Annotated in this window: 43 protein-coding genes and 1 pseudogene; 12 read left to right on the top strand and 32 right to left on the bottom strand. The window is 41.1% G+C overall.

The window, feature by feature from the left end:
• Positions 1–57: 57 nt before the first annotated feature.
• The 5 genes from J7J00_RS15175 to J7J00_RS15155 form a co-directional block, all read right to left on the bottom strand.
• Positions 58–768 carry a DsbA family oxidoreductase gene (locus J7J00_RS15175; RefSeq protein WP_214791827.1) on the bottom strand — a complete coding sequence of 237 codons (711 nt, stop codon included), beginning with the start codon at positions 766–768 and terminating at the stop codon, positions 58–60.
• A 74-nt stretch (positions 769–842) separates the two neighbouring features.
• Entirely contained in the window at positions 843–1,298 is a 456-nt protein-coding gene (locus J7J00_RS15170) for an RrF2 family transcriptional regulator (RefSeq protein WP_098369901.1), read from the bottom strand.
• A 133-nt stretch (positions 1,299–1,431) separates the two neighbouring features.
• On the bottom strand, positions 1,432–2,196 hold the full coding sequence (locus J7J00_RS15165; RefSeq protein WP_214791825.1) for a TIGR03943 family putative permease subunit: 765 nt from the start codon (positions 2,194–2,196) through the stop codon (positions 1,432–1,434).
• Complete coding sequence (locus J7J00_RS15160) at positions 2,196–3,206, bottom strand: permease (RefSeq protein WP_214791823.1); 1,011 nt, start codon at positions 3,204–3,206, stop codon at positions 2,196–2,198. Before J7J00_RS15160 ends, J7J00_RS15165 begins: the two co-directional genes overlap by 1 nt.
• 117 nt (positions 3,207–3,323) lie before the next feature.
• Positions 3,324–3,992 carry a YdeI/OmpD-associated family protein gene (locus J7J00_RS15155; RefSeq protein WP_214791821.1) on the bottom strand — a complete coding sequence of 223 codons (669 nt, stop codon included), beginning with the start codon at positions 3,990–3,992 and terminating at the stop codon, positions 3,324–3,326.
• A gap of 738 nt (positions 3,993–4,730) precedes the next feature.
• Between J7J00_RS15155 and J7J00_RS15150 the strand changes: the two genes are divergently transcribed.
• The gene (locus tag J7J00_RS15150) at positions 4,731–5,234 is read left to right on the top strand and encodes a DinB family protein (protein ID WP_214791819.1); all 504 of its coding nucleotides are present in this window, start codon (positions 4,731–4,733) and stop codon (positions 5,232–5,234) included.
• A gap of 154 nt (positions 5,235–5,388) precedes the next feature.
• Here J7J00_RS15150 and J7J00_RS15145 read toward each other — a convergent pair whose 3' ends face one another.
• From J7J00_RS15145 to J7J00_RS15085, 13 genes are all read right to left on the bottom strand, one after another.
• Positions 5,389–6,201 carry a PhnE/PtxC family ABC transporter permease gene (locus J7J00_RS15145; RefSeq protein ID WP_286201376.1) on the bottom strand — a complete coding sequence of 271 codons (813 nt, stop codon included), beginning with the start codon at positions 6,199–6,201 and terminating at the stop codon, positions 5,389–5,391.
• Between the two features lie 59 nt (positions 6,202–6,260).
• Entirely contained in the window at positions 6,261–7,046 is a 786-nt protein-coding gene (locus tag J7J00_RS15140; RefSeq protein ID WP_098369896.1) for a PhnE/PtxC family ABC transporter permease, read from the bottom strand.
• Complete coding sequence (gene phnC / locus J7J00_RS15135) at positions 7,036–7,824, bottom strand: phosphonate ABC transporter ATP-binding protein (RefSeq protein WP_214791815.1); 789 nt, start codon at positions 7,822–7,824, stop codon at positions 7,036–7,038. The genes J7J00_RS15140 and phnC overlap by 11 nt, the downstream gene beginning before the upstream one ends.
• 27 nt (positions 7,825–7,851) lie before the next feature.
• Entirely contained in the window at positions 7,852–8,886 is a 1,035-nt protein-coding gene (gene phnD / locus J7J00_RS15130; RefSeq protein ID WP_214791814.1) for a phosphate/phosphite/phosphonate ABC transporter substrate-binding protein, read from the bottom strand.
• A gap of 128 nt (positions 8,887–9,014) precedes the next feature.
• Entirely contained in the window at positions 9,015–9,728 is a 714-nt protein-coding gene (locus J7J00_RS15125) for a phosphonate C-P lyase system protein PhnL (RefSeq protein ID WP_214791813.1), read from the bottom strand.
• Between the two features lie 22 nt (positions 9,729–9,750).
• Positions 9,751–10,929 carry a phosphonate metabolism protein PhnM gene (gene phnM / locus J7J00_RS15120; protein WP_214791812.1) on the bottom strand — a complete coding sequence of 393 codons (1,179 nt, stop codon included), beginning with the start codon at positions 10,927–10,929 and terminating at the stop codon, positions 9,751–9,753.
• Positions 10,930–10,960: 31 nt separating this feature from the next.
• Entirely contained in the window at positions 10,961–11,806 is an 846-nt protein-coding gene (locus J7J00_RS15115; RefSeq protein ID WP_214791810.1) for an ATP-binding cassette domain-containing protein, read from the bottom strand.
• Positions 11,807–12,661 (bottom strand): alpha-D-ribose 1-methylphosphonate 5-phosphate C-P-lyase PhnJ, encoded by an 855-nt coding sequence (locus J7J00_RS15110; RefSeq protein ID WP_214791807.1) that lies wholly within the window; start codon positions 12,659–12,661, stop codon positions 11,807–11,809.
• Positions 12,654–13,784: a carbon-phosphorus lyase complex subunit PhnI gene (locus J7J00_RS15105; RefSeq protein ID WP_214791805.1), complete on the bottom strand. Its 1,131-nt coding sequence runs from the start codon at positions 13,782–13,784 to the stop codon at positions 12,654–12,656. The genes J7J00_RS15110 and J7J00_RS15105 overlap by 8 nt, the downstream gene beginning before the upstream one ends.
• Positions 13,766–14,383, bottom strand: coding sequence for a phosphonate C-P lyase system protein PhnH (gene phnH / locus J7J00_RS15100; RefSeq protein ID WP_214791803.1), 618 nt, complete (start codon positions 14,381–14,383; stop codon positions 13,766–13,768). Before phnH ends, J7J00_RS15105 begins: the two co-directional genes overlap by 19 nt.
• 12 nt (positions 14,384–14,395) lie before the next feature.
• Entirely contained in the window at positions 14,396–14,821 is a 426-nt protein-coding gene (phnG, locus tag J7J00_RS15095; RefSeq protein WP_141993965.1) for a phosphonate C-P lyase system protein PhnG, read from the bottom strand.
• A 278-nt stretch (positions 14,822–15,099) separates the two neighbouring features.
• Positions 15,100–15,801 carry a GntR family transcriptional regulator gene (locus tag J7J00_RS15090; protein ID WP_214791801.1) on the bottom strand — a complete coding sequence of 234 codons (702 nt, stop codon included), beginning with the start codon at positions 15,799–15,801 and terminating at the stop codon, positions 15,100–15,102.
• Between the two features lie 240 nt (positions 15,802–16,041).
• Positions 16,042–16,926, bottom strand: a complete 885-nt coding sequence (locus tag J7J00_RS15085) for a PHP domain-containing protein (protein WP_214791799.1) — start codon at positions 16,924–16,926, stop codon at positions 16,042–16,044.
• A gap of 726 nt (positions 16,927–17,652) precedes the next feature.
• On the opposite strand from J7J00_RS15085, the gene guaC reads away from it, so the two are divergent.
• Complete coding sequence (guaC, locus tag J7J00_RS15080; protein ID WP_192206137.1) at positions 17,653–18,636, top strand: GMP reductase; 984 nt, start codon at positions 17,653–17,655, stop codon at positions 18,634–18,636.
• A 60-nt stretch (positions 18,637–18,696) separates the two neighbouring features.
• On the opposite strand, the gene J7J00_RS15075 is transcribed toward guaC, so the two are convergent.
• Positions 18,697–19,038, bottom strand: a complete 342-nt coding sequence (locus J7J00_RS15075) for a zinc ribbon domain-containing protein YjdM (RefSeq protein WP_214791797.1) — start codon at positions 19,036–19,038, stop codon at positions 18,697–18,699.
• Between the two features lie 158 nt (positions 19,039–19,196).
• Between J7J00_RS15075 and J7J00_RS15070 the strand changes: the two genes are divergently transcribed.
• The 4 genes from J7J00_RS15070 (at position 19,197) to J7J00_RS15055 (ending at position 23,685) form a co-directional block, all read left to right on the top strand.
• The gene (locus J7J00_RS15070; protein WP_214791795.1) at positions 19,197–19,886 is read left to right on the top strand and encodes a response regulator transcription factor; all 690 of its coding nucleotides are present in this window, start codon (positions 19,197–19,199) and stop codon (positions 19,884–19,886) included.
• Complete coding sequence (locus J7J00_RS15065; RefSeq protein WP_214791793.1) at positions 19,883–20,887, top strand: sensor histidine kinase; 1,005 nt, start codon at positions 19,883–19,885, stop codon at positions 20,885–20,887. The genes J7J00_RS15070 and J7J00_RS15065 overlap by 4 nt, the downstream gene beginning before the upstream one ends.
• A gap of 100 nt (positions 20,888–20,987) precedes the next feature.
• Positions 20,988–21,749 carry an ABC transporter ATP-binding protein gene (locus tag J7J00_RS15060; RefSeq protein WP_214791791.1) on the top strand — a complete coding sequence of 254 codons (762 nt, stop codon included), beginning with the start codon at positions 20,988–20,990 and terminating at the stop codon, positions 21,747–21,749.
• Positions 21,739–23,685 carry an ABC transporter permease gene (locus tag J7J00_RS15055; protein WP_214791789.1) on the top strand — a complete coding sequence of 649 codons (1,947 nt, stop codon included), beginning with the start codon at positions 21,739–21,741 and terminating at the stop codon, positions 23,683–23,685. The genes J7J00_RS15060 and J7J00_RS15055 overlap by 11 nt, the downstream gene beginning before the upstream one ends.
• A gap of 50 nt (positions 23,686–23,735) precedes the next feature.
• Here J7J00_RS15055 and J7J00_RS15050 read toward each other — a convergent pair whose 3' ends face one another.
• Positions 23,736–24,800 (bottom strand): NAD(P)/FAD-dependent oxidoreductase, encoded by a 1,065-nt coding sequence (locus J7J00_RS15050; RefSeq protein ID WP_214791787.1) that lies wholly within the window; start codon positions 24,798–24,800, stop codon positions 23,736–23,738.
• Positions 24,801–25,451: 651 nt separating this feature from the next.
• Positions 25,452–27,092 (bottom strand): PucR family transcriptional regulator, encoded by a 1,641-nt coding sequence (locus J7J00_RS15045; RefSeq protein ID WP_214791785.1) that lies wholly within the window; start codon positions 27,090–27,092, stop codon positions 25,452–25,454.
• Positions 27,093–27,542: 450 nt separating this feature from the next.
• Between J7J00_RS15045 and J7J00_RS15040 the strand changes: the two genes are divergently transcribed.
• Together J7J00_RS15040 and J7J00_RS15035 are read left to right on the top strand one after the other, a co-directional pair.
• Positions 27,543–28,664, top strand: coding sequence for an alanine dehydrogenase (locus J7J00_RS15040; protein ID WP_214791783.1), 1,122 nt, complete (start codon positions 27,543–27,545; stop codon positions 28,662–28,664).
• Between the two features lie 348 nt (positions 28,665–29,012).
• Entirely contained in the window at positions 29,013–30,368 is a 1,356-nt protein-coding gene (locus J7J00_RS15035) for an APC family permease (protein WP_214791781.1), read from the top strand.
• A 244-nt stretch (positions 30,369–30,612) separates the two neighbouring features.
• Here the strand turns inward: J7J00_RS15035 and J7J00_RS15030 are convergent, their stop codons facing one another.
• Positions 30,613–30,939: a hypothetical protein gene (locus J7J00_RS15030; protein ID WP_214791779.1), complete on the bottom strand. Its 327-nt coding sequence runs from the start codon at positions 30,937–30,939 to the stop codon at positions 30,613–30,615.
• Positions 30,940–30,979: 40 nt separating this feature from the next.
• Between J7J00_RS15030 and J7J00_RS15025 the strand changes: the two genes are divergently transcribed.
• On the top strand, positions 30,980–31,426 hold the full coding sequence (locus J7J00_RS15025) for a DeoR/GlpR family DNA-binding transcription regulator (protein ID WP_309487176.1): 447 nt from the start codon (positions 30,980–30,982) through the stop codon (positions 31,424–31,426).
• 20 nt (positions 31,427–31,446) lie between these two features.
• Here J7J00_RS15025 and J7J00_RS15020 read toward each other — a convergent pair whose 3' ends face one another.
• Positions 31,447–31,710, bottom strand: coding sequence for a hypothetical protein (locus J7J00_RS15020; RefSeq protein ID WP_214791777.1), 264 nt, complete (start codon positions 31,708–31,710; stop codon positions 31,447–31,449).
• 326 nt (positions 31,711–32,036) lie between these two features.
• Complete coding sequence (locus tag J7J00_RS15015) at positions 32,037–32,387, bottom strand: hypothetical protein (protein ID WP_098372038.1); 351 nt, start codon at positions 32,385–32,387, stop codon at positions 32,037–32,039.
• Between the two features lie 539 nt (positions 32,388–32,926).
• Between J7J00_RS15015 and J7J00_RS15010 the strand changes: the two genes are divergently transcribed.
• A complete protein-coding gene (locus J7J00_RS15010; protein ID WP_034309346.1) occupies positions 32,927–33,148 on the top strand; it encodes a DeoR family transcriptional regulator in 222 nt (73 codons plus the stop codon).
• Between the two features lie 85 nt (positions 33,149–33,233).
• Here J7J00_RS15010 and J7J00_RS15005 read toward each other — a convergent pair whose 3' ends face one another.
• Together J7J00_RS15005 and J7J00_RS15000 are read right to left on the bottom strand one after the other, a co-directional pair.
• On the bottom strand, positions 33,234–33,956 hold the full coding sequence (locus J7J00_RS15005; RefSeq protein ID WP_076364518.1) for a pseudouridine synthase: 723 nt from the start codon (positions 33,954–33,956) through the stop codon (positions 33,234–33,236).
• Positions 33,957–34,078: 122 nt separating this feature from the next.
• A complete protein-coding gene (locus J7J00_RS15000) occupies positions 34,079–35,680 on the bottom strand; it encodes a putative polysaccharide biosynthesis protein (protein ID WP_214791775.1) in 1,602 nt (533 codons plus the stop codon).
• A 205-nt stretch (positions 35,681–35,885) separates the two neighbouring features.
• On the opposite strand from J7J00_RS15000, the gene J7J00_RS14995 reads away from it, so the two are divergent.
• Entirely contained in the window at positions 35,886–37,151 is a 1,266-nt protein-coding gene (locus J7J00_RS14995) for a BaiN/RdsA family NAD(P)/FAD-dependent oxidoreductase (protein ID WP_144526490.1), read from the top strand.
• 115 nt (positions 37,152–37,266) lie between these two features.
• Here J7J00_RS14995 and J7J00_RS14990 read toward each other — a convergent pair whose 3' ends face one another.
• From J7J00_RS14990 to J7J00_RS14980, 3 genes are all read right to left on the bottom strand, one after another.
• Positions 37,267–37,581 carry an MGMT family protein gene (locus tag J7J00_RS14990; RefSeq protein WP_214791772.1) on the bottom strand — a complete coding sequence of 105 codons (315 nt, stop codon included), beginning with the start codon at positions 37,579–37,581 and terminating at the stop codon, positions 37,267–37,269.
• Positions 37,582–37,600: 19 nt separating this feature from the next.
• Positions 37,601–38,161 (bottom strand): MEDS domain-containing protein, encoded by a 561-nt coding sequence (locus J7J00_RS14985; protein WP_214791770.1) that lies wholly within the window; start codon positions 38,159–38,161, stop codon positions 37,601–37,603.
• Between the two features lie 240 nt (positions 38,162–38,401).
• Complete coding sequence (locus J7J00_RS14980; protein WP_169803975.1) at positions 38,402–38,572, bottom strand: hypothetical protein; 171 nt, start codon at positions 38,570–38,572, stop codon at positions 38,402–38,404.
• A gap of 147 nt (positions 38,573–38,719) precedes the next feature.
• Between J7J00_RS14980 and J7J00_RS14975 the strand changes: the two genes are divergently transcribed.
• Positions 38,720–39,649, top strand: coding sequence for an SDR family oxidoreductase (locus J7J00_RS14975; protein WP_214791768.1), 930 nt, complete (start codon positions 38,720–38,722; stop codon positions 39,647–39,649).
• A gap of 106 nt (positions 39,650–39,755) precedes the next feature.
• Here the strand turns inward: J7J00_RS14975 and J7J00_RS14970 are convergent, their stop codons facing one another.
• From J7J00_RS14970 to J7J00_RS28120, 3 genes and pseudogenes are all read right to left on the bottom strand, one after another.
• Positions 39,756–39,941 (bottom strand): sporulation protein Cse60, encoded by a 186-nt coding sequence (locus J7J00_RS14970; RefSeq protein WP_048682016.1) that lies wholly within the window; start codon positions 39,939–39,941, stop codon positions 39,756–39,758.
• A gap of 64 nt (positions 39,942–40,005) precedes the next feature.
• Positions 40,006–41,088: a tartrate dehydrogenase gene (locus J7J00_RS14965; protein WP_214791766.1), complete on the bottom strand. Its 1,083-nt coding sequence runs from the start codon at positions 41,086–41,088 to the stop codon at positions 40,006–40,008.
• Between the two features lie 165 nt (positions 41,089–41,253).
• A pseudogene (locus J7J00_RS28120) lies at positions 41,254–41,485 on the bottom strand (group II intron reverse transcriptase/maturase); the annotation flags it as partial.

Genomic DNA, 41,485 nt, shown 5'->3' with positions numbered 1-41,485 from the left:
CCATGCCGGGCGCACAAAAAGGAGACCCAGTTTCGGGTCTCCTTCTTCATATCTGCATTATTTTTCCGGCACGTTACAGGAACCGTCCGTACAGGTGTCGCCTGTTGCTGGATCATTCACGATTGTAAGCGGATTTTCCTCAGCCCATACTTTTTTAAGCGTATCCAGGAATGCTTCTGTTGGCTGGGCGCCGGAGATTCCATACTTGCGGTTAATGACGAAGAATGGCACACCTGTAATACCAAGCAGGCTTCCTTCTTGCTCATTTCCCCTAACCTCTGCAGTGAATGCCGTTCCTGCCAGCATGGCCTCCGTCTCGGACTTTTCAAGGCCAACCTCTTCAGCCAAACTAGCCAATGTAGCGTGATCGCCAATATGTTTGCCTTCCGTAAAGTAAGCTTTAAATAGTCGTTCATTCATTTCTTTCTCTTTACCTTTTGATTCAGCAAAGTGCATCAAGCGGTGAGCATCGAATGAATTCGTTAAGACCACTTTGTCCAAATGATAATCGAGTCCCAATTCTTTAGCCTGTTGAGTCAGGTTTTGGCTGCTTGCTTCCACCTGCGCTTGAGACATGCCGTATTTCTTAGCCAGCATTTCATTTTGAGTCATATTGATATCCCGCTCAGCCTCTGGATTTAACTCAAAACTGCGAAATGAGACCTCTACCTGATCTTTATTTTCAAACTGCTTTAACGCCTCTTCGAATCGACGCTTTCCTATATAACAGAACGGACATTGATAATCCGACCAAATTTCCACCTTCATGTAAAAACCTCCTCATTTTAAATGCAATCGCATTAAGCACATTATATAATCCTGGGTATCCTCTTGCAAGGATATTACCCCAGACACTCATTTTCAAAATTGGTGAAGTCGACTTTTTTCATGAATTCTTCCAATGTATAGCCCTTTAGCAGGCGCAATGTTTCCTTTTCGGCTTCGTTCATGATCTCCTCCAATGCCGTATCCAGCTGCTTCCCGACTTCACCGCATTCGCTCGTTTCCAAACAAACAAGGCATTCCGGCCTTACCGCTTGATACACATCCGCCAAAGTAAGCTGAGACGCAGGCACCTTCAAGCTATATCCGCCTTCCCGTCCTTCCTTTGTTTCGACGATCCCCGCAGCTGCAAGCTGGGCCATCACCCTTCTTAAAAAAGTGGCGTGTGACTTCACCTTTAAGGCGATTGCCGAACTTGTCAGGAGCTTTTCGCTTTGTGCGAGCCAAACCAGAGAGTGAATGGCAATAGCGAAACGCGGCGGTCCGATTTGATTGTTTCGATTACCTGAAGACATGATTATCCCCCCTTACACCCTATCCATGGTAAGGCCATTATACTATGTTACGGGCTCCTGAACAAATGGCGCCGTTTCCGTTTTTTTCGACCGCAGCGCACGATTTTCCGGCCTTTTGCCGGGTTTTCCAATTTTACTGAATGATTTGTACATTTTCATATAAATAAGCTTCTTCGGGTGCCTTTATTTTCTTCGACTCTTTTAAATCGATCACCGGTACGGGTTCCCCTTTATAGTTTCCTTTTTTTAATGTCCCTGTAATCGTATACCAATCATTCGTCTTCATTCCTTCCACTTTCCCGTTGACCATATATCCGTATAACGTCGCATCGACCACACAGCAGGACATGGAGAGGCGGGAGATGGCCATTTGCTTTTTCGTAAATTCATCCTCACGGTATATGAACCCCGAAATCTCAATTTCCTTCCCCTCGATCGTATCGAGGTTGTTCAGTAAATCATCCAGTACTTCAAAATAATTATCATCGGTTACGGAGATTTTCTCGCCATTCGCATGTTTCCCTGAATCATATGCACTTACCATCTGTGTCTGCTGCTTCGCCAGCCCCCTTTTCGCCAGCACTTCCCCGCTTAATGTAAAATCGGTCAAGATGAAGCCCAGAAGAATCGGAATGAAGAACAAACTATATTTCAGGACCAGTGCGGACGAGGAAGACTCTCCATTCAATCCACAATCACAATGATGTCCACCTTCCTTTTGTTTTTTCATTCTGAGAAGGCTGATCACTAAAAAGGCAAAAAGCGCCGCCAATGCATATGGAATCATTTTGGGTGCAATCAATTTCGTTAAATATCCTGAAACATACAATTTAAAGATCATGAGGCCCAGTCCAAGCAGCAGCAATCCTTCAAGTCTTTGGATAAATAAACGTTTCATCAGAAGCCCCCCTTACTGATCAATCCGCCTGCAATCAGGCAGAGGCTGAAGACGACTGCGAAAACAAGCAGGACATACGTGACGACGAAACTCCGTTTAAAACAGGACATCATGATCAGGACATTTTTCAAATCCAGCATGGGACCGAATACAAGGAAACCGAGTAAAGATCCTGGCAGAAAACTATGGGAAAAGGAGGCGGCAACGAATGCATCAGCTGATGAACAGAGTGAAAGCACAAATGCAATTCCCATCATCAATGCCGTGCCTTTTATTGGTGCCTGACCAATATCCGCCATTACGGACCGATCCATAAACACTTGAAATACACTGGCAAACAAGGCCCCGATGATAAAGTATCTGCCGACCATAAAAAACTCCTGTGAAGTATGTTCCATGAAGCTTGTCCATTTACTGGATTGAATATCATGTTCATGCCCGTGAACCAGTTCCATTTTATCCTCTTTCACCACATCTTTCGTGCTGAATATATGAATGAATAAACCTGCGATTATGGCCGTCAGGACACAAAGAATGATTCTTCCATATAGAATGGCCGGATTATTTTGGAACGCATAATAAGTTGAGCCGAACACGATGACATTCAATATTGGGGCAGTTACGAGCAAGACAACACCTGCATGGACCGGGACACCCTTTTGAATCAATTTCCGGACGACCGGGATGATTGCACATTCGCAAACCGGAATGATCAGAGCCGCCCCTATCGCAGCAAAAATGGCCGTCAGGGGGCTTTTTGGTATCATCCGCTGAATGATTTCTTCACTGATGAACAACTGGATGAACGATGAGGCAATGGCCCCTAAGAACAGGAAAGGGATCGATTCTAAAAACAATCCCAAAAACACGACGAACACAGAGTGAAGCATCGGGTAGCCCGAGAAATCAACCGCTTTGGGAATGAATACATCGCCTAGGAAAAAGAATGCCAGCATCAAAAACAGCAGAATCACTAACAGCAAATTTCCCGTGTATCGTTTCAAAAGCATATTCTACCACCTCACAAATCATAATTATTACGATTTAAGTTTTGATTCGGTCTAGTATATGCTTTTGATAGGATGAACAGAACATGAAAAAAAGAGAATGGAAGACATCCCCCACCCTCATTTATTTCTTCGATATAGATCCCTGCTTTTGTAGCCTTCTCCTAAAATCGTTTTCATTTCCTGGCGCCGTTTCACTTGGGTCGCCTCTTGTTTTGCACTATACACGTAACGAGCCCAATCCTTGCGATACCCTGGGGTAAGTGCTTGATAGAACGAAAGCAAATCAGGAGAATCCTGCAAATCTTTCTCAATTTCAGAAATCATTTCGATATAATCATCTACTGATTGGCTTGCTTTAGTAGATGGACGGTTTCTATTTTTCGAATCTTCTTTTAGTCCAACTACCGTAAAGACATCATCCAACCCAACCATACGTGCAAACTTCAGGTCACTTGAGCCAACATAACCGTCATCATCCGCACCAATGCCTTGCATCAGATCATCACGATGAATATATGTAGCATATTCTTTATTCCCCTTCTTGGGATACGCCAAATAAATATAGCCATTTTTATTCAAGTGATTTTTCTCGATCACCTTATCCACAATTCCTTTTAAAGAATCCATATCCAAAACAAAAGCAAATATAAGATCATAGGCACTTTCATTAAGCTCTGTATCGTAACCCGGCAGCTCCGCTAAATAATCCGCCCCGGCTGGCAGGTTCAAGACTGCAACCCGTTCATATTTATGTAAATTCAGTTTTTCTACTATTGTTTTAGCCATTGGGATTCACCACCCTTGTTCATTTTGTCTATCTTCAGTTTATAAGCTCCCCATTGCGTTAGCAACTTTTCTCTTGATAGTCTATCAAATATAAAAAGGAAAAAGACGATGTGTAAACCTTCCGTCTTTTTTCATATAATCATTTCTAGGAAAATATTAACTGTGCTATAATTCAGATATAATCAATTCCAATGTCCAACTTCTTTTAGTTTCTTTTCCCTTTGAATGCCAACTTACATTTTCCTGTTCATCAGAGGAAGCCCTAGACGTCGCATTCTTGTAAATGAAGCGAAACATTCTAAGTAGGCATAACCTTAACTTTTTTGCATAGGCATGATAGGGTATCAAAGCTCCAGAAAAAATGTAGTCCCTGGAAGTACAGACCTGACTTCAGCTCTACATCTCTTCCTCAAGATAACATAAAAGCCAATCTTTGAACCAATGTCTTACACTTGAAACATGCTTTTTTTGTACAATGCGACATATCCTTTACGATTTTTCCCAAATAGAAACCTTCCTTAAATGCATAGTATAGTATCACACCCCTGCAATCACATTCATATTCCATCATTGAATTAAAATCATGATCCTTTTGAAATCATTGTGTTTTAATAAATTCCATATCGTATCACCTTAGTTTTTTTGCATTCTTTATGCAGTCAGATATCCCTTTGTTTTTTCCTATATCAAAAATTCGGTGATGCTTTCATATGGGGGTGTCACAAAAGGGGAGTTCTCATGAATTATATCGAGTATGATTTGCTATTCGAATCAAGAAAACAGTTAATAGAGGAAATTACGGAGTTGGATGAAAAAATCCTCCAGCATAAGCCAGCACCTGAAGTATGGGGTATCGCCCAAATTTGCCATCATTTACATCTTACGGAACAGGTTTTTACAGAAGCTATAGCAAATGGCATTCGGGAAAGGGATTTTAATAATATCATTCAAAAAAACATTTACCTGGTTACTAATAGAAAAAAGAAATTCGTATCCCCTGACATCGTTTCTCCCTCTTCAACCCCATTTCAATTATCAAGCCTTATGGATTTGCTGGGAGAATCAAGGGATCGATTATTACAGGTTCTTTATGATATGGATTCAGATATCTTGTTAAATAGAAAGAAAGCCAAGCATCCCTTGTTCGGGGACCTCTCATTGGATCAATGGATTGAATTATTATCCTTACATGAACAAAGGCATATCAAACAGATACAAGAAATAAAGTCCGCCCTTATATAAGCGTTTCATGACATTGACAACATTTAATTCGATTTCCAAACAAAGAGACCACTTCATTTTGTGGTCTTCTTTCATGCATTCTATGAAACGAACGGACTGTCGGGACTGCACCAAATTGGTAGATGGGCAGTACCCATATTTCCCAATTCTAGCATCAAGATGAAACTTTAAGTTTCCTTTTGATTTGTGTTGCGAAGATTTCAAGACAGATTGCAATTATCAGGATAAAATAAGTGATTGCTCCAATTTCACTCAAGTCAAAGTAAAATCCACTTGCCATGAACATATCGAAGCCGATTCCTCCTGCGCCTGCCGCTGCGCCCATTGCGACCGCCACTGCAAAATTGATTTCAAAGCGCATGAAAGTCCATGAAATGATATAAGTGATCGAAGATGGAATGATGACTTGGAACACGATTTGCCACCAATTCGCTCCGCTTGCTTGCAGGGCTTCAATAGCACCTTTATCAATTTCCTCGAAGGATTCCGAGTAGGCCTTAACAAGGTAACTTATGGAGTGAAACGTCATCCCTATAACTGCCGCTACACTGCCCAACCCTGCTGCGACTGCAAAAATGAGGACCCATAATACGGTAGGTACGGCTCTAATAAGGGCGACCGATCCCTTTATGACAATCGATAATGGCTTGGACGAGATATTTCCAGCCGCTAATAGTCCCAACATCAGGGCAATGATTGCACCAAATATTGTCGTTAAGAAAGCTAAACCCAAAGTAATCGACACCTGATAAAGCGCTTGAGTGAAGGTAAAGTGCTTCAAATGCGGCTCAAAAAACATGGTCTTCAAATTATCGACGGTCAATACTAGCGCGTCCCATAGTTTAACATCCTTATAATCAAAACTGGCAAAAGCGTATATGGTCAAAACTGCTAGTACCAGCACACTCAACCTAATGGCGATCGAAGATTTCGAGAAGGGCTTTTTGGATAGTCGTTCAAGTAGCATTTTATCTAAATCCTGACCAGCAGGAGAAGGAAATGGTTTGATTGGACCCTCTGCCTGCATTATAAAATCACCCTCCTCACATAATTTGAGATCAATTCAATACATAATATCGAAATGATGATCGTAATGACGACAAGACTGGCAATGTCATAACTCAGGTTTTTATAATATAGATTAAACGTAAAACCAATACCCGATCCTGTAAGCAGTCCGACCAATGTTGCATTCCTGATATTCGTTTCAATCATAAAAAGTACCCAGCTGATCATTTGCGGAATTGTTGAAGGAATAACAGACTGCGAAATGACGGTTAGATAACTTGCGCCGGTTGTCTGCAAAGCTTCTACGGAACTGCAGCTCACTTCATCGATCGTTTCAATGAAAGCTCTTGTTAAAAACCCGAAAGATCCGAAAAACAAGGCAAAATAACCGGTCAAGGAACTTTGTCCAAATGAAAATAACAGAACTAACGCCCATATTGAGACATCAATATTTCTAAATAAAACTGCTACCCCGCGGCTAAACCCTCCGAAAAAAGCATTCACCCTTGTCGTATTGGAACCCAATATCGCAAATACAAAGGCCAATATTCCCGCGAATGTAGTTGCAGCAACGGATATTAAAAGCGTTTCTTTCAGCTTTATCAAAATGTCCGGGAGTTTGGTAAGGGAATCCTTTGTTGGATAAAAATTTGATAACGACCATTGTATGGCCTTAGGAACCGAAGTAACCCCTTTTGCGATGCTGAATTCTGTAATGATAATGGAAACAGCCGTCGCAGCCCCAATAAGCAAAAACAATACAAGTGAATTTCTTCTCTTTTTTGCAAAAACATCAGCCGACATGGGAACCTCCCAAATCAAAAATCAATTTTCCTTCATCTGATCCATAAATCTGATGGATATCATTTGAGGTAATATTTTGAGTTGTGCCATTGAAAACAATCTTCCCGCCGTTCACACCGATGATTCGATCCGAATATTTCAGGGCAACATCGACTTGATGCAGGTTGACTACGACTGTGATTCCCATGGAGGTGCAGATATTCCTTAAATGATCCATGATCACTTTGGAAGAATTCGGGTCAAGGGAGGCAATCGGTTCATCGCATAATAGCAATTTAGGATTTTGGATAAGCGCCCGTGCAATACCAACCCGTTGTTTCTGGCCTCCGCTCAACTGATCGGATCTTTTATAAATCATATCTTCCAGACCGAGGATTTGGAGAACTTTAGCAGCCTGAAGTTTCTCCTCTTCACTATAAAGGCCAAGGATTCCAGCCAGTGTAGATTTATAGCCTAATCGTCCATGCAGGGTATTTTCAATCACACTTAGTCTATTTACAAGATTGTAATGTTGAAAAACCATCCCTATTTTCCTGCGTACTTTCTTTAACTCCCTTTTATTCACCTTGTATACATGATCATTATCAAAAATGATTTCTCCGCTAGAAGCATCGATCATCCTATTGATGCATCGAAGGAGAGTTGATTTCCCTGCTCCAGATGGCCCTATAATAGAAACGAACTCTCCTTCTTTCACAGTGAAGTCAATATTGGATAACGCCTTTGTACCATTTCCAAAATGTTTTGAGACATTTTTCACTTCCAATAATGTTTTCATGTATGATCCTCCTGCATTTTACTGCCTTTATTTAGATAATTCCCGGATTGGATTGAACCAGTCATCCTCAACTTCTACCAATCTTTCTTTTCCGCTCACCCGTTTAAATAGACCTGATAACTTAGAATCTTCCGGTACAAAAACTTTCTTGTTATTTGCCATTTCATCGGACATCAACGTTTCAAGAATTTTTTCACGTGTTTCCTCACTGACTAATTCGGTGTTGACAACGAAAGGTGCATTCAGAACAGGAGTCACTGAAATGAGTGAGAATGTCTTATCTACAACTGTGTTGAAGGGTTCAGCTGCATCCTTCTTTACCTTATACACGGCACCTGCTTTATTCTCTTCCCCATCAGCCAGCTCCACATAATTATTGACACATGTGTCACAAAAAGCCGCCACTTCCGCTTTCCCGGTCAAAAGATTTACAGCCGATCCTTGGTGTGAACCGCCATAAAGCACTTCACTGAAGAATTTATCTTTCCCGCCTTCCAATAAATCCTCGGCCTTTAATTCCTTAAACTTATCTTGCTTCGAAAAATAATCAACGATTCCTGTGGAAGGAACTTTGAAGCCAGATGTTGAGCTATTTGATACAAAAGAGAACTTTTTCCCTTGGATACCATCTATCTTGTATTCGCCGTTAATTTTATAGTCATCAGCATTTTGAACGGCCAACCAGCTATTATAGACTGCATCATCCAACGTACCTGATTCACCGCTTGGAACAACTAGAGGCTGAACACTATCGTTTTTGTTGTTTGCTTCAATATATCCTTGCGCTCCCAGGAATGCTAAATCCGCGTTTCCATTAGCAATTGCCTCTATTGCAATGTTATAATCCGTAGTGGTCTTATGTTCGACTTTCATTCCTGTTGCATCCTCCAAGATCCTCCCGATTTCATCGCGGGCTTCCCCTAAATCTTCCCCGGATTCATTTGGCAGCCATGCTACGGTTAATGTATCATCTTCATTTGCACCTGTTGAACTAGTGGAAGAACAGCCTGTGAACACCAGCAAAATAACTAACATCAATATGGACATCATCGATTTTTTCACGTTAAATCTTCCCTCCTATTTAAAAGATCTTTTCTTATTTCAGTCACTTCCCATATAACAATACCGCTACAATACTAACCTGCCGTTAAGGAGGCTGAATATTCAGTAAAATTTATGTGAATTCGTCGTTAAATTTTTTGAATAGCTTGAGTAAAACATCCATTCTGTATGCTATATTCTTTATTTACTAACCGATTCATGAACTCCAAGTCATGAAAAATGCCCAGCATTGTCGTTCCTTCGATCATTAGCTGTTCCAGCAGGGTTTTCACCTTCACTTTAGAGTCGTGATCCAAACTTGCAGTCGGTTCATCCAGCAGGAGGAGCCGCGGCCTTTTCACCATTGCTCTTGCTATATTTAACCTTAGCTTCTCCCCTCCTGAAAAAGTAGCAGGGTAACTGTCCCATAGCTCTTTTCCTATTTCAAAGTGGTCGAGGATTTTTTCCGTTTCGAAATTGGCCATTTCCCTGGTCTGTCCCATTTCAAGGATGGCACCGGTAACGAGCTGCCTTGCTGTAGTTCTTGGCATGACATTTAAAAATTGGGATACATAGCCTATCTCATGCTTACGCAGGTATATCATTTCCCTTGCATTAGCTTTTGCCAGATTAATCGCACCATAGTGGGAAGATTCATACCAGATGTCTCCTTCTTGAACCCGATAGGTACCATAAATCGATTTTAGGATCGATGATTTTCCGCTGCCGCTCTTACCTGTAATGCCAATGAATTCGCCTTTTTTCACTGTGATCGTAATGTTGCTGACCGCATGGATATTCTTGCGTTGATTATGTAAAATAAAAGACTTGGATAAATCATTGATCTCCAATATGTTCTCCACTTTCCCACCCGCTTTCTAAAATTTAGATCCTGTAATTCGTTTTTTGAATCAATTTTCCGTCTACAATCACAGTTGTTATGACAGGGAAATCACCCGAAATTTTTTCAATAATAAGTATGTCAGCCTTTTTCCCTTCGTGAATCGATCCAATTTCGTCCTCCATCTTGACTGCCTTTGCGGGATTAATCGTAACTAGCTTAAACATATCGACAAGATCCATCCCATGTTTTTCGACCAATTCAAACATGGAATGCAGCAGGGCCGCAGGGTAATAATCACTGCATAATATGTCTATGCTTCCATCCTGTATGGCTTCAGAGGCACTTAAGTTCCCGCTGTGAGAACCTCCCAAAAGCACATTTGGTGCACCAGCTATGGTATACATCCCCATATCATGGGCCTTACGGGCAATCTCAAGTGTGATTGGAAATTCACTTATACTCGTTCCGAAGCTGTGAACCAATTCAAGCTTCTCTATTGAATCATCATCATGTGAGGCAACGGCAATATTATTTTCCCTTGCTAGAAGTGCAATTTCCTTCATTCTTTCAATCGTCAGCTTTTCTTTCACTTGATGAGTCCGGATCATTACATCAATGGCTTCATCACTATAATTGTTATACCCCCTTAAAGTGTTTCGATATATCTCTAGATGCCGATACTGACCTTGTCCTGGAGTGTGATCCATGAATGAGACCAGATGCACTTTCTTTTCGGAAACATATTCTTTTAAACGATCAATATCCTCCAAATTATCGATTTCATACCGGGCATGAAACCGATGACGGACCAGGTGCTTCATCTTATGTGTTTGATCAATTAAGTCGATCAGCTTCCTTACATTCTCAGGCTCCCGAATTGGCTTATATGCGTATTCAGTGGATTTATAGAGTGATAGAGAGTGAAACATGGTCGTGATCCCGTGCGTAATCAGTTCCTTTTCCGTTTCTCTTAAGCTCAAATGAAAATTCATCAAAGAAGTCGGGCGCGGCGCAGTCATATGTTCAATATAATCCGAATGGAGATCAATGAAACCAGGTGAAACATATCCACCCAAAGCGTCCAGCACCTCCATCTCAGGGCTCGTTTCGATTTCTCCCACAGGTGCAATCCGGCAAATTCTATCATCCTTAATTAAGAGATCATGGTCCATCAGGATCGAGTCTTCCGTTATTATTTTTCCATTTTTAATCAGCAACAATATCTCTTCCCCCATTTTCCTTTAGTTTCTTTTACAGCAGTGAGTGTACTAATTGTTGGGTATAAGGATGCTGTGGATCTTCGAGTATTTGATCTGTTAAACCTTGCTCGATTACTTTACCCTCCAGCATGACGAGCGTACGGTCTGCAAGCATTCGGATTACGCCCAAATCATGGGATACCAATACAATGCTGATATTCAAATCTCTTTGGAGACCTTTAATTAGATCCAATACACTTGCTTGAACTGATAAATCCAAACCCGTGGTGACCTCATCCAAAAGCAGTATGGGGGGATTGTTGGACAATGCCTTTGCTATCTGGACCCGTTGCTGCATTCCGCCTGAGAAATTCCTTGGTTCTTCTTTCATTCGATGAATGGGAATATTGACTGCTTCAAGGAGCTCGGCGCCTCTTGTTTCCATGTTGCCAACATGTCTGTTCCCAGCTGAAATTAACTTCTCAGCAATATTGCCTATCGAGGAGAAATCCATTTTCAACCCTAGAATCGGGTTTTGATAAACCTTCCCCATCAGGTGGTTTCGAACGAATCTTTTTTTCTGGGCAGACTCCATGAATAAATTCTTTTTTCCATCCTCAAAGCCAGCCACATACATTTCTCCATCTGTTACTTCTTCGTCAAAATATAAACTTTTCATTAAAGTGGATTTACCGCTGCCGCTTTCCCCTACAATTCCGAGAACTTCACCGTGATACAAATCAAACGTCACATCTCTACAGGCATATACCGTCCCGCATTCGTGACAATAGTTTTTCGCCACTTTTCCTAATTTCATATGTTTACAAATTGAACATCCGTTACCGTACTGTTTGTTCATTTGTTTAACCGATAATACGGGTACCTCTAGCACAGACATTTAATTCACTCCCAATGATTGTTTTTGATTGACCATTTCAAGGCAATTGCTTGTATCATTGCATAGGAAATACGTTTCCCCTGATTCCTCATCAACAAGTTCATCCAAAAACACATCATTGGACCCGCAGATAATGCATGCATGATTTGTAAAGGACTCGATTTCAAATTCGTAATCATCAAATGCCAAAGATGATACATTTGTATAAGGAGGTACTGCATATACCTTTTTCTCCCTGCCTGCACCTAACAAAATGAGCGCTTCACTTTCGTCCAGCTTGGCATTATCGAATCTTGGTATTGGACTTGGTGCCATTACATACCTGTCGTGGACCATCACTGGATGGTCTGCATCCGTCGCCATTATTCCGTACTTCATGATTTGTTCAAATAACATAAGCCATGCACCGCTATACTCTTTCTCAGCATGAAGCTTTTTCGTTTCATGTTCGCTCGGCTCGAAATTCCTTAAGGGTTCCGGTAATGGAACTTGAAGAATTAAAATCTGGTCACGTTGCAACGGCACTTCCGGCACCCTGTGCCTAGACTGGATTAAAGTGGCATCTTTTGTGCTATCCGTTGTCCTTACCCCAGTGGTGTCAGATACGAGTTTTTTTATGTTAACGGCATTAACGGATTCATCCGAGCCTTGGTCGATCACCTTAAGGACGTCATTCTTTCCGATCAATGACAATGTCAACTGCAGGCCGCCCGTGCCCCAACCACGCCCAATCGGCATTTCCCTTGAAGCGAACGGGACTTGATAACCGGGAATGGCAATCGCCTTCAGTGTTGCCCTTCTAATCTCCCGTTTCGACCCTTCATCAAAGAATGCAAAATTATAGGTTTTATTCATGCCATCCAACCTCCTGCTCTGTGGTCTTATCTTTTGACTTCCGGATGCTATCAAGCTTGGATTGGAACGTAACATAATGAGGCATCTTCAAATGGGAGATGAAACCCGTTGATTCCACTGAATCTATATGATAAAGGACGAATTCCTCGTTGTGGCTCGGAAACTCCTTGTTGGGTTTTTCCAGGCAATTATCCAGGATGCCCATTGCGATAGCTTTTGTTTCATTTTGTCCCATGCACATGCCATAGCCAACTTCAAACTCTATTTCTTTTTTTCCTTGTTTTTTCTCTACCGTAAGCGGAATGAGCATCTCTACCTCCGTTGCTGTAAAGTCCCCAATATAATAGCTATCTTCCCCTTCGTCCAGCAGCGGGTGATCGAGATGGACGGGCAGCTGACCTACCCGCAGCTCCCCTACTGTCTGGTGCAGTGCACCATATCCACGAATGACTGCATAAGCAAGTGATGTCACTGCACCGGTTTGGCCTCTTGTTAAAATTTGCAGGCGTTCACTCCGCATTGAAGGAAACTCCAGACTTTTCCTTGTAACATCCCCAGGCTGCAAATCATTGTTTTCACAGCTTGCTAATAAGCCTTCACTTCTTAAGTAGTCCAAAACTTTAGGCAGAGAGTTTAAATCAGCCATATGGTTCTGATATTCTGTTGAATGATTTTCTTCTTCAAAAGCCCGTAACCAATCTTGAATGCTTATATCCGATTCATTTTCCAGCTCCGAATCTAGTAACCGATGTGTATAATCGGTCGTGGCACCTAAAATCTGTCCGCCAGGTACATCCTTAAAACTAGCTGAAATCCGCCGTTCCGCTTTCATATTTTCAGAACTGATCACACGTGAAACATGTTTTCGCGGCAAAGTGGATCGATAGGCTCTCAAAAGGAAAACAGCTTCTTCCGGATTTCCTTCAGCCTGTTTAATGGCAAGTGCAGCCAGTGATTGATCATACAAACTGCTTTCTGACATAACCTGATCAATCAACCCTCTCATCCCAGCTTCTATCTTATGCAGCTCTATAGCCGTCCCTTTTTTGACCCGTTCATACTTTAAGCGTTTGATGGATTCCTCAATCGCCTTTGTTCCTCCCTTTACTGCAACATATCCCATATAATCTCACCCCCATTTTCTTTGATTTGAGTCGTTCTCGGTAAAGCTATTAAACGATCTTGTTGATCCACAAAATACATATCGATTCCTAAAGGGAATTCTATGTTTTTTTCGTTCCTTACACCAAGCCAGGCAGAGACATTCGGGAGGCTTATGAATGATTCCTCTTGAATTCCCGGTCCAGAAAGAATCATTGCGTCCCCTTTTGTTACATCCGGCACTTCTAGAATGATCATTGCCGATTCATGGGGGTTAAACAGATTCCCTACCTTTGCTTTATTTATAGCTTCCTTCCTTTGCTCCTCGGAGGCATCATGTAAAATAAAGATAAAATCCGCTTCCGGCAAATCGACAGGCTTTGAATAAGTAAGCTGATTGATCATTCTTGACACCGCCTCCCCCTCCTTTGCAATGACCTTAAAAGTCACTTCAGGGTCAAGTACCGTTCGTGCAAGCAGGATAGTAGAAGGTAGGCATTCCATTTGAACATCCAAAGTCTTGGCTTCCCTCTCCAAAACCACTAAAGTTCCAGGTCTTGAAGTCGCCGTTACAAGCTTTCTATAAACAGTTTGTATATCATGAACTACATCCACATTCATTACTTTCCCCCCTTATTGAACATCCATTGTTTCAAAGTTTACCTTGGTTCTTAAGATTGATCGATTCAGCTCTTGAAGATTTTTCTGTATATTCTCCTTCTCATTTTCCAAAACATGTGACCATGATCTCGTTTCGCCAAGATCAGCCTGATAAGCAGCATCAATGATAGCTAAACGATGTGCCAGCTCTTCCCGATGTCCCTTAACGATGCCAATCCCGATTGAATCCTGAATTTGGACCGTGCATTCAGTCACCAGCATCTCCCCAAGATAAAACAAGCTCTTTTTTGCCGTTTCCCTTGTCTTTAGCAACACAAGGGCACTCTCTGGCTTTTGAATGACGGTAACTTTATATTTCATTGCTATTTCCTTGGCAAATTCCTTCGCAATGTCCTCAGAGCCTTGAATCAAAATCTCGGTTCTTTCCCTTCTTCTCATTCCATTGGCCTCCAATGTTTTAGTTTCCCGCTACATCTTCAATGTATCTTGTTGCCAAGTGAACGTACGTTAAGAAAGAGTAAATCTTGTATGAAATTTGTTAAAGCCTGACCTACACCATTCAAAATTTCGTGCCATTACTCGTGAATTCGAGCTTTACTCGTGAGTTTCGTACTTTTACTCGTGAATTCGAAGCATTTACTCGTGAGTTTCGTACTTTTACTCGTGAATTCAGAGCATTTACTTGTGAATTCGAGCGATACCTGGAATGGAAGTTTTTATATAACATATGTGAAACAATCGCTTCGATAGATTATGACCGTGTGCTCAAGGACTTGATTGCTCCGCTTATCCCGGCATAACGATTCCACTTGCAAAAGTGGAATTAAACTTGAGCACTGCAAAATATCCCGTTCGAAAAGAGTAGGAAAAATCACGTTCAGTGTACTGCTGCTGGATCCGAATTCCACAAAACCATGCTGCCTATAGTATTGAAACATAGAGGTAATATCAGGACCGTCCTTTTCAATTTCAGGAAATGTTGATTTTGCTACAAAAGATGTATGAAGAGCAATCGGGAAATCGTCCATTAATCTAAGCCTGCCAATTTTAAAGACCTTTTCATCCCTTTCCGCCTCGAGGCTTTGAAAAATCTTCTGATCATAAGAAATTTCTTCGCAAAAAATAGTACTCGTTTGAAAGGAAAACTGGAATTCTTTCATTTTCTCGGTGAAACTGACATCTCCGGATAGAATTAACGGAATTTGCTTCTTGCTTTCCTGGACATAACTTCCCTTACCTTGCTTTGAATAGATAAAGCCTAAATCTTGAAGCTGCTCGTATGCCTTCCTGACAACCATTCTTGGAACATTAAATTGATCAGCGAGTATATGCTCTGAAGGTAACTTTTTATCCAATTGAAAGGTCCCACTCTTAATTTCAGATATTAAATGATCCACTAAAAAGTTTTTTTCCGCCAACAGAATCCCCCTTTAAATATTAGATCTGTCCAATACCTATTTTTCCTTGTTAATGTCAGTGTAATGAGAAAATATGAAGCTACCATGATATTCTTGTAAAAAAAAAGTCCTGGTCAATTACCAGAACGAAAGGGAATACTTATTTTATGGATCTTTTCAATACGACATCCAGCATCGTTCAGTCATTAACTTGCTCATCCAGCATATGATCAGGTCGCTTTCACAGCAAAACTCCTGGTTTCATAGATCGATATTTTTCAATACCACATCACTAATGGACATGCTTTTTTTCCTTAATTTCAAAGCATCCACACATTCCTTTCCAGGGCTCATGCTGCCAAGCCGAATCGGATTCTCCCCATAATCCCCATGAAAATCCGAACCTCCCGTCTTAATGAGATTATATTGATCTGCATATGAAATCGCTCTTTCCTCTTCTTCATGACCATGATGCGGATGAAGAACTTCAATCCCTTCAAGCCCTGCTTCTACAAGATCAGGAATAATTTCGAAGCTCCCGTATTGTCCAGGATGAGCAAGGACCGGAACGCCTCCGGCAGCACGAATCGCCTTCACAGCAAGGATGGCATCCACATACTCCATAGGAATGAAGGCAATGCCTGGCTCATCTCCATTTTGGCCGCGACTGAAGATCTTCTTATACAAATCTCCATAGATAGAATCCGTATACCCCGATTCCCGCAGCGCCAGCATAATATGCTGTTTATAAACACCGGTTCCTCCCCTGAATTTAGAAACCTGATCCCAAGTTATTCGATATCCTGCATGAATCAGCCGTTCCACCATTTTTTCAGAAGCTGCATTCCTCTTACGAATCAGTGGACTACATAGCTCCTCAAGCGCCTTATGACCAGGCTCAACAAAATAGCCCAAAATATGTACACGCCTTCCTCTTGCAAAGTCATAACCAGAAACTTCTATTCCAGGGATGATTTCAATTCCTATTTCCTTTCCCCGTTCCACCATCTCTTGCAATCTCATCGTTGTATCGTGATTCGTAATCGCTAAATGGCCAATACTCTCCCTTTTTGCGGCCTCCAATAGTTCTTCAAAAGAACTGGAACCATCTGAAATGTTCGTATGACAATGTAATTCAACCTTCATGCCAATCCCCCCATTCTTATTCGTTACCCATTATCATTTTAACTTAGTGCCATGTCGGTCCCGTTAAGAAGATGTAAAAAAACGTAAAGGTGTAAAAGTCATACAGATTGGTGAAAATACTTAAGTATTTAATGCAGTAGACAAATAAAAACATTCGAGTTGATTTCAGAAATCCGTTCCCTTTCCGCCGACTGTCTGCCGCAAGCCCTATGGTGTCTCGGCTAGCCAGTTATTCGGCAGGAGTGTCGCCAATTTCTTCAATCCATTAAGGATTACTGTAAAAAAACATGAAGGATAACCTAGTCTTAACCAAGGTGCGGATTGAGATCATTCCCATTAGGTCGACAAACTCAAAGAAAAGCGAGTATTGATTGGAACGGAAGGCGCGAGACTCCTGCTTAGAAAAGCGAATCCAAGGGAGACCCCACAGGCGCAAAAGCGCCGAGGAGGGCTCCCGGACCGCCCGCGGAGAGGGCTCCCGGACCGCCCGCGGAAAGCGAGTGCCTGAAGAGGAAATCAACGTTCCAAAGTATCACGTTCCAAAGTATCATGTTCGTTCGCCTTTTTCAGCTTCCTGCCCTGTAACGGATTTCCATCAAGCTGAAATAAAATCAAAATAAAACCATTAAAAATTTTGACTTACTGTCAAAAATGATGTACATTACCTATTGGGCGAACAATTTTAATAAATAAATATAAAAATATTCGTATATAGAGGTGCATAACATGGAAAACGTGTTTGATTATGAAGATATTCAATTAATTCCTGCAAAATGTGTAGTAAATAGTCGTTCTGAGTGTGATACATCCGTTACTTTGGGTAAACATACATTCAAGTTACCTGTAGTACCTGCCAATATGCAAACGATCATTGATGAAAAGATTGCCATTTACTTAGCTGAAAACGGTTACTTTTATGTAATGCATCGTTTTGAGCCAGAAAAACGACTGACTTTCATTAAAGATATGCATTCACGAGAGTTGATCGCTTCCATCAGTGTCGGCGTTAAAGAAGAAGAATACGGATTCATTGAACAATTATCGGCTGACAACATTGTGCCTGAATACATTACTATAGATATTGCACACGGCCATTCCAATGCCGTGATAAAGATGATACAGCATATTAAAAAACATTTACCTGAAAGTTTTGTCATTGCAGGAAATGTGGGAACTCCTGAAGCGGTACGGGAATTGGAACATGCCGGTGCGGATGCTACAAAGGTTGGCATCGGGCCAGGGAAAGTTTGCATCACTAAAATCAAGACTGGATTTGGAACGGGCGGCTGGCAGCTAGCTGCACTTCGCTGGTGTGCAAAAGCGGCAAGCAAGCCAATCATAGCTGACGGCGGCATTCGCACGAATGGTGATATTGCTAAATCAGTTAGATTTGGAGCGTCCATGGTCATGATCGGTTCACTATTTGCTGGACATGAAGAATCTCCAGGTCAAACGATCGAGAAAGATGGAAAGGCCTTTAAAGAATACTTTGGTTCAGCTTCTGAATTCCAAAAAGGTGAAAAGAAAAACGTTGAAGGTAAAAAGATGTATGTCGAGCACAAAGGATCTTTGGAAGATACGTTGAAGGAAATGGAACAAGATCTTCAGTCTTCCATTTCATATGCCGGCGGAACCAAGTTGGAAGCCATCCGGAATGTGGACTATGTGGTCGTTAAGAACTCAATCTTTAACGGTGACAAAGTTTATTAAGAAGGAATCATTAACGTAAAAAAGAACGGCCTAATCAATGGATTAGGCCGTTTTTTATAATTATATCTTTTTAACAAATTTGGATTTTAATTTCATTGCACCAAAACCATCAATCTTGCAATCAATATCATGATCTCCATCAACTAGACGGATGCTTTTGACTTTAGTGCCCATTTTTAAGACGGATGAGCTCCCTTTCACTTTAAGGTCCTTGATTACCGTAACGGTATCACCATCGTTCAAGGCATTTCCATTAGCATCCTTGATAGTCTTCTTTTGATCACCATTTTCCGTTTCCGCTTCCACCGCCCACTCATGGGCGCATTCCGGGCAAACAAAAAGACTTCCGTCTTCGTATGTATATTCTGAATCACATGCAGGGCAATTAGGAAAATCAGACATAAATTCACTTCCTTCATTCGTTATTGTCAATTCTAATATAATAATGGTTTACACACAACCGGCAGGCTATTACAGCTCCTGTTCCTCCCCTCCTCTAGAACCTATAGAGTTTTTACTATATACTTTTAAGAAAAAGCTGGAAAGTGCGGTGAACCCTTTTGTTTAAACTACTATTGATAGAGGATGATACGACGTTATTCAATGAAATTAAAGATAGATTGGCGCAATGGTCTTATGATATTTACGGAATCGGCGATTTTAGTAAAGTGGTTCAGGAATTCACGGAAATAAAACCTGATTTGGTCATCATTGATATACAGTTACCGAAGTTTGATGGGTTTCATTGGTGCAGAATGATCCGGTCCCATTCCAATGTTCCCATCATCTTTTTATCTTCCCGTGATCATCCTACCGACATGGTGATGTCCATGCAGCTTGGAGCTGATGATTTTATCCAGAAGCCTTTTCATTTTGATGTACTCATCGCAAAGATACAGGCCACCCTACGCCGTGTCTATAATTACAATACCGAAAAGGTCGAATTGAAAACCTGGTGCGGCGCAACTGTGGATTACGAGAAGAACACGGTGTCGGCCGAGACTGGCACAATCGAATTGACGAAAAATGAAATTTTCATCTTAAAAAAACTCATTGAACAGAAAAACAAGATCGTAAGCCGTGAAGAATTGATCAACAGCTTATGGGATGACAAACGTTTCATAAGCGATAACACCCTTACAGTGAATGTGAACCGTTTACGAAAGAGATTGGATGAACTGGGTTTAGGGCATCTCATCGAAACGAAGGTTGGACAGGGCTATATCGCCGTAGAAGAGGCAAATGCATGATCAGAAAATTTCTCGTGGAAAGGTTCAGCTGGATCATATTCTACATACTTCTTCATCTATTCATTATCTTTGTCGCTTATCTTGATACGGCGATCCCGTTAAAGCCCATACTGTATATTGTTTTTTTATCATTGCTCATATTCATTATATTTTTGATATTCCGCTATAAAAAAGAAACATATTTTTATAAAAGTTTAGAAGCGCGGGAAGACAACCTGGATATTACGAATATAGCCGATCCAGAAAGTCCTTTCGAAAAAATCATAGAAAACAGCATCATTAACCAAACCGAAATATTGAAGCAATCGGCATCAATTGGTCAAATGACTTTAGAGCAGGAGAAGGATGAATTATTAGCTTGGATTCATGAAGTGAAGACACCATTGACGGCGATGCATTTAATGATTGACCGCTTGGATGATGAATTGCTGAAGTCGCATTTGACTTATGAGTGGCTCCGCATTCACCTACTTCTTGATCAGCAGCTCCATCAAGGGCGCATGCCTTTCATCGAAAATGATTTGTATATAGAGAAAACCGATTTGGAAACAATAATCTTTGATGAGATTAAAACGCTGCAATCATGGTGCATTCAAAAAGGGATCGGCTTCGACATACAATTGGATGTAACCGAAGTGCTTACTGATGCCAAATGGCTGGCCTTCATCATGAGGCAGCTCCTGACCAACTCCATTAAATACAGTGAAAACTCAGATATCGCGATATATAACCATGAACAGGCTGGACAAATGGTTCTTGAAGTGAAGGATTCTGGACGGGGCATCGACCCAAAGGATTTATCCCGCATATTTGATAAAGGATTCACTTCCACGACAAATCATCGTGACACTGCGGCAACTGGCATGGGTTTATATTTAACAAAGAATGCAGCCGAGTCCCTATTCATCTCCATTGACGTGAAATCAGAGCTTGGAACCGGAACGACCTTTACCTTGACCTTCCCAAAAAGAAATGATTTCGTGAATATCACAAGCATGTGACAAAAGTGTCACATGCTTTTATTCTTTGTTCGTCCAAACGAAGGAAAAGAAATTCATGGCCTTTTATAATGAGGATATAGAAAAAAAGGAGTGTATCCAAATGAATATATTAGAAGCGAAAAAAATCCATAAAAGCTATGGTAATAAATTCAATAAACAAGAAGTATTAAAGGGTCTTGATATAAGCATACAAGAAGGTGAATTCGTAAGTATCATGGGTGCATCCGGTTCAGGAAAAACGACTTTGCTTAATGTCCTTTCTTCGATCGATAAAATAAGCAACGGCACCATTACGATCGATGGAAAAGTGATTTCAGGGATGAAAGAGAAGCAGTTGGCTGAATTTCGGAAGAACCATCTAGGCTTCATCTTCCAGGAATATAACTTATTGGACACACTTACTGTCAAAGAAAATATCCTTCTGCCCTTATCCATTACAAAAACACCTAAAAATGAAGCTGCACAAAAGTTTGATGGCGTAGCGAAGGAACTGGGCATATATGAAGTGAAAGATAAATACCCAAATGAAATTTCCGGCGGTCAAAAACAGCGCACGTCTGCAGCACGGGCCTTCATCCATGATCCAAGCATCATTTTTGCGGATGAACCGACTGGGGCGCTTGACTCCAAATCAGCTTCCGATTTACTGAACAAACTGAGTGAAATGAATCAAAAGCGCAAAGCGACCATCATCATGGTAACCCATGATCCAGTGGCGGCCAGTTATTGCAGCCGAGTCATTTTCATTAAAGATGGACAAATATATACACAATTGAATAAGGGTGAACAATCCAGACAAACCTTCTTCAAGGACATCATGAAAACACAAGGTGTTTTGGGAGGGGTTCAAAATGAGCATTAATCAACTCATCTTTCGAAATCTGAAGAAGAATCTGAAGAACTATTATCTGTATGTATTTGCCTTGGTCTTCAGCGCTTCCCTTTACTTTGCCTTTGTCACCTTGCAATATGACCCAGCGCTGGATGAAGCGGAGGGTACAGTGAAAGGAGCCGCCTCCATCAGGGCTGCATCGATCCTGCTTGTTGCGATTGTTTCCATATTCCTTTTATATGCCAATAGCATTTTCATAAAAAGACGCAGTAAAGAAATTGGCTTATTCCAATTGATAGGCATGACCAAGAACAGGATATTCCGTATCCTGAGTCTGGAAAACCTGATCCTGTATTTCTGTTCCGTATTCCTGGGAATCTTTGTTGGGTTTGCCGCATCAAAATTGATCATCATGATACTATTTAAAATAATGGGTGTCCAGGCGATCGCGACCCTTAAATTTTCTTTCCAGCCGCTTGTTCAGACCATTCTCGTTTTTAGCGCCATCTATCTTTTCATCATGTTGATGAATTATGCCTTCATTAAAAGGCAGACCATTCTTTCATTATTTAGAGTGACTTCAATGACGGAAGGAAAAGTGAAAAAGGTTTCGATGTTCGAAATGATCATCGGGATATTCGGAATCATCCTGATCATTGCAGGCTATGTCGTCTCATCCAAATTATTCGATGGAGCTTTTACAGAGATGACCGAGCTTTTAATGGCCATGATTTTCATTTTGGCAACCGTCATCATCGGTACCTACCTATTCTATAAAGGATCCGTTAGCTTCATCTTTAATATCGTCCGTAAAAAGAAAAATGGCTATTTGAACATTAATGAAGTATTGTCCCTTTCATCCATCATGTTCCGGATGAAATCGAATGCGATATTATTGACGATCATCACGACCGTTTCCGCTCTGGCCATTGGGTTATTATCATTAAGCTATATCTCCTACTTCTCAGCGGAGAAAATGGCACAAAGCTCTATCCCCACCGATTTTTCGATGACGGATACAGAAGATGCAGATGCATTCAAAAAAGCATTATCAGACAGTAAGATTGATTATGACGAAAAGGTGATCGATGTCATTCAAGTGGATGTCAATGTTAAGGAAATAATGGAAACCAGCCTGGAAGGAGTGAACTTCGATCCGGACATCATGACCGTTCCCGTCATCAGTGATGAATCCGTTAACGGAATCAACCTCGCCGAAGATGAGACCCTTTTCAGCGGATACAGTAATATGATGGAGAAGGTCATGTCCTTGAAGGATTCCGGAAAGATTGAACTGAAGGGCAAACACGAAGTGATTCCGCAAACATACATGGGATTGAATGATGATAGCATCCTGTCCTATTACTTCACGAATGGCGGATTGCCCGTTGCCATTGTAGACCAAACGATTTTCGACCGTTTGAAAAAGGATGTCGACCCGAAAATCCAAAAAGTATCATCTGTAAATATCGGCATTGATGTGAAGGATGAAGCTGAACTTGAAAAAGCGAATGATCTATTCAATAAAATGAGTTTTAAAGAAGAACATGTGAATGATTCCCAATTTGAAATGTTCAACACCCAGAAGAAGAATATGGGTCTTATCATGTTCATCGTCGCCTTCTTGGGATTAGCCTTCCTCATCACATCCGGTTGCATCCTGTATTTCAAGCAAATGGATGAAAGTGAAGGTGAAAAATCCAATTACACCATCTTAAGGAAACTGGGATTCACGCGAGGTGACTTGTTAAGAGGAATCCAAGCAAAACAAGTTTTCAATTTCGGCATTCCTTTAGTCGTCGGGCTGCTTCATAGTTATTTCGCAGTCCAATCAGGATGGTTCTTATTCGGGACCGAAGTTTGGACACCTATGATCATCGTTATGGCATTATACACGGCATTGTATTCGATCTTCGGAATCCTATCCGTATTCCATTACAAGAAGGTCATTAAAGAATCTCTATAAGTGCTAAAAAGCTCCAGGGCCCATGAGGCCCTGGAGCTTTTATTTTCCCTTTAAAGTACCCCAGCCGGTTTCATCATTTCCTTGATCAATTCCCTGTTGCGCATTTTAAAGATTTCATTATGGGAAGAAACCATCCCCACTCCGTGAGCGTCAGGCTGGATATATTGCTTTGCTTTGTTTACGGCATTTGCTGCATCTTGAAAAGTACCTGCAATTAGGTTCAATTTACCTTCATGCTTAAGGATATCACCGGCAGCGTATATTCCATCCACCGAGGATTCACTTGCAGAAGTACCTTCAATATAATAATTGTCGGCTATGGCTATATCCACTTTACTATTTCGAAGCAGCGATGTATCACGCTCATACCCATGATTGATGATGACTTCATCGATCGGCAAGTAAGAAACCTCTCCCGTTGCGTGATTCGTCAGTTCAACATGCTCAATTGATTCATGGTCAGCGCAGGCGATCAGTTTTGTAATCGTCGTATTCAAGAAACAAACAGCAGAGCTTTCCATCAATTGCCTTGCTTGTGATTCATGACCTGCTAAACTATCTTTCCTGTAAGTCAGATACACCTTTTTGGCGATGGGCTCCAATTCATTTGCCCAGTCTATAGCAGAATTTCCGCCGCCTGAAATGATCACCGTCTTATCCTTGAATCGATTGAAAGACTTAACAGTATAGTTTAAATTGGAGACCTCAAACCTTTCTGCCCCGTCTATTTCCAACTTTTGCGGATTCAGAATTCCGCCGCCAACCGCGACAATGATCGTCTTGGAAAAGTGCATTTGACCTGAAGCCGTATGTAAAACGAAGATACCTTCTTCATTGCGTGTGATGGATTCCACTTTTTCATTCAAGACGACTGTTGGATTGAATGTTAAACCTTGCTCCACTAGCTGCTCAATTAATTTTTCTCCAGTAGTGGGTCTCAGCCCTCCTACATCCCAAATCATTTTCTCAGGATAGACATGAATTTTCCCGCCTAGCCGTGGCTGGTATTCAATCAGTTTAACTTTCATTTCTCTAAGTCCGCTATAAAAAGTGGAGTAAAGGCCTGCTGGCCCTCCCCCAATAACCGTTACATCAAATAAATCTTGCTGTTCCATTTACGTCCACTCCCCGGTAACCAAGTGTGATTGATTATCATTCTCATTTAATGGTACACTCTTTTTTCATTTTTTACAATAAGCAGTCATTAAATAACTCTGTTCATTTTAAAAATCTACAAAGTTGTTTATTTCCAATCACCAAAACTTACCATTCATTAAGAAAGTATGAATGGTAAATGGAGTAAGGGTATGGGACGTTAATGAATATTATTGCTAAATTATTTTTATCCTCTTTCTTAATATGATTATTGATCGTATTAATAATATGGAATTAAAACTTGCAAGTGATTGGTGCTACGACATACTCCTACATGTAAGTATCATTATGCCTTTAACATATGACATCATCTGTTATCTCAAAATACTGTATCTACTGTATGTTTAATGTTGAAGTTAACCTACCATATTCATGGATAAAGTAGTTTAACAGGATAGTTCCCTCTAATCGCATGCCCGTTTTTTACTATATTAGAAAAGTTGACCCGTTTTAATAAAGTGTTCAACATATCTGTTCGCTGCATTCTGATTAAATCCAATGAAATAGCTACAATCGTATAGAGAGTTTTTTCTTTTCGTATCATTAGAAAGTAGACAAGAGATATTGCGGAATAAAATGTATCCTATGCGCCCGTGGTTGCCGGTTGATAACTACTTCGTAGGTACTCCCACTTGTTGTATGAGTTGATATGCTTTCAAAGCCATTTCAACGTTTAATCTGTTCTCCGGCATATCAAAATCAAAATCAAGAATCTTTTTTATTTTTTCCAGCCGATGATAGAGTGTTTGTCTTACAATATGTAATTTTTGAGCAGTAAGCTTCTTTGATCGATCAAGCTCAAAGTATTTTGCTAAGGTCAGAAGCAATTCCGTTCCATATTCCTTATCATAGGATATTAAAGGAGAGAGATAGTCCTCAATAAAATGGGCTGTATCTTGATCATGTTGAATTAATTGTATCAACCGAAAGATGCCAAGGTCTTCGTAAAAGGCACTTGTTGAAAACGTACGATAATTTAAAGCTAACTGCGCTTCTCGATAACCAGTATGAGCATCCAAAAGTAACTGGTATTGCCGTCCAACGCCTATACGGATTTGGCTGGATTCACCTTCTTTAACATATAGCAAGGCATCGATCACTTTCAAAAAGCGTGCCTTAGAGGAATCGGCAGTTCCGAGATCAATAGCTAACACAATAATTTGATTTCTTATTGAGGTGATATAGGGTGCAAAAGAATATTTTGCGAACCCAGATCGAATTTTTAAAGAATAATGATATATAGCAGATTCATTTTCTTCATCCGATAAACTTAATGAAGACGGATGAAAAACATCTTCGATATCAACGATTGCAACTCGATAATGTATAGAAGCGTGCTTAGATTTTAACGAAATAAATCCCCTTGCTTGTTCCTCATTATTGATGCGTCTATAAAGTAAATCATTTAGCCATGTAGATTCTAAACGTAATCGTTTTTCATCCAAATAATGTTTGCGCAGTAAGTCTTGTGAGATTGCTAGAGAAGCACGATCAAGGATTAGGAAATCGAATTCATCCGATTCACGATCTAAAACCATAACAAGGTACGCCCAGATTTGATCCATTGCCCCGATCGGTTGGAGAAGAATAGTATGGTTTAATGCCTTCCATTCAACAGGCGAATCATTTGTAATTCGGTCATGCCAGTGTTCTTTATCTTCATAAATGGTTTGAAGTAGCTGTTCCATAAATTCATTTTTCAATCCTGGAATTGAAAAAGGTGTTCCTTCTATAGGAAGATAGATAATTGGTGCTTCTGTCTTCTGTTGCAACAACTTTAAAATATTTGATAACCCATGAGTAGTGAGTGACAATGAATGGAACTTTCTTGATATCGAATCTAATGTAACCAACTTCTCATGATGAGCATTAATGATAAACGAATGTAGATCCTGTGCTATTTCAACGAAATTTATGAATTCTTTGAAAATAATAATCGGAAAGTTATACTCATTTGCCATCTCGATCATTTCATTAGGGACCTTTTCGAAGTAGTGTCCAAGTTCTATACATAAACATGAGGCGTTGCGTTCGATAAGATTTAACAAAAATGAAGTATTAGAGGAGTCTCTCCATTCAAACCCAAATCCGGTGGAGAGTATCAGTTCCCCTCCCTGAAAGATGGTATCATCAAAAAACGGGATTTCAAGGACATGTGTCCATTTCACTTGACGGTGCAACCCGTTTGCCCCCGCAACTACATCCGTCTTTGTAAAGAGTGAGCGCTTAAGAACATCTTGTACTGTAAGCATGTGTACCTCCTCATTTAATAATTGTTAGCTGTATCATTTTATTATAACTATACTAGAAAGTCTAAGCCCATAAAATATGGATCCCTATCTCTGTTTAACCCCAAGTAATGTTCTTTTACGTGCTTTGATTTGATGAAATACCTTAATCAACCTGAGAATCTTTCATGATGGTATCCATTTACACCATTTTTCATCAGTTATATGTGCGCATGAATATATTCTATAGAATAACGGTGGAGTACTGAAACTACTAAAACATTAGATGAACAATGGAAAAATTATCACTTTTTCACCAATGCTGCATTCATAAAAGTTCAAGATGACCAAGAGTGCTTGGTTAAAAAAAAACTAATATACATTTAACCTCGTGTCTAATGAAAGGGTTATCATTTCCCTGTAAGATTTTAGAATGTTCAATAAATTAAATACAATTAAAAAGGAGAATGAACAATGATAGTAGGAGTTCCTAAAGAATTAAAAACCGCAGAGACTAGAGTGGGATTAAATCCATCATGGGTAAAAAAATTAACAGCTTTCGGTCATGAAGTACTAATACAAAGCAGGGCAGGTGAAGCTAGTGGTTTTGGTGACGAGAAATATATTTTGGCTGGAGCAAAAATAGTAAACACGATTGACGAAATTTATGAGAAGGCAGAATTTGTTGTTAAAGTGAAGGAGCTTCAACCATACGAATACGGCCTTCTTAAAGAAAATCAAATGATAATGGCATGGTTTCATTTGGCAGAAGATGTAAATCATGAGATGACACAGGCATTACTAGATAAAAAAGCAATTTCAATATCAATGGAATTAATCGTTTTACCTGATGGGACAAGACCTACGATTAAACCAATGAGTGAAATTGCAGGAACATTGGCAATGCTTGAAGCAGTCAAATATGCTCAATATGGTTATGGTGGAAAAGGAATACTTCTCCGGAAACTGGCCGGTTTACCGTCGAGCAAAGTATTCATACTTGGTGGTGGCAATGCTGGACTTAATACTGCGCAAGTTGCTGTGGGCCTTGGATTGAATGTAACGATCATGGAAGCCTCAATGAAACGCATCGATTATTTGAACAATCAGTTGCCACAGGTGGACATTTTGTGTTGGGATAAAGATATGATGTTCGAAGAACTTATTCAAAGTGATGTTTTAATTAATACAATTTATCCGATGCCAGGGGTAACCGAACCTCTCATAACACGAGAGATGGTCAGTAAGATGCAACCTAATTCTATTATTATTGATATTGCAGGAACGGGTATAATTGAAACCTCCCGTTATACGACTTTAGAGGAACCAGTTTACTATGAACAAGAAGTCCTACATTACTGTGTCCCGAATATGCCGGCTCTATGTCCACAAACCTCGACAAACATGATGTTGATGACAACCGGCCAATATATTATGGACATTGCGAATAATGGTTTGAAAGAGGTTATAGTAAATGATGTAATAGTAAGAAATTGTATCAGCACTTTGAACGGTGAAATTGTTCATCACGAAGTTGGGATCAATCATAACATGCCTTATACAGAAATTAAAACGGAGTTACTATTGTCCAAATAATAAAGCGTCCTTAGAGTCATCTCATATTCTACGTTTTTCTATTGATTAGAAATCAGTATTCACGTTGAACAAGTCACTACTAAAGAAATTACAGGAGTCCGTAAAGATGCCAGTGAGAAGATTTTTGCAGGAATTATCTATGTTGTTCTGCAGACGGAATTCCTTACGGGGAACGGGAAAATAAGTTCTACACAACAAGTTCATGGATCATTCAAAGCAGGCTCCCTAGCATCTTTCTGACTTTTATATGATTTCTAGAAAACCACGTATTAAAAAAGCTTTGGAAGTAATAATTTGAATCCCATTTATTATAAAAGTTAAATCAGGTAAAAGAGGTGAGTATTTTACATGACAAATTTAAGGAAAACAGATAGAACACTGACACTCATTCCAGTTGTGTTGTTTGGTTTTTCATTTATGGGGTTAACCACAGCTTTTACTACGTATGGTATTGCGGCTAATATTTCCCACGGTACGGTTCCGGGGGCAATGATAGTTGCTCTAGTGGTAATGATGTTTACTGCTTACAGTTATGGGAAAATGGCAATTGCATTTCCATCTTCTGGTTCAGCTTATGTTTATACGCAAAAATCGATCAATCCCTCTGTCGGATTTCTTGTAGGATGGGTAATCTTAATGGATTATTTATTTATGCCAATGGTGAACTATTTAGTATTTGGCATTTTTTTCTCAGCAGCCTTTCCTGCTATTCCAAGTTACATTTGGATTGCAGGTATGCTGATGCTCGTCACTTTTATTAATATTAAAGGATTGAAGTTTGCCACAAGTGTAAACGCATTCATTACGATTTTTGCTTTTCTTTTTATCCTTATCTTTATAGGGTTTTCTATGAAGGAAATTTTCATGGGGGAAGGCACGGCGACTCTTTTATCTTTTGAGCCATTCTATAATTCGAAAGAACCCTTTTCTTATACAATAGCTGGAGCAGCATTATTATGCTTTTGTTTCCTTGGGTTTGAATCAGTTACAGCGTTTGCGGAAGAGACAGTGAACCCTAAGAAAACAATTCCCCGAGCTGTTATTTTAATTACTCTGGGTGGTGGATTAATCTTTACAAGTGTTTCATATTTCTCGTATCTTGTATGGCCAGAGTATCACACATTTATTGATCCTGATTCAGCTGCCTACGAAATTATTAAACTTATTGGCGGAAAGGCGATGTACTCAATATATCTTGCGCTTTACGCATTAGCTGTATTGGGCAGTGCCATGTCATCCCAGGCAAGTGCATCACGAGTCCTCTATACGATGGGAAGAGATGGACGGTTTCCTGAAAAGTTCTTTGGCACCCTGCACCCGAGATATAGAACACCCGTAAATAATATCCTGATCATTAGTGTTGTCTCTTTGCTTGCTTTATTTTTAAGTTTAGATCTTGTAGCATCATTTATTAATTTCGGGGCGTTTCTTGCGTACACATGTGTAAATATTTCCGTAATTGCCCATTATTACATTAGAAATAGAGAACGTTCGGTAAAAGGAACTGTCTTATATTTATTTGTTCCTATTATTGGAGCTGCTCTTGATATTTTACTTCTTGTGAATCTTGATGCGCACTCAAAAGTACTTGGAGTAAGTTGGTTAATAATAGGCTTCATTTATTTACTTGTATTGACAAAAGGACTAAAAAAACAGCCACCAGAATTGAAAATCGAAGAAAATTATGGTGTAGATTTGAAATAAATTCACGATGTTCATAAGAAAAATGAAAAACGGTTTAGACACATCTATTGTCGGTATGAGACCCACAGGTCATTACTGGATTACTCTATCGAATGGATATCTAACGAAAAGATTGATGGCGTAAGTCTATCCTCACCTTGTAAAATGAAATAAAAAGAATCGAGATAACACTCAGTGAAAAAGTGCAGCAATCCATCAATCCTACTCAAGGATGAAAGATGCTGCACTTTTCTGGCACTGAATGTTAGCTTGAATGAGGTCTTTTCCCTTCTGTTATAAGAAGGTTGATTTGATCTATGAGTTCAGGCAGTTCCTCGATCGTTTTGATGGTGAAGCCTGCCCCATTTTGCATAAAGGTGTCTGCCGTTTTAGAGATGAGATTTTGTTTATCTCGTTCCGGTAAACTTGTATACTCATTCAAACTCAATCCCATCTCGGAGCTTCCGACAATGATTCCGACCGACCATACCCCAGCATTGACTCCCTCTTGCATATCGGAAATGGTATCTCCTACCTTCACTACCTTCCATGATGCGGTTAACTTCAATTCTTCCATATTCCGATATATCATGTAAGGATATGGCCTTCCAATCGAATGGGTTGCATCCGGGGTGACATGGAAATCCGGCCGATACCCTTTTTTCAAAGCATTTACTACCAGTTCGATCCCTGTTGTAAATGAGCTCATTCATAGCGATATCGAGATCTTGATCATAGGGGGGAAAGTCAGGCAAAATGAACAATCCATTGTTGCATTTGACTACTTATTCAACTTTAGTGAATTGAATATTTCAAAAACATTCATTTGTGCGAGTGGCATAACCGTTGAAAAAGGCATATCCGACTATAATCTAGAAGAAGCGAATACACGAAAAAAAATCATTGATTTATCTCAAGAAGTCTATGTTGCCGCTGCTGACAGCACAAAGTTCGGGAAAGACGTGACCATCGGGATATCGCCACTGGATAAAATCGATTACATCATCACTGACGATCATGTACATAAAGATTTCATCTCTTCGTTTAAAAAGACCGACACACTTTTGATTCTTTCTTAAAAGCAAGAAAAAAACGGGAACTATACAGTAGTATAGTTCCCGTTTTTCAGTTTGTAGACAAAAGGGGTTCGGCGAAGGCCAAATGCATTTGGAATGAAGAACGTTTTAACAAATGACGGGGAAATCCATAATTGCCGGACTAAATGATGTTCAGGGACCAATTGAACCAAAACATCACCTTCATCACAACGTTGATTTCCTCTCCAGGCACACGCTTTGCGCCTGCTGGGTCTCCCTTTGACTCGCATTTCCCGCAGGAGTCTCGCGCCTTCCGTTCCAATCAACTGGAATGTTTTTTAAAAAAGATCTGCAGCTAAACTCGCTGGATTGAAGAAATTTGCGACACTCCTGCCGAAAAACTGGCTAGCCGAGACCCCACAGACGCTTGCTTTGATGCGGCTTGGCAGACAGTCGGCGGAAAGGGAGCGGATTTCTGAAATCAACTGCAACTTGAAATAAAAAAACTGTGCCCTCCATCAATGGAGTGAAACTCAAGCTGTTTTCATGGCTTTGACTCTGACCGGGTCCTTGCGATTCCCATAAAGTTGAGCCAAGTATCCTACTTAAAATTCCTTTCATGCTGACATACCGGGGCATTTTCATGATCCAATTAATTTACGAATAGATATAACTTTCTATGATATTCCACAAATGCCTGCTGGTCCTTTTCCGTGTAGTCCATCCACTTTACTTTCTTGCATCTTTCCTCTAATCTCTCATTCAGTTCATCTTCTATTTCATTCATGAAACGAATGATTTCCCCATAAGGCATATTGAAATGACGGGCTGCGAGCCTGGGCGGAGAATGCTTTACAAGCAATCTCATGAATTGATCGACCGTGTCCGCCTTCGATGCAAGATAATCTTCTTCGTTCACGATGAATTCATACACTTGTTTTTTGACGCCAGAAAGTCTGGTTACTTCGTCGCGCAATAAAAACTCCATTAATCTTTCGTTCATATGGCTCTACCTCGAATTGGTTTATATTTAAATCCTTTTAGATATGTATGAAAAATCTATACTGCCCGATACCTCATTATGACATCGTAACCGCAAGCCATCAAGCACCTATTCATACACAAAGCGTAATAATTACGATTTATAATCATTTTAAGTAAAGTAACATGGACATGCCTTAAATGTCAACGTTCGTGTTGTGTGACATCTCGAATCTCGAAATGCATATTAAGCGTCCTGTATTGGCAAAATATGAACAAGAACAAATGGAACAACTCTTTATTAATTTTGTATATGTTTAAAGAATAATTTTGTTAAAATTTGATATAATAAATGTAATATTTAGTTAATTAGTATCTTTTCCTAGAATTTGCTTTTGCAAAGGGTTAGAATGAAGCTAATGACATCTTATTTTTTCTAAATGTTTCCGAGGAGTTATAGGGTGGGTATAGCAAGTACATAGTGACAGCTGAAATGCTGTCCGACATATCGGTTGTTTTCATTTGTTCAAAATAACAATGAAAAGAATAAGGAGTGATTTTTTGAAACCTTCAACAAATCGCATGTTAACCCGTATTAAATCCGTTTATATGTTCATTAGTAATAACGGTACGGTTTCTACTCAAGAGCTTGTAGAAGAATTTGGCATCACTCCTCGAACTGTGCAGCGCGATTTAAATGTCTTAGCATACAATGACCTTGTTCAAAGCCCAAGCCGAGGCCTTTGGACGACAACAAGTAAAAAGGTGAAGATGTCATCGTAAAAAGAACGACCACCCGAACAAGATCGATATGTAAAATACTTTGAGGCAGACAATTTTTGTCCGCCTCATTTTTTATTTCCACATATCATTCAGCCGGTTGACCCGCCTTTAGCTGTTCAAGTTCCTCCGCCGTCAACTCACGGTATTCACCAAGCTCAAGTTCCTCATCAAGCTGTAAACTCCCCATGGAAAGACGCTTTAGGTAGACGACACGTTTGCCAACGGCCTCAAACATCCGCTTCACCTGATGGAACTTCCCTTCCATGATCGTCAGCTCGATATCCGATGTCAGACCTGATTTTAAAATGTTCAATTCACCTGGTTTTGTTTCGTATCCATCATCCAAGGTCACGCCGTTGCGGAATGCCTCGATATCCCGTTCCGTCACTTCGCCATCAATGACCGCAAAATATGTTTTAGGGACATGTTTCTTCGGGGAAAGCAGTTGGTGGGCAAGCTTTCCGTCATTCGTGATCAGCAATAAACCTTCTGTGTCCTTATCAAGACGGCCTACAGGAAATGGCTCGAAAACCGAATCTTCCGGCTCCAAGATGTCGATGACCGTTTCTTGGTAGTTGTCTTCCGTTGCCGACAATACTCCTGGCGGTTTATTCATCATTAAATAGATGAATTCCCTGTATTCAACCCGTTCACCATGAACTGTCACGATTTCCGTATCAGGGTCCACTTGTTCCTTCGGGTCCTTGAGCAGCCTGTCATTGACCTTGACGGCGCCGGATTTCAGGAGCTTTTTCACTTCTTTCCTGCTGCCATAACCAATATTGGATAAAATCTTATCAATTCTCATCGTTTCCTCCTAAAGCCTTTTCCATAAAAAGCCTTGCCCACTTTAATGAAAGGCAAGGCCAATATATTTAAATCTGGGGATTCATATTCAATACCCTTTTTTTTACACATCAAACTTCCAGCTTATAATCCTAATTTAGCTTTTAACCGATCGATCCGGGCACCGAACAAACGGTGGGCAAGTTTGCTTTTCAAGGAAAGCGCCGCATAAATGAGCGCTCCAAAAATTGCACAAACGGCCGCGATCAATATCGCCTGGAATCGCCCTTCCGTTGTAAGCCACAGCGATAATAAACTGTTCATGCCCCATGCAGCCAGTCCCATTATCACTGAAAAAACAGAAATCAAAACAGATCTTCTGATGGTAAGGCTGTAACGATATCCAGTAAAGTAGGTAATGACATACAAATTCAGCAGCACAGCAGCCAAGTAGCCGAATGCCGTAGCATAAACGGATCCTTCCGTTTCAAACAACCTGATCAAGGGGATATTCAAGCTCAATTTGATTAAAAAGCCCACAAGCAGGCTAAGCACCGTATATTTTTGCTGATTGATCCCTTGTAAAATGGCCGCCGAAACGGAAAAAAGCGCAAACAAGATGGAAACGGGCGCATATGCCTTCAGGACGCTGATTCCAAGTGGATCATGGCTGTAAAAGGCACTATAGATTGGATCGGCTAGCACCGACATGCCAACGACCGCCGGAATCGTAATAAACAACAAAATTTGGAAAGCTTGGTTCAGCTGGCGGTTTAACTCTTCCGGATCCTCGCTTACATATGCCTTCGTCACCGAAGGGAGAAGCGCCATTGAAAACCCGGTTGCAAGCGTCATCGGAATCAAAACAAGCTTCTGGGCATATACATTCAACACCCCAAGGGCATCTTCTGCGACATGCTGCAGCCCGATGGACGACATCGCCTTATTGAAAGACAATAAGTCCGCAAACTGAAACAATGGCATCGCGATTCCGACGAATATGAAAGGAATCGACGATAGAAATATTTCTTTATAGATCTCCTTCAGGGAAATTTCCATCGTCCCCCGGTCTTTCTTCATCAAGCTGTCCAAATGGGGTTTTTGTTTTTTCCAATACCAAAATAACACTACTAAACCGCCGACAGCCCCGACCGTCGCCGCGAAGGTAGCTATTTGGATGGCTCTCACTAACTCTCCATCAAGGACATACAAAACAACATACACACCGGCTAAAAGGAACACGATGCGGACAATTTGCTCGATAACCTGAGATATGGCTGTTGGCTCCATCGCTTCATGACCTTGAAAGAAGCCGCGGATGATGCTCATGAACGGTACAAAAATCAAGGCGAAGCTGACTGCCCGTATGATCTCCGTGACATCTTTGACATCTTCCTGCCTGACCCCAAAGACTCCAGTGAACATCGGTGCCATCGTATAGAGAATCAGAAAAGCAAGAAAACCGGTGACAACCATTAATTTCAGACTCGATTTAAATAACTTCTCACCGACGGCGTACTCCTCGAGCGCATTATACTTCGAAATGAATTTAGAAACAGCAAGCGGCATGCCTGCCGTTGCAAAGCTAATGAAAATGGTATATGGAACGTACCCATATTGATAGAGGGTAGCCCCTTTATTCCCAACCATATGTTCAAATGGGATGACGTAAAATAAACCAAGTACCTTGGAAATAATCGCTCCCAGCGTTAATATAAAAGCCCCTTTTAAAAATTTAGATGACATCTAATCCCTTCCTGCCTCTGTCAGTTACGTTTCACACGCTCTTTATCTTATCATATTAAAGTATTTTTTCTATAGAAAACTACAATCAAGTTTATCGTTTTCGAAGATAATACACAAACAAATAATTCCTTTTTTTCTACATTCGCAATCTGACGGGCTCTTGCTATATAATGAAGGGACTGAAAATGATAAAGTGGTGATCAATTTGAAATATGATGTAGTAGTAATTGGCGGCGGTCCTTCCGGATTGATGGCAGCAATTGCAGCCGGGGAAAAAGGGGCCAATGTCTTGTTAGTGGATAAGGGCGAGAAGCTTGGCAGGAAGCTTGCCATCTCGGGCGGCGGACGCTGCAACGTGACGAACAGGCTCTCAATCGATGAAATCATTCAACATATCCCTGGAAACGGGCGATTTCTATACAGTGCTTTCTCAGAGTTCAATAATGAAGACATTATTCAATTCTTTGAAAAATTGGGCGTGGCCCTTAAAGAAGAGGATCATGGCCGGATGTTCCCTGTCAACGATAAAGCGCAAAGTGTCGTGGATGCCCTTCTGACGCGCCTGTCTAATTTAAAAGTAACGATCTATAAGAACTCTCCAGTTGCGGAAGTTCTCTATGAACATGGAAAAACAAGCGGTGTCCGGTTAAAAGATGGACAGACCATTGATACAGATGCAGTCGTGATTGCAGTCGGCGGGAAATCAGTTCCCCACACCGGTTCAACCGGCGACGGCTACGCATGGGCTAAAAAGGCGGGGCATACGATTACCGAACTGTTCCCAACTGAAGTTCCCGTACTTAGCCATGAAACATTCATTAAAGATCGCACACTTCAAGGTCTCGCACTTCGCGATGTTTCATTGAGTGTCCTTAATCCAAAGGGCAAGGCCCTGATCACACACCGAATGGATATGCTCTTCACCCATTTTGGCGTCTCCGGTCCAGCTGTTCTAAGATGCAGCCAATTCGTCGTGAAAGCGATGAAAAAATGGAACCTGTCGGAAGTGACAATGAAACTCGATGCCCTGCCGGACCGAAACAAGGAAGAGGTCTTTCAAGACATCATGAAGGAAATCAAAGCCGAACCGAAAAAAGCCATTAAAAATACCTTAAAAGGTTTAGTTCCTGAACGATACCTTCACTTTCTGCTTGAGCGAAGCGGCATTGACCTTCAAGAACAAGGAGCGACGATATCAAATGAAAAAATCCGCCGCTTTGCAGAGTTATGCAAGGACTTCCAATTCGGAGTACACGGCACCCAGCCGCTAGAAAAAGCCTTCGTAACAGGCGGCGGCGTATCCGTCAAAGAAATACACCCAAAAGAAATGGCATCCAAACTGATGGACGGACTGTATTTCTGCGGTGAAATTCTGGATATACACGGATACACAGGCGGCTATAATATCACATCGGCATTAGTAACAGGAAGACTCGCCGGAATGAATGCTGCCATGTATGCCCGATCATAATTCCTAAAAAGAGGCTGATCCGCTTGGATCAGCCTCTTTTAATGCGTTCGTTATTTGGCCGTCCCGCAGTTTTCTAGTCCGCAACCGCGCCGCCTCTTTTATCCGGTTTTCCCGTTTAAAATACTTCTGGATGATAGCGGAAAGCTTCGAGGTCAATGGTATTCCGTTCCGTGAATGTAATGCCTTCACTCTCGAGCATCGCCTTCTGGTGTTCTGCGGCGCCCTCTGCTTTTATGCCGATTTCTCCCTTGGCATTAATTACCCGGTGCCATGGAAGGTCATGTTTTTTGCTGCTTGAATGAAGGATCCTTACGACCTGCCTTGCACCGCGCGGACTACCGGCGAGCTGTCCGATTTGACCATATGTCATCACTTTACCGCAAGGGATGTGTTGAATGATAGTAATTACCCGTTCAGTAAAACTTTCCAAATAACTCGCCCCTTTTATTCTATCCGTTTGCTAACATCGTGATTTTTTCATCGGTTATCAGGACCCCATGATGCTTGATCAAGTTTGTTTTAAGCTCGGCAGGCATTCTGCAGTCATCGTATGCACAAACAGAAATCAATCCTCGTTCCTTGATCAGTTTGTCGATTCCTTTTTCATATTCGCCTATCGCTAAGCTGACTTGATCGTCATGGCCCCATTCAACATGGCCCCAAGTCCGCACGTGCTGATTGCGTTTAGTGTATATATCGATATTTTCCAAGAAATAATTAACCATCGTCGAAGGATGGAAGTCTCCATGAAAACAATAAAAATCAAAATTATTCATAAGATGCACTTGCTCCAATTGCTCCTCATTTAAATGAAGCTGCAATTTCTTATACACGAAAGGAAAGATACGGTCATTTTCGACGACCAGGATATGGTCTCCCTGTTCAACACCGGCAATGATGAAAGTTGCCTCTTTTTCAATGTAGGCTTCCAATTCATTAAAACAGTATAAAATATGGCCACCATCCGATTGCTGTATATTTTCTAGTAGTAGTATCATTTTATTATCCAAAATGGCTCTCTCCTTCAAATACACCAGTCCGCACTATGTATTATATATAACTTTAACCAAAATCTCCGTATTTGTAAAATTCATAGAAGAATATAGTCATTTTCCCCTAATGTCATCTGTTATGATCGGGAATTTCGTTGAGTCGAATTGAGGCTGCATTTAGTCCACTCATTGAAAGACCAAGGCAGCCCAATTCAGCAGACTCCGTTCTTCATCCATTTTCCCTTTTTATGTTCACCCTTAAATCACAGGATAATACGGCACATATCGCGGGTTATAATAATATGGCGGTCTTGGTCCGATAAGCGGCAATTCAAAGGTATTTGGGTTGGAATCATATAACAACTCCACTTTTTCATCCGATTGTTCGACCAATAATAACTTCACTTCTTCGCTATAATAATAGGGCATATTGAGGCCTCCAAAAACTTTTTTCTACCCTTTAGCATATTCGCGCTGCCCGGCAACGAGCCCGTCCCCATACATGTTCTTCATGCACGGCATATACCTGATCATCATAAAGTAATCCGACTAAATTCTTTTTTAGGAGGACCCCTCATGGCAGAAGATAAGAAAAAGAAATCATCCGGTAAAAGCTATCCCATGCATCCGAATTATGGAAAGATCACCCGTTATCAAGACGTTCCCATCACGGTTCCTGAGCAACGCCAATTCCGCCAACCTGGTGTAGAAAGATTAATGGTGCCCAGGCCCATCATCGAAAATCCCAATTATAAGGGCAGCGGGAAACTAACAGGAAAGGTCGCATTGATAACTGGCGGAGACAGTGGGATTGGCGCTGCGGCTGCCATCGCTTTTGCTAAAGAAGGGGCAGATGTTTCCATCGCTTATTTGGATGAACATGAGGATGCGAATCGGACTAAAACGAGAATTGAAGAGCTTGGGCAACGTTGCTTACTGCTGCCTGGTGACTTAAGGGATAAGCAGCAATGCATCAATATCGTGGAAGACACAATCGAAACATTTGGAAAGCTCGATATTCTCTGTAACCACGTGGGTATTCAATTTCAGCAATTAAGCTTGCTTGATATTACGGATGAGCAATTCGATGATACCTTTAAAGTCAATATCTATTCCCACTTCTACACGACCCGTGCTGCCCTTCCCCATTTAAAAGCTGGGTCCTCCATCATTAATACATCTTCTGTCGTGACGTTTAATGGGAATAAGCAATTAATTGATTACACGGCGACTAAAGGGGCCAATATTGGTTTTACCCGTGCCTTGGCAAACAGTCTTGTCGATCAAGGCATCCGGGTGAACGCCGTTGCGCCCGGCAGGTTTTGGACACCGCTCATCCCGGCAAGTTTCTCGGCAGACGAGGTGACACAAGTCGATAACCCGATGGAGCGTCAAGGCCAGCCATTTGAACTGGCTCCCACCTTTGTCTATCTCGCTTCTGATGATTCCCGTTTTGTGACAGGACAAACACTACATGTCAACGGCGGGGAAGCGACATCGTCATAATTTCCACATCGAATGTGCCCCCCTCCCCGGGAAGTCACGAAAAAAAAGACTACCTTGGATTGCCCGCCTTGCAGCAATAGGTAGTCTGATATGAATGATACAGCCTTTATTTTTTCTTATAGATGATCATCGCACTGAAACAGTAGATCTGTTCCTCTTCCTCTTCACCTGTAGTGGCGACATTATATTTGATATCGACGATTTGATTATCGCGAATGTCTTCAAGGAAAAAGTTCATTTCGTCCTCTAGATCCTTTTCATGCTCATAATCAAATAATTTGACTTGTATCATCGGCTCTCCCCGCCCTTTTACTATAATGATAGTTATTGTGCAGGATGCCCATTTTTCATGATGATTATACTTGATTTGTTTGTAACGCGGATAATATTGCAACAACTTCATCCCCGACTTCTTCTGTAGAAGCTGCCCCGCCCATATCAGGAGTCAGCGCCTTTTTATCGACCATCACCTGTTCGATCACGTCCAAAATTTTTGCACCCCAAATGTCATGCCCAAAGAAATCGAGAATCTGACTGGCGGACCATATGGTCGCAAGTGGATTGGCGATGCCTTGATGTGCTATATCCGGGGCTGAACCATGAATCGGTTCGAACATCGATGGATAAATCCGTTCCGGGTTTAAATTGGCACCAGCCGCCAGTCCCATCCCGCCTGCAATGGCAGCACCTAAATCCGTGATGATGTCACCGAATAAATTGGAGGTGACGACGATTTGAAAGCGTTCGGGCTGTTTGACAAAATACATGCTTGCCGCATCGACCAAATAGGAATTCGTTTTTACTTCCGGATACTCCTGTCCAATTTCTTCAAAAACCTGATCCCAAAAAACCATTGAATAATTCAATGCGTTCGCCTTGCTTATGCTCGTGAGCGTCCTGCCCGTCTTACGCGCAAGCTCATACGCATAACGGATGATCCTCTCCGTTCCTTTTCGAGAAAAGACCCCCGTCTGCAGTACCACTTCTTCCGGCTTGCCTTTAAAAAGCCAATCACCGGCACCGGAATATTCCCCTTCACTGTTTTCACGGATGACAACCATATCGATTTGGTCACGATTCACGTCTTTTAATGGACAGGGTGCACCTTGAAGCAATTTAACGGGTCGAACATTTACATATTGGTCAAATCCCTTTCTGATTTTCAGCAGAAGTTCACGTAATGAAATATGGTCCGGGACACCAGGGTAACCGACAGCCCCAAGATACACGGCGTCAAACTTCATCAGTTGTTCCAGTCCGTCGTCGGGCAGCATTTTGCCGTGTTCAAGGTAATATTCACAGCCCCATGGAAAATAGGTGAACTCGAAAGAAAAATCCCCGGCAATTGCAGCCACTTCTTTAAGTACCTTTACACCCTCGTTAATCACCTCAGGGCCAATCCCGTCACCCGCAATGACCGCTATTTTATGAACATTCATTCCTCCACTCTCCTTTTTCTATATTTTCTGATTTCAGCATCCTAATTTTAACATTTAATTTTTGCATTCCCGGCAGGAGAGGTTCACACAATCGAGTAGGAGGAGGCGCCTAGCCTCCGACCTCTCACACCACCGTACATACCGTTCGGTATACGGCGGTTCAGTTTAAGTCTGACGTAGTTTTGTATATCGTTCATATAGATTTACTAACCCTTGGTGGTGCCAATAAACATTATTAAGGGTTTTGTCTAGAATAGGACTATGCGCTATGCGCCAATATCCCTTTCTGCTATTTCCCCATTCATATGCTTTTTCAAATGGGACGCCTAATCCTTTGAGTTTCCTCACTCTCGTTCTTGGCAATTTCCATTGCTTCCATAGGCACATCCTGAGTCTT

Source organism: Bacillus sp. ISL-4 (genome assembly GCF_018613275.1).
GTDB lineage: Bacteria > Bacillota > Bacilli > Bacillales > DSM-1321 > Peribacillus > Peribacillus simplex_E.
This window is presented reverse-complemented; position numbering and strand designations above follow the sequence as displayed.

Excerpts from the sequence above, each read along its gene's own strand:
- J7J00_RS14975 (WP_214791768.1), top strand. The coding sequence starts at position 38,720 with ATGGCAGAAGATAAGAAAAAGAAATCATCCGGTAAAAGCTATCCCATG.
- guaC (WP_192206137.1), top strand. The coding sequence starts at position 17,653 with ATGGAAAACGTGTTTGATTATGAAGATATTCAATTAATTCCTGCAAAA.
- J7J00_RS15085 (WP_214791799.1), bottom strand. The coding sequence starts at position 16,926 with ATGAAGGTTGAATTACATTGTCATACGAACATTTCAGATGGTTCCAGT.
- J7J00_RS15140 (WP_098369896.1), bottom strand. The coding sequence starts at position 7,046 with ATGTCGGCTGATGTTTTTGCAAAAAAGAGAAGAAATTCACTTGTATTG.
- J7J00_RS14980 (WP_169803975.1), bottom strand. The coding sequence starts at position 38,572 with ATGCCCTATTATTATAGCGAAGAAGTGAAGTTATTATTGGTCGAACAA.
- J7J00_RS15055 (WP_214791789.1), top strand. The coding sequence starts at position 21,739 with ATGAGCATTAATCAACTCATCTTTCGAAATCTGAAGAAGAATCTGAAG.
- phnH (WP_214791803.1), bottom strand. The coding sequence starts at position 14,383 with ATGAATGTGGATGTAGTTCATGATATACAAACTGTTTATAGAAAGCTT.
- J7J00_RS15035 (WP_214791781.1), top strand. The coding sequence starts at position 29,013 with ATGACAAATTTAAGGAAAACAGATAGAACACTGACACTCATTCCAGTT.
- J7J00_RS15060 (WP_214791791.1), top strand. The coding sequence starts at position 20,988 with ATGAATATATTAGAAGCGAAAAAAATCCATAAAAGCTATGGTAATAAA.
- J7J00_RS15045 (WP_214791785.1), bottom strand. The coding sequence starts at position 27,092 with ATGCTTACAGTACAAGATGTTCTTAAGCGCTCACTCTTTACAAAGACG.
- J7J00_RS15105 (WP_214791805.1), bottom strand. The coding sequence starts at position 13,784 with ATGGGATATGTTGCAGTAAAGGGAGGAACAAAGGCGATTGAGGAATCC.
- J7J00_RS15040 (WP_214791783.1), top strand. The coding sequence starts at position 27,543 with ATGATAGTAGGAGTTCCTAAAGAATTAAAAACCGCAGAGACTAGAGTG.
- J7J00_RS15150 (WP_214791819.1), top strand. The coding sequence starts at position 4,731 with ATGAATTATATCGAGTATGATTTGCTATTCGAATCAAGAAAACAGTTA.
- J7J00_RS15065 (WP_214791793.1), top strand. The coding sequence starts at position 19,883 with ATGATCAGAAAATTTCTCGTGGAAAGGTTCAGCTGGATCATATTCTAC.
- J7J00_RS15115 (WP_214791810.1), bottom strand. The coding sequence starts at position 11,806 with ATGTCTGTGCTAGAGGTACCCGTATTATCGGTTAAACAAATGAACAAA.
- J7J00_RS14965 (WP_214791766.1), bottom strand. The coding sequence starts at position 41,088 with ATGAATGTTCATAAAATAGCGGTCATTGCGGGTGACGGGATTGGCCCT.
- J7J00_RS15170 (WP_098369901.1), bottom strand. The coding sequence starts at position 1,298 with ATGTCTTCAGGTAATCGAAACAATCAAATCGGACCGCCGCGTTTCGCT.
- J7J00_RS15005 (WP_076364518.1), bottom strand. The coding sequence starts at position 33,956 with ATGAGAATTGATAAGATTTTATCCAATATTGGTTATGGCAGCAGGAAA.
- J7J00_RS15160 (WP_214791823.1), bottom strand. The coding sequence starts at position 3,206 with ATGCTTTTGAAACGATACACGGGAAATTTGCTGTTAGTGATTCTGCTG.
- J7J00_RS15110 (WP_214791807.1), bottom strand. The coding sequence starts at position 12,661 with ATGAATAAAACCTATAATTTTGCATTCTTTGATGAAGGGTCGAAACGG.
- J7J00_RS15145 (WP_286201376.1), bottom strand. The coding sequence starts at position 6,201 with ATGCTACTTGAACGACTATCCAAAAAGCCCTTCTCGAAATCTTCGATC.
- J7J00_RS15075 (WP_214791797.1), bottom strand. The coding sequence starts at position 19,038 with ATGTCTGATTTTCCTAATTGCCCTGCATGTGATTCAGAATATACATAC.
- J7J00_RS15015 (WP_098372038.1), bottom strand. The coding sequence starts at position 32,387 with ATGAACGAAAGATTAATGGAGTTTTTATTGCGCGACGAAGTAACCAGA.
- J7J00_RS15000 (WP_214791775.1), bottom strand. The coding sequence starts at position 35,680 with ATGTCATCTAAATTTTTAAAAGGGGCTTTTATATTAACGCTGGGAGCG.
- J7J00_RS14970 (WP_048682016.1), bottom strand. The coding sequence starts at position 39,941 with ATGATACAAGTCAAATTATTTGATTATGAGCATGAAAAGGATCTAGAG.
- phnC (WP_214791815.1), bottom strand. The coding sequence starts at position 7,824 with ATGAAAACATTATTGGAAGTGAAAAATGTCTCAAAACATTTTGGAAAT.
- J7J00_RS15030 (WP_214791779.1), bottom strand. The coding sequence starts at position 30,939 with ATGATATATCGGAATATGGAAGAATTGAAGTTAACCGCATCATGGAAG.
- J7J00_RS15155 (WP_214791821.1), bottom strand. The coding sequence starts at position 3,992 with ATGGCTAAAACAATAGTAGAAAAACTGAATTTACATAAATATGAACGG.
- J7J00_RS15165 (WP_214791825.1), bottom strand. The coding sequence starts at position 2,196 with ATGAAACGTTTATTTATCCAAAGACTTGAAGGATTGCTGCTGCTTGGA.
- J7J00_RS15050 (WP_214791787.1), bottom strand. The coding sequence starts at position 24,800 with ATGGAACAGCAAGATTTATTTGATGTAACGGTTATTGGGGGAGGGCCA.
- phnG (WP_141993965.1), bottom strand. The coding sequence starts at position 14,821 with ATGAGAAGAAGGGAAAGAACCGAGATTTTGATTCAAGGCTCTGAGGAC.
- J7J00_RS15175 (WP_214791827.1), bottom strand. The coding sequence starts at position 768 with ATGAAGGTGGAAATTTGGTCGGATTATCAATGTCCGTTCTGTTATATA.